49 protein-coding genes and 1 pseudogene (2 of these 50 only partly in view) are annotated in these 56,026 nt (G+C 71.6%); 25 read left to right on the top strand and 25 right to left on the bottom strand.

Translation table 11 applies throughout. From position 1 onward, the window contains the following. From ABIC70_RS06915 to ABIC70_RS06880, 8 genes are all read left to right on the top strand, one after another. Positions 1 to 640 carry the 3' portion of a biotin--[acetyl-CoA-carboxylase] ligase gene (locus ABIC70_RS06915; RefSeq protein ID WP_043354228.1) on the top strand. The gene continues 164 nt to the left of window position 1, outside the view, so 640 of the gene's 804 nt are visible here — the last part of the coding sequence; its start codon lies beyond the left edge, outside the window; the stop codon is at positions 638 to 640. Positions 641 to 656: 16 nt separating this feature from the next. Beyond that, positions 657 to 2,330 (top strand): ribonuclease J, encoded by a 1,674-nt coding sequence (locus ABIC70_RS06910; protein ID WP_354439245.1) that lies wholly within the window; start codon positions 657 to 659, stop codon positions 2,328 to 2,330. Positions 2,331 to 2,572: 242 nt separating this feature from the next. Next, positions 2,573 to 2,977, top strand: coding sequence for a methylmalonyl-CoA epimerase (gene mce, locus ABIC70_RS06905; protein WP_043381911.1), 405 nt, complete (start codon positions 2,573 to 2,575; stop codon positions 2,975 to 2,977). Positions 2,978 to 2,982: 5 nt separating this feature from the next. After that, entirely contained in the window at positions 2,983 to 3,309 is a 327-nt protein-coding gene (locus tag ABIC70_RS06900) for a DUF1467 family protein (protein WP_043381913.1), read from the top strand. 656 nt (positions 3,310 to 3,965) lie between these two features. Continuing rightward, entirely contained in the window at positions 3,966 to 5,291 is a 1,326-nt protein-coding gene (gene proS, locus ABIC70_RS06895) for a proline--tRNA ligase (RefSeq protein WP_043381915.1), read from the top strand. Between the two features lie 9 nt (positions 5,292 to 5,300). Continuing rightward, positions 5,301 to 6,602, top strand: coding sequence for a lipoprotein-releasing ABC transporter permease subunit (locus ABIC70_RS06890; RefSeq protein WP_043381918.1), 1,302 nt, complete (start codon positions 5,301 to 5,303; stop codon positions 6,600 to 6,602). Positions 6,603 to 6,615: 13 nt separating this feature from the next. Further along, a complete protein-coding gene (locus tag ABIC70_RS06885) occupies positions 6,616 to 7,329 on the top strand; it encodes an ABC transporter ATP-binding protein (protein ID WP_043354253.1) in 714 nt (237 codons plus the stop codon). 373 nt (positions 7,330 to 7,702) lie between these two features. Next, the gene (locus ABIC70_RS06880; protein WP_179696585.1) at positions 7,703 to 7,963 is read left to right on the top strand and encodes a hypothetical protein; all 261 of its coding nucleotides are present in this window, start codon (positions 7,703 to 7,705) and stop codon (positions 7,961 to 7,963) included. 185 nt (positions 7,964 to 8,148) lie between these two features. Here ABIC70_RS06880 and ABIC70_RS06875 read toward each other — a convergent pair whose 3' ends face one another. Then, entirely contained in the window at positions 8,149 to 9,417 is a 1,269-nt protein-coding gene (locus tag ABIC70_RS06875) for a glycosyltransferase (protein ID WP_354439244.1), read from the bottom strand. Positions 9,418 to 9,955: 538 nt separating this feature from the next. Here ABIC70_RS06875 and dnaE point away from each other — a divergent pair. After that, complete coding sequence (dnaE, locus tag ABIC70_RS06870) at positions 9,956 to 13,474, top strand: DNA polymerase III subunit alpha (protein WP_043757240.1); 3,519 nt, start codon at positions 9,956 to 9,958, stop codon at positions 13,472 to 13,474. Here the strand turns inward: dnaE and ABIC70_RS06865 are convergent. Continuing rightward, positions 13,471 to 14,094 carry a hypothetical protein gene (locus ABIC70_RS06865; protein ID WP_354439243.1) on the bottom strand — a complete coding sequence of 208 codons (624 nt, stop codon included), beginning with the start codon at positions 14,092 to 14,094 and terminating at the stop codon, positions 13,471 to 13,473. The genes dnaE and ABIC70_RS06865 overlap by 4 nt on opposite strands. 175 nt (positions 14,095 to 14,269) lie before the next feature. Between ABIC70_RS06865 and ABIC70_RS06860 the strand changes: the two genes are divergently transcribed. Continuing rightward, a complete protein-coding gene (locus tag ABIC70_RS06860; protein WP_164706385.1) occupies positions 14,270 to 14,413 on the top strand; it encodes a hypothetical protein in 144 nt (47 codons plus the stop codon). A gap of 3 nt (positions 14,414 to 14,416) precedes the next feature. Here ABIC70_RS06860 and ABIC70_RS06855 read toward each other — a convergent pair whose 3' ends face one another. After that, a complete protein-coding gene (locus tag ABIC70_RS06855) occupies positions 14,417 to 15,112 on the bottom strand; it encodes a gamma-glutamylcyclotransferase (protein WP_043757238.1) in 696 nt (231 codons plus the stop codon). A gap of 19 nt (positions 15,113 to 15,131) precedes the next feature. Next, positions 15,132 to 15,545, bottom strand: a complete 414-nt coding sequence (locus ABIC70_RS06850) for a hypothetical protein (RefSeq protein WP_354439242.1) — start codon at positions 15,543 to 15,545, stop codon at positions 15,132 to 15,134. Positions 15,546 to 15,676: 131 nt separating this feature from the next. Between ABIC70_RS06850 and recO the strand changes: the two genes are divergently transcribed. Both recO and parC read left to right on the top strand, forming a co-directional pair. Beyond that, complete coding sequence (gene recO, locus ABIC70_RS06845) at positions 15,677 to 16,396, top strand: DNA repair protein RecO (protein ID WP_043349601.1); 720 nt, start codon at positions 15,677 to 15,679, stop codon at positions 16,394 to 16,396. Between the two features lie 248 nt (positions 16,397 to 16,644). After that, positions 16,645 to 18,891 carry a DNA topoisomerase IV subunit A gene (gene parC, locus ABIC70_RS06840; RefSeq protein ID WP_043381925.1) on the top strand — a complete coding sequence of 749 codons (2,247 nt, stop codon included), beginning with the start codon at positions 16,645 to 16,647 and terminating at the stop codon, positions 18,889 to 18,891. A gap of 520 nt (positions 18,892 to 19,411) precedes the next feature. Here parC and ABIC70_RS06835 read toward each other — a convergent pair. The 3 genes from ABIC70_RS06835 to gltX all read right to left on the bottom strand — a co-directional run bounded on the left by ABIC70_RS06835 (position 19,412) and on the right by gltX (position 23,309). Next, on the bottom strand, positions 19,412 to 20,305 hold the full coding sequence (locus ABIC70_RS06835) for a DNA-3-methyladenine glycosylase family protein (protein WP_354439240.1): 894 nt from the start codon (positions 20,303 to 20,305) through the stop codon (positions 19,412 to 19,414). Between the two features lie 56 nt (positions 20,306 to 20,361). Continuing rightward, positions 20,362 to 21,651, bottom strand: a complete 1,290-nt coding sequence (gene gltA / locus ABIC70_RS06830) for a citrate synthase (protein WP_012319002.1) — start codon at positions 21,649 to 21,651, stop codon at positions 20,362 to 20,364. A gap of 230 nt (positions 21,652 to 21,881) precedes the next feature. Next, positions 21,882 to 23,309, bottom strand: a complete 1,428-nt coding sequence (gltX, locus tag ABIC70_RS06825; RefSeq protein WP_043381930.1) for a glutamate--tRNA ligase — start codon at positions 23,307 to 23,309, stop codon at positions 21,882 to 21,884. Positions 23,310 to 23,501: 192 nt separating this feature from the next. Here gltX and ABIC70_RS06820 point away from each other — a divergent pair, with 192 nt between their 5' ends. Then, positions 23,502 to 25,793 carry a ComEC/Rec2 family competence protein gene (locus ABIC70_RS06820; RefSeq protein ID WP_354439239.1) on the top strand — a complete coding sequence of 764 codons (2,292 nt, stop codon included), beginning with the start codon at positions 23,502 to 23,504 and terminating at the stop codon, positions 25,791 to 25,793. Here ABIC70_RS06820 and lexA read toward each other — a convergent pair. After that, the gene (lexA, locus tag ABIC70_RS06815; RefSeq protein WP_053608492.1) at positions 25,787 to 26,524 is read right to left on the bottom strand and encodes a transcriptional repressor LexA; all 738 of its coding nucleotides are present in this window, start codon (positions 26,522 to 26,524) and stop codon (positions 25,787 to 25,789) included. The two genes, ABIC70_RS06820 and lexA, sit on opposite strands and share 7 nt — an antisense overlap. Positions 26,525 to 26,774: 250 nt before the next feature. Here lexA and ABIC70_RS06810 point away from each other — a divergent pair, with 250 nt between their 5' ends. Further along, positions 26,775 to 27,221 carry a hypothetical protein gene (locus ABIC70_RS06810; protein WP_043349584.1) on the top strand — a complete coding sequence of 149 codons (447 nt, stop codon included), beginning with the start codon at positions 26,775 to 26,777 and terminating at the stop codon, positions 27,219 to 27,221. Between the two features lie 18 nt (positions 27,222 to 27,239). Here ABIC70_RS06810 and ABIC70_RS06805 read toward each other — a convergent pair whose 3' ends face one another. Then, positions 27,240 to 27,455: a hypothetical protein gene (locus ABIC70_RS06805; protein WP_043349581.1), complete on the bottom strand. Its 216-nt coding sequence runs from the start codon at positions 27,453 to 27,455 to the stop codon at positions 27,240 to 27,242. 80 nt (positions 27,456 to 27,535) lie between these two features. Between ABIC70_RS06805 and ABIC70_RS06800 the strand changes: the two genes are divergently transcribed. Both ABIC70_RS06800 and fae read left to right on the top strand, forming a co-directional pair. Beyond that, positions 27,536 to 28,777: an NRAMP family divalent metal transporter gene (locus ABIC70_RS06800; protein WP_053608491.1), complete on the top strand. Its 1,242-nt coding sequence runs from the start codon at positions 27,536 to 27,538 to the stop codon at positions 28,775 to 28,777. A 62-nt stretch (positions 28,778 to 28,839) separates the two neighbouring features. Then, entirely contained in the window at positions 28,840 to 29,379 is a 540-nt protein-coding gene (gene fae, locus ABIC70_RS06795; RefSeq protein WP_020092273.1) for a formaldehyde-activating enzyme, read from the top strand. Between the two features lie 40 nt (positions 29,380 to 29,419). Here fae and ABIC70_RS06790 read toward each other — a convergent pair whose 3' ends face one another. Genes ABIC70_RS06790 through ABIC70_RS06775 form a run of 4 tightly spaced genes read right to left on the bottom strand, consistent with a single transcriptional unit; the run spans position 29,420 to position 35,715 of the window. Beyond that, positions 29,420 to 29,884, bottom strand: a complete 465-nt coding sequence (locus ABIC70_RS06790) for a hypothetical protein (RefSeq protein ID WP_354439237.1) — start codon at positions 29,882 to 29,884, stop codon at positions 29,420 to 29,422. A gap of 44 nt (positions 29,885 to 29,928) precedes the next feature. Beyond that, the gene (locus tag ABIC70_RS06785; RefSeq protein ID WP_179696578.1) at positions 29,929 to 33,219 is read right to left on the bottom strand and encodes an error-prone DNA polymerase; all 3,291 of its coding nucleotides are present in this window, start codon (positions 33,217 to 33,219) and stop codon (positions 29,929 to 29,931) included. Beyond that, complete coding sequence (locus ABIC70_RS06780) at positions 33,216 to 35,009, bottom strand: Y-family DNA polymerase (RefSeq protein ID WP_354439235.1); 1,794 nt, start codon at positions 35,007 to 35,009, stop codon at positions 33,216 to 33,218. Before ABIC70_RS06780 ends, ABIC70_RS06785 begins: the two co-directional genes overlap by 4 nt. Further along, positions 34,936 to 35,715, bottom strand: coding sequence for an ImuA family protein (locus tag ABIC70_RS06775; RefSeq protein ID WP_053608487.1), 780 nt, complete (start codon positions 35,713 to 35,715; stop codon positions 34,936 to 34,938). The genes ABIC70_RS06780 and ABIC70_RS06775 overlap by 74 nt, the downstream gene beginning before the upstream one ends. Positions 35,716 to 35,946: 231 nt before the next feature. On the opposite strand from ABIC70_RS06775, the gene ABIC70_RS06770 reads away from it, so the two are divergent. Then, a complete protein-coding gene (locus tag ABIC70_RS06770; protein WP_043357140.1) occupies positions 35,947 to 36,837 on the top strand; it encodes a collagen-like domain-containing protein in 891 nt (296 codons plus the stop codon). 10 nt (positions 36,838 to 36,847) lie between these two features. On the opposite strand, the gene ABIC70_RS06765 is transcribed toward ABIC70_RS06770, so the two are convergent. Next, on the bottom strand, positions 36,848 to 38,065 hold the full coding sequence (locus ABIC70_RS06765) for a TIGR03862 family flavoprotein (protein ID WP_354439260.1): 1,218 nt from the start codon (positions 38,063 to 38,065) through the stop codon (positions 36,848 to 36,850). Positions 38,066 to 38,316: 251 nt separating this feature from the next. Between ABIC70_RS06765 and ABIC70_RS06760 the strand changes: the two genes are divergently transcribed. Beyond that, on the top strand, positions 38,317 to 39,864 hold the full coding sequence (locus tag ABIC70_RS06760; RefSeq protein ID WP_043381951.1) for an MDR family MFS transporter: 1,548 nt from the start codon (positions 38,317 to 38,319) through the stop codon (positions 39,862 to 39,864). Between the two features lie 164 nt (positions 39,865 to 40,028). On the opposite strand, the pseudogene ABIC70_RS06755 reads toward ABIC70_RS06760, so the two are convergent. Next, positions 40,029 to 40,142 (bottom strand): annotated as a pseudogene (locus ABIC70_RS06755) (methyl-accepting chemotaxis protein); the annotation flags it as partial. Positions 40,143 to 40,419: 277 nt separating this feature from the next. On the opposite strand from ABIC70_RS06755, the gene ABIC70_RS06750 reads away from it, so the two are divergent. After that, positions 40,420 to 41,454 (top strand): TerC family protein, encoded by a 1,035-nt coding sequence (locus ABIC70_RS06750; protein WP_043382054.1) that lies wholly within the window; start codon positions 40,420 to 40,422, stop codon positions 41,452 to 41,454. Between the two features lie 17 nt (positions 41,455 to 41,471). Here ABIC70_RS06750 and ABIC70_RS06745 read toward each other — a convergent pair whose 3' ends face one another. The 3 genes from ABIC70_RS06745 to ABIC70_RS06735 form a co-directional block, all read right to left on the bottom strand. Further along, on the bottom strand, positions 41,472 to 42,227 hold the full coding sequence (locus ABIC70_RS06745; RefSeq protein WP_043757206.1) for an N-acetylmuramoyl-L-alanine amidase: 756 nt from the start codon (positions 42,225 to 42,227) through the stop codon (positions 41,472 to 41,474). Beyond that, entirely contained in the window at positions 42,224 to 42,964 is a 741-nt protein-coding gene (locus ABIC70_RS06740; RefSeq protein WP_043381957.1) for a TerB family tellurite resistance protein, read from the bottom strand. Before ABIC70_RS06740 ends, ABIC70_RS06745 begins: the two co-directional genes overlap by 4 nt. Positions 42,965 to 43,120: 156 nt before the next feature. After that, positions 43,121 to 43,390, bottom strand: a complete 270-nt coding sequence (locus ABIC70_RS06735; protein ID WP_043347377.1) for a YMGG-like glycine zipper-containing protein — start codon at positions 43,388 to 43,390, stop codon at positions 43,121 to 43,123. Positions 43,391 to 43,634: 244 nt separating this feature from the next. On the opposite strand from ABIC70_RS06735, the gene ABIC70_RS06730 reads away from it, so the two are divergent. Continuing rightward, positions 43,635 to 44,300, top strand: coding sequence for an urease accessory protein UreE (locus ABIC70_RS06730; RefSeq protein WP_179696573.1), 666 nt, complete (start codon positions 43,635 to 43,637; stop codon positions 44,298 to 44,300). A 106-nt stretch (positions 44,301 to 44,406) separates the two neighbouring features. On the opposite strand, the gene ABIC70_RS06725 is transcribed toward ABIC70_RS06730, so the two are convergent. Continuing rightward, positions 44,407 to 44,832: a GFA family protein gene (locus ABIC70_RS06725; protein WP_043381962.1), complete on the bottom strand. Its 426-nt coding sequence runs from the start codon at positions 44,830 to 44,832 to the stop codon at positions 44,407 to 44,409. A 164-nt stretch (positions 44,833 to 44,996) separates the two neighbouring features. Further along, positions 44,997 to 45,212: a hypothetical protein gene (locus ABIC70_RS06720; protein WP_043347371.1), complete on the bottom strand. Its 216-nt coding sequence runs from the start codon at positions 45,210 to 45,212 to the stop codon at positions 44,997 to 44,999. Positions 45,213 to 45,691: 479 nt separating this feature from the next. On the opposite strand from ABIC70_RS06720, the gene ABIC70_RS06715 reads away from it, so the two are divergent. Next, positions 45,692 to 46,567: an SDR family oxidoreductase gene (locus ABIC70_RS06715; RefSeq protein WP_043381967.1), complete on the top strand. Its 876-nt coding sequence runs from the start codon at positions 45,692 to 45,694 to the stop codon at positions 46,565 to 46,567. Positions 46,568 to 46,624: 57 nt separating this feature from the next. Here ABIC70_RS06715 and ABIC70_RS06710 read toward each other — a convergent pair whose 3' ends face one another. Further along, a complete protein-coding gene (locus ABIC70_RS06710) occupies positions 46,625 to 48,256 on the bottom strand; it encodes a methyl-accepting chemotaxis protein (protein ID WP_083683417.1) in 1,632 nt (543 codons plus the stop codon). A gap of 443 nt (positions 48,257 to 48,699) precedes the next feature. On the opposite strand from ABIC70_RS06710, the gene dusA reads away from it, so the two are divergent. Beyond that, complete coding sequence (gene dusA, locus ABIC70_RS06705; protein ID WP_279898704.1) at positions 48,700 to 49,719, top strand: tRNA dihydrouridine(20/20a) synthase DusA; 1,020 nt, start codon at positions 48,700 to 48,702, stop codon at positions 49,717 to 49,719. 12 nt (positions 49,720 to 49,731) lie between these two features. On the opposite strand, the gene ABIC70_RS06700 is transcribed toward dusA, so the two are convergent. The 3 genes from ABIC70_RS06700 to cobS are packed head-to-tail and all read right to left on the bottom strand — an operon-like array spanning position 49,732 to position 51,509. Beyond that, on the bottom strand, positions 49,732 to 50,424 hold the full coding sequence (locus tag ABIC70_RS06700) for a retropepsin-like aspartic protease family protein (protein WP_043355874.1): 693 nt from the start codon (positions 50,422 to 50,424) through the stop codon (positions 49,732 to 49,734). Continuing rightward, positions 50,421 to 50,633: a DUF1289 domain-containing protein gene (locus ABIC70_RS06695; protein WP_075380162.1), complete on the bottom strand. Its 213-nt coding sequence runs from the start codon at positions 50,631 to 50,633 to the stop codon at positions 50,421 to 50,423. The genes ABIC70_RS06700 and ABIC70_RS06695 overlap by 4 nt, the downstream gene beginning before the upstream one ends. Positions 50,634 to 50,684: 51 nt before the next feature. Continuing rightward, the gene (cobS, locus tag ABIC70_RS06690; protein ID WP_287089123.1) at positions 50,685 to 51,509 is read right to left on the bottom strand and encodes an adenosylcobinamide-GDP ribazoletransferase; all 825 of its coding nucleotides are present in this window, start codon (positions 51,507 to 51,509) and stop codon (positions 50,685 to 50,687) included. Between the two features lie 86 nt (positions 51,510 to 51,595). Here cobS and cobT point away from each other — a divergent pair, with 86 nt between their 5' ends. Beyond that, on the top strand, positions 51,596 to 52,636 hold the full coding sequence (cobT, locus tag ABIC70_RS06685; protein WP_170861808.1) for a nicotinate-nucleotide--dimethylbenzimidazole phosphoribosyltransferase: 1,041 nt from the start codon (positions 51,596 to 51,598) through the stop codon (positions 52,634 to 52,636). Positions 52,637 to 52,666: 30 nt separating this feature from the next. Here the strand turns inward: cobT and ABIC70_RS06680 are convergent, their stop codons facing one another. Continuing rightward, a complete protein-coding gene (locus tag ABIC70_RS06680) occupies positions 52,667 to 54,259 on the bottom strand; it encodes an ABC transporter substrate-binding protein (protein ID WP_354439234.1) in 1,593 nt (530 codons plus the stop codon). 117 nt (positions 54,260 to 54,376) lie between these two features. Here ABIC70_RS06680 and ABIC70_RS06675 point away from each other — a divergent pair, with 117 nt between their 5' ends. Next, a complete protein-coding gene (locus ABIC70_RS06675) occupies positions 54,377 to 55,054 on the top strand; it encodes a GntR family transcriptional regulator (RefSeq protein ID WP_053608483.1) in 678 nt (225 codons plus the stop codon). A 103-nt stretch (positions 55,055 to 55,157) separates the two neighbouring features. Then, on the top strand, positions 55,158 to 56,026 hold the 5' portion of the coding sequence (locus ABIC70_RS06670) for a dihydrodipicolinate synthase family protein (protein ID WP_053608482.1). The gene runs 97 nt beyond the window's last position; the window shows 869 of its 966 coding nt (coding positions 1-869); it begins with the start codon at positions 55,158 to 55,160; the stop codon falls past the right edge of the window.

Here is a 56,026-nt window from a genome sequence, read left to right as displayed (position 1 = left end):
CGGCAACAGCTGGGCCTCGCTGCCGGGCAACCTCGCGGCGAGCGTGCTGTGGCCCATCGCCGGGGTTGCGCCAGACCACCTCGCCGAACTCGGCTTCGTGGCCGGCCTCGCGCTGATCGAGGCGCTGGAGGCGACCTGCGGCACCCTGCCGGATACCGGATCCGGCAGCGCCGCCCGATCTCTGCAGCTCAAGTGGCCGAACGACGTCCTGCTCGGCGGCGCTAAGCTCGCCGGCCTGCTTCTGGAGGCCGAGACGCTGCCGGGCGGCCGGCGCGCCGCGGTGATCGGCTTCGGCGTCAACGTCGCGGCGGCCCCGGACGGGCTCGCCGCAATGAGCTTGGCGGCGGCGGGTTACGCCGGGGGCGCCGAGGCGCTACTGGAACATCTCTCGGACCGGATGGCCGCGCAGGCGCGCGCCTGGGACCGGGGACGGAATTTCGCTGACCTGCGCGCGGCTTGGCTCGCGCGGGCCGCGGGTCTCGGAACCGAGATCGCGGTGCGCAGCGGCGGGCACATCCTGCGGGGCGTGTTCGAGACGATCGACGAGGGGGGGCGGCTCGTGATCCTCGCCCCCGATGGGAATCGGCATACCGTGACGGCGGGCGAGGTGCATTTCGGAACGGCCGCGACGGCGGCCTGAGTTTGGACGACGACAGATGGCAATGGGACAGGAGGAGCTGGTCTTCCTGCCGCTCGGCGGCGTGGGCGAGATCGGAATGAATGCGGCGCTCTACGGGTTCGGCCCGGAGAAGAGCCGGAAATGGATCATGGTCGATTGCGGCATGGGCTTCGCAGGCGAAGAGCAGATGCCGGGGGTGGACCTGATGTTCCCCGACCTCTCCTTCATCGAGGAGCGGCGCAAGGATCTGCTGGGGATCTTCATCACCCACGCGCACGAGGACCATATCGGGGCGATCTCGGAGCTGTGGCCCCGGCTCAAGGTCCCGGTCTACGCGACCCGTTTCGCCAAGAACCTGCTGGAGACCCGGCGCCTCTCCGAGCCCGGCGCCCCGAAGGTCGAGCTGCGTGAGGTCAAGCCCGGCCGGCGTGTGACCGTCGGACCGTTCGAGCTCGAGTATGTGCCGGTCTCGCACTCGATCCCGGAATCGAACGCCATCGCGATCCGCACCGCCGCGGGCCTCGTGCTCCACACCGGCGACTGGAAGATCGACCCGACCCCGGTGGCCGGCTCGGTCACCTCGCCGGAGGCGTTCACGGCGCTCGGCGACGAGGGTATCCTCGCCATCGTCTGCGACTCGACCAACGTCGTGCGCGAGGGCTTCTCGCCCAGCGAGAAGACCGTGGCCGAGACCCTCAAGACGCTGATCGCGGACGCCCCCCACCGGGTCGCGGTGACCACCTTCGCGTCGAACGTCGCCCGCATCCGCGCGGTCGCCGAAGCCGCCGTCGCCTGCGGCCGCGAGGTCATCGCAGTCGGCCGCGCCATGGACCGGGTGATCGATGTGGCCCGCGAATGCGGCTACCTCGACGGCCTGCCGGAATTCCGCCGCGCCGATTCCTGGAAGAGTCTGCCGCGGGAGCGGGTCGTGGCCCTGCTCACCGGATCGCAGGGCGAGCCGCGGGCCGCGTTGGCCCGGGTCTCCCGCCGGGACCATCCGGATATCAGCCTCACCGCCGGTGACCAGGTGATCTTCTCCTCGCGCGCCATTCCCGGCAACGAGCGCGATGTCGGGTCGATCATCAACGACCTGATCGAGCAGGGCGTCGAGGTGATCACCGACCGCACCGACCTCGTCCACGTCTCCGGCCACCCGCGCCGGGACGAGATGGTCGAGATGTACAAGTGGACCCGTCCCGGCACGGCGATCCCGGTCCACGGCGAGGCCCTGCACCTCGACGAGCATGCCCGCTTCGCCCGGGCGCAGGGCGTGCAGAACGTGGTCAAGGCCCGCAACGGCAGCCTGATCCGCCTGAGCCCCGGCACGCCGGCGGTGGTCGACCACGTGAAGGCCGGCCGGCTGTTCAAGGACGGCGACGTCTTGATCGACGAGAAGGACCGGGCGATCCCGGAACGGCGCAAGCTCATGCAGGCCGGCCTGGTCTCGGTGGCGATCGCCATCGACGAGGACGGCGTGGTTCTCGGCGAGCCGGCGGTGGACATCATCGGCCTGCCGAACCGCGGCCGGTCCGGCGAGCCGTTGATCGAAACGGTCGTGGATGCGGTCTCCCGCACCCTGTCGGGGATGTCGCGGGGCAAGCTGAAGGACTCGGAGAGCGTCGAGAAGACGGTCGACCGGGCGGTGCGCACCGCGGTCAACGAGGTCTGGGGCAAGAAGCCCGCCTGCCACGTGCAGGTGGTCGAAGTTTAAGTTACGACAACAGACGAACGGACCACGGCAGGTCCGGTCCAGACCCTCATCCTGAGACCCCTGCACAGGGGGTCTCAGGGGCGCCCTCCAGCGGGACGCGCGATCCTTGGCGCGATCCTCGGGGCCTTTCTCGGGGCGTTCCTTGGCGGGCGCCTTCGCGGCGGCCCGCGCAGGCCCCGAGGATGAGGGTGCGCCTGGAAGCAGCGGCCTGCCGATCGGCACGCGAACGGGGAGGAAGCAACATGATCGGCCGTCTCAATCACGTGGCCATCGCCGTACAGGATCTCGACGCCGCCTGCGCGGTCTATCGCGACACGCTCGGCGCCACGATCACCCCGCCGCTCCCGCAGCCGGAGCACGGTGTCACGGTCGTGTTCGTCGAGTTGCCGAACAGCAAGATCGAGCTGATGTCCCCCCTCGGGGAGGGCTCGCCGATCGAAGCCTTCGTGGCCCGCAACCCGGGCGGCGGCATCCACCACGTCTGCTATGAGGTCGACGACATCCTGGCCGCCCGCGACAAGCTCAAGGCCCAGGGCGCCCGGGTCCTCGGCACCGGCGAGCCGCGGATCGGAGCCCACGGCAAGCCGGTCCTGTTCCTTCACCCCAAGGACTTCCTGGGAACCCTGGTCGAGCTGGAGCAGGTGTGAGCCGGATGATGCACAGCCTGGCCCGCTCGACGCCGGTGACCCTGGCGGTGATCACCGTGCTGATCGCCGCCTTCGTGGCCGCGGCGGTGAGCCTGTTCAAGCTGACGGTGGGCGGCGCGATCGCCCTTTACTTCGTGGTCTGGTGGACGCTGCTCTTCGCGGTCCTGCCCCTGCGCAACCAGCCCGAGACGCGGCCCACCCACGTGGTCCCAGGCCAGGATCCCGGCGCTCCGGCGGCGCCGCGGCTGCGCGAGAAGGCCATCTGGACGACGCTGGTCGCAGGGGCCGCCTTCCTGATCGCCCTGGCGGTGTTCCCCCTGGCCGGGCTGTAGGACGGCTCAGAGCCGGGGTTTCTCTGAGCTCGCCGTAAGACAGGCCATGCCCGGGCTCACGTCTCCGGGCGATGCGTGCGGGACGTCATCGGAGGGATAGGCCCGCCGCACGCAGCGGTCTGACGGCGACCATTTGTCTCCCGGGGATCGAAGGGTCGGGACCCGCCCGGCTCTCGGTGCTGAACGGGTCGCCTCCGGCGGCCTTCAGCGCTGTCCCTCGACAAGCGCCCGGTGGACGGGGCAACGCAGCCCGCCGCCAAGAATAAAAAAAGCAAGGCCCGAGGCCTTGCTTTCAAGCTTCAATGGCTCGACCTTTGAATATCCCACGCATTGGCTGCGGAGCGGTCGCTTTTCCTCCCGAGACTCGGACCTTGCGCCACCTCTTCCGGGCGTCGCAAACATCGCCGGACGCTTATAGGAACAACAATTCGTGTTGTCACCGGGTCTGCGAGAAAAATCTGCGCTTTCTTGCCGGCAAATGGGCATACCGCTTTCCGCCTAGGCAGCGGCCCAACCGCGGCCGGGCCGCCGCCTCCGGTTCGCCGCGATTACGCCCCGCCGTGGTCGCGCAGTGCTTGTAATTTGCGTCTCCGGCGTGTTGTGTGCCGGCGCGCCGCGGCTCCTCCCGGCCGATCCTCTTCCAAGACTCTGACGACATGCGTCTCTCCCGCTATTTCATGCCGACCTTGCGCGAGACGCCCAAGGAAGCCGAGATCGTCTCGCATCGGCTGATGCTGCGCGCCGGCCTGGTGCGTCAGGAGTCGGCCGGCATCTACGCGTGGCTGCCGCTCGGCCTGCGGGTGCTGGAGCGGGTCTGCGCGGTGATCCGGCGGGAGCAGGACCGTTCCGGCGCCATCGAGATCCTGATGCCGACGGTGCAATCCGCCGAGCTGTGGCGGGAATCCGGCCGCTACGACGCCTACGGCAAGGAGATGCTGCGCCTGAAGGACCGGCACGAGCGCGAGATGCTCTACGGCCCCACCGCCGAGGAGATGGTCACCGAGATCTTCCGGGCGAGCGTGCGCTCGTACAAGGACCTGCCCAAGAACCTCTACCAGATCTCGTGGAAGTTCCGCGACGAGGTGCGGCCGCGCTTCGGCACGATGCGCTCCCGCGAGTTCCTGATGAAGGACGCCTACTCGTTCGATTTCGACCAGGCCGGCGCCCGCCACGCATACAACCGGATGTTCGTCGCCTACCTGCGCACCTTCGCCGGGCTCGGCCTCAAGGCGATCCCGATGCGCGCCGATACCGGCCCCATCGGCGGCGACCTGTCCCACGAATTCATCATCCTGGCCAAGACCGGCGAGAGCGAGGTCTTCTGCGACAAGGCCTATCTCGACTTCGACATTCCGCCGGAGACCGTGGATTTCGACGACGTCGCCGCCCTCCAGGGCATCGTCGATGCCTGGACCTCGCACTACGCGGCCACCGAGGAGATGCACGAGCCGGAGGCCTTTGCGGAGGTTGCGGAGGACAGCCGCCTCGCGGCACGCGGCATCGAGGTCGGGCACATCTTCTATTTCGGCACCAAGTATTCCGAGCCGATGGGCGCCAAGGTCGCCGGGCCGGACGGGATCGAGCGGCCGGTCCATATGGGCTCCTACGGCATCGGTCCGAGCCGGCTGGTGGCGGCGATCATCGAGGCGAGCCACGACGAGGCCGGCATCATCTGGCCGGATTCGGTCGCGCCGTTCGACGTGGCCCTGATCAATCTGAAGGTCGGCGATGCCGGCACCGATGCCGCCTGCGCGCAGATCCAGTCGGATCTCGAGACCGCCGGCCTGTCGGTGCTCTACGACGACCGCGACGAGCGCCCCGGCGCCAAGTTTGCCACCGCGGACCTGATCGGCCTGCCCTGGCAGGTGATCGTCGGGCCGAAGGGCTTGGCGGAGGGCAAGGTCGAGCTGAAGCGGCGTGCCGGGGGCGAGCGCGAGAGCCTCGCCATCGTCGATCTGCTGGCACGCATCCGGCGCGTCTGAGGCGTGCCGATGGCGGCATCAGCGGCGCTGGACCGGGTCAGGACCTTCGCGGCGTCGTTCCGTGCGGGCACCACTGCCCCGTTCGCGCCGTTCGAGTGGATCCTCGCCGGCCGCTACCTGCGCGCCCGCCGACGGGGCGGCGGCGTCTCGGTGGTGGCGTTCTTCTCGGTGCTGGGCATCGCGCTGGGTGTCGCCACGCTGATCATCGTCCTGTCGGTGATGAACGGCTTCCGGGCGGAGCTGCTCTCGAAGATCGTGGGCATCAACGGTCACCTGTTCGCCACCCCGATCGACCGGCCGTTCAACGATTGGACCGACCTGTCGGAGCGCCTGTCGAAGGTCGCGGGCGTGCGCGCCGCGGTGCCGCTGGTGGAGGGCCAGGCCTTCGCGTCGTCGCAATATGGCGGCTCCGGCGTGATCATCCGCGGCGTGCGGGCCGCCGACCTCGACGCCCTGGCGGCGGTATCCTCGGCGATCCGCGGGGGCACCCTGGAGGGCTTCGACGACGGCACGGGCGTGCTGATCGGCCGGCGGCTCGCCGACACCCTCGGCCTGCAGGCCGGAGATACGATCACGCTGGTGACGCCCAAGGGCTCGTCGACGCCCTTCGGAACGGCGCCCCGGACCAAGAGCTACACGGTCAAGGCGGTGTTCGAGGTCGGCATGACCGAGTTCGACCAGACCTTCGTGTTCATGCCCCTGGCCGAGGCGCAGGCGTTCTTCAACAGGGACGGCGACGTCAGCATGATCGAGATCTATGTCGACGATCCCGATCATGTCGGCGACATGCGCGAGCCCCTGGAGATGGCGGCCGAGCGCCCGATCCTGCTCACCGACTGGCGCCAGCGCAACCGGACCTTCTTCGGGGCCCTGGAGGTGGAGCGGAACGTGATGTTCCTGATCCTCAGCCTGATCGTCGTGGTGGCGACGCTCAACATCGTCTCCGGCCTGATCCTGCTGGTGCGCGACAAGTCGAGCGACATCGCGATCCTGCGGACCATGGGGGCGACGCCCGGCACGATCATGCGGGTGTTCCTCATCAACGGCGCCCTGATCGGCGTCGTCGGAACGCTGAGCGGGCTGGCGCTGGGCGTCCTGATCACCCTGAACATCAAGCCGATCCAGCACGTGCTGTTTCCCGGCGCCTGGGATCCGACCGTGCGATTCCTCGCCGAGATCCCGGCCCAGATGAATCCGAAGGAGATCACCGCCGTGGTGATCACGTCCCTGCTGCTGTCGCTCGCGGCGACGCTGTATCCCTCCTGGCGCGCCGCCCGGCTCGATCCGGTGCAGGCCCTCCGCTACGGCTGACGGGCCGCATCCGATGAGTGAGTCGAGCCAGACAACCGGCGACCAGCCGGTCCCGGCCCTGTTCTTTTCCCGCGTCGAGCGGCGCTATCCCCAGGCCGAAGGTGCCCTGGAGATCCTGCGCGGGGCTGACCTCGCGATCTGGCCGGGGGAACTGGTGGCGCTGGTGGCGCCGTCGGGCGCCGGCAAATCGACCCTGCTGCATCTGGCCGGCCTTCTGGAGCGGCCGGATGGGGGCGAGATCTTTATCGGCGGCCATCCCACCGCGGCGATGGCCGATGCCGAGCGCACCCGTCTGCGGCGCGAGGAGATGGGCTTCGTCTACCAGTTCCATCATCTCCTGCCGGAATTCTCCGCCCTGGAGAACGTGGTGATGCCGCAGCTCATCCGCGGTCTGAAGGGTCCGGAGGCGAAGGCCCGCGCCACGGAACTCCTGAGCTTCCTGGGCCTCAAGGAACGGCTCCCGCACCGCCCGGCCGAGCTGTCGGGCGGCGAGCAGCAGCGCGTCGCCATCGCGCGGGCGGTGGCCAACGGCCCGCGCCTCCTGCTGGCCGACGAGCCCACCGGCAATCTCGACCCCGGGACGGCGGGCCACGTCTTCTCGGTCCTGATGGCGCTGGTCCGCGCCTCGGGCCTCGCCGCTCTGGTCGCAACCCACAACCTCGAGCTGGCCGCCCGGATGGACCGGCGGGTGACCATCCGCGACGGGCTGATCACGCAGCTCGACTGAGTCCGGCGACGCGTCCGCACGGACCGTCCCGTGTGTCCGCGGATCGGCGCGCGCGGCGCCGCGCGCATCGACGCGGACGGGCTCGGCTCAAGATCGCTCCCGGTCAAGGCGGCGGCGGCGGACTTCGTGCGCCCGGACGTCACCCCCCACGCGCCATACGGGCGGTCCTTCAACCCTGCGGTTCGCCCAACCCGCGCCGTCGGCGACGCCCATGCCTGGCTTCACGCGTCCATAAATGCACACGATTTTTAATCCGTCCCGTCGCGTGCGGCGAGTCACGTCGCGGAAGACACCGGCTCCCTATCTTATCATCACGCTAGATAAAACAGAGCCGAACAACCGGCCTGTACTGCGTGATCTCTGGAGCCCTGCCATGAAGACCCGTATCGCCGCCGCCGTCACTGCTCTTGTTCTTGGTGTCGCTCCGATCTCGTCCGCTCTGGCGGAGAACGGCGCGCGCTGGACCGGCTTCGCTCCCTACGAGGTTGAGACGACCGGCTCCCTCGGCCTCGGTGTCCACGACAATCCCAACTACGTGGGCTGCCCGATGAGCTCGGCCGCCGAAGGCAACGCCGATCAGCAGACCCGGCCGGTGAAGCAGTACGGCCAGACCGCCGGCGGTTACCGCTGCTGATCCGACGCGAGGACAGATGAAGCTGAAGGCTCTCTCCTACGTCATGATCGGTGCCTTCGTGAGCGGCCTGCTCATGACGCTCGTCGGCTCGGCCACGACTCTGCTCGGCCAGTAAGCAGACGGCGCCGCCCCCCCCCCCGGGGCGGCGCCGCTCGCGTTCGGGCCGCCCCGCGCGACCGGTGCGGTCAGGGAGCGACGGAGGGGCCGGAACCGGCCTCGGTCGGCATCAGTCTCTCGACGTAGTCGCAGGCGTCGATGATGGCGTCGGAGCTCCCCGCCATCCGTGCCCGGGCCGCCGCGCAGGCCAGCGCCACGACGGGATCGGCGAGCAGCCGGCCCAGCACCCGCGCCGCCCGTGCGGGACGGAAGGCGCGGCGGCTCAGGGTGGCGCCGAGATCGCGGTCCTTCAGCCGCCGCCCCTCGTCGAAATGGTCGAAAGCCACGGGCACCACGAGCTGCGGGATCCCCGCGGCCAAAGCCTGCGCCACCGTGCCGACGCCCCCGTGATGGACCAGGGCCGCGCTGCGCGGCAACAGGGCGCTCAGGGGCGCGTAGGGCAGGTGGATGATCCCGGCCGGAAGCGGCTTCGGGATCTGGCCGCCCTGGGGAGCGAGCAGGACGCCGCGCCGGTTCATCCGCCGGCACAGCCGCACCGCGGTGGCAAAGAAGCCGGCCCCCTGGCGCATGGCCGAGCCGTAGGTGAACACGATCGGCGGGTCGCCCGCCGCGAGGAACGCCTCCAGCTCCGGCGGCATGGCCGCCACGTCGCCGAACCGGTCGACCAGCGGGAAGCCGAGCTGCACCGCCTGACCCGGCCAGTCGGCCTGCGGCTCCGCGTACCAGTCGGGGAACATGAGGAGCATGCCGGTCGGGCTGTTCCACCAGTGACGCAGCCGGTAGACCGGATCGAGGCCGAGGCGGGCCCGCAGGGCGTTGAGCGGCGGCAGCGTGAACGGGCCGACCGCCACCTTGTCGACGCCGAGATTCACGTAGGCCCGCAGGGAGGCCGGCAGGACGCGCGGCAGCGGCAGGCCCGGCAGACGCGGCGGATCGTACCGGCTCTCGATCAGGAACGGCATGACGTGCAGCGTCGCGGTCGGGAGATCATACAGATCCTGCGCGAGCCGGGCGCCCCAACCCAGCGGCGAGGCGACCACCCGCAGGTCGATCCCCCGGGCGCGGGTCGCACCGAGCCACAGGCAGGCCGGCTCGGCCACCTGCAGGGCGTAATCGAACATCGGGCGGAAGCCCTGCTGCGGGTGCCACAGATCCGGCTGGCGGATCACCGCCTCGTAATCCGCGACCGTACCCAGGGGCTGGAAGGCGAGTCCGGCCCGGCGGGCCATCGCCTCGAAGGGCGCCGGGGCCGCCAGCGAGACGCCGTGACCGCGCTTCAGGAGTTCGTGACCCAGCGCGATGAACGGCAGCACGTCACCGTGCGTGCCGACGGCCACGAGGGCGACGTCGAACCGTTCGACCGTCCGGTGCGCGGGAATGGCTTACTCCTTCGAACCCCCCAAGCGGTGACGAGCTCGTCTCGAAGGCGGGGCATGCCAGCCCGCCTGATCCGCATCAAGACACTTTTTACTGTACCGATAAGCGGGCGCCGGTTTGTGGCCCGAACGCCCTTCCATTGGAACAAAACATGAACATACTAGGGCCGGAACACGGGAGGCAGGTCGATGCTGAAGCGGTTGGTCCTGACCGGGATGGTCGAGTTCATGGCGTTCGGGCTGTTGTTCGCGGCGGTCGGCGCCTGGGCGATAGCCTTGGCACCGGTTCGTTAGCCGGATTTTTCCAAGGCGCCCCCGGTTCCTGCGATGGGCGGGTTATGCACAGGCGATCCGCCCGGCGCGGCCGATAATCCACAGGCCTGGCCCGAACTGGTGCTTCCGGGGCACGACCGGTGGATATCGCCTTTCGTCGGCCCGGCACACGTCGACTTGGAGCCGGCGAGCGGGGATGCTGGCCGACCCCGGAACAAGGTCGGCCATGCCACGCCAGCTCAAGGAGGTCGGATTCGTCCACCTCCACGTCCACTCGTCCTATTCCCTGCTCGAAGGGGCGCTGAAGGTCGGCTCCCTGATCAAGGCCGCGGTCGCCGACCGGCAGCCCGCCCTGGCGCTGACCGACACCAACAACCTGTTCGGGGCGCTCGAATTCTCCGAGAAGGCGGCCGGCGAGGGCGTCCAGCCGATCGCCGGCATCCAGCTCTCGGTGGCGTTCGAGGCCGCGGATCCGCACCAGCGCCAAGCGCCGACGCACCATGGCATCGTGCTCCTGGCCCAGGACGAGGCCGGCTACGCCAACCTGCTGCGGCTGGCGAGCCGCGCCTATTTCGACACGGCGCTCGGCGAAGCGCCGCGCCTGGACGCCGCGGCCCTCGTCGGAGCCTCGGAGGGACTGATCGCCCTCACCGGCGGCCTGTCGGGGCCCCTCGATGCCGCCTTCCGGGCCGGGCGGCCGGAACTGGCCCTCGGCCGCCTGCAGCGGCTGAAGGAGGCTTTCGGCGAGGACCGGCTCTACGTCGAGTTGCAGCGCCACGGCCTGCCCGAGGAGGGGCGGGTCGAGACCGCACTTCTCGACCTTGCCGGCCGCCACGGCCTCGGGATCGTCGCCACCAACGAGCCCTACTTCGCCAAGCCCGACGATTACGACGCCCACGATGCCCTGCTGGCCATCGCGGAGGGTCGCGTCGTCTCCGACGAGCGCCGCCGCCGGCTGACGCCGAGCCACGCCTTCAAGACCCGCGCCGAGATGGCCGCGCTGTTCCGCGACCTGCCGGACGCGCTCCAGGCCACCGTCGAGATCGCCATGCGCTGCGCCGTGCGGGCGCGGACCCGCAAGCCGATCCTGCCGAATTTCGGCGCCGTGGCGGCGGGCGAGACGCCCCCCATGGCGGAGGCGCTGGCGGAGGCGGCGGACACGGGCGTGCAGGCGGTCTCGGCCGACGAGCCGACCGAGTTGCGCCGGCAGGCCGAGGCCGGGTTGGAGCTGCGCCTGAAGCAGCACGGCACGGCGCCGGGCTTCTCGGAGGAGGATTACCGCAAGCGCCTCGCCTTCGAACTCGACGTCATCGTGTCGATGAAGTTCCCGGGCTACTTCCTGATCGTCTCGGACTTCATCAAGTGGGCCAAGGACCACGACATCCCCGTCGGTCCGGGCCGCGGCTCCGGCGCCGGCTCGCTGGTGGCGTGGTCGCTGCTGATCACCGACCTCGACCCGCTGCGCTTCGGCCTGCTGTTCGAGCGCTTCCTCAACCCTGAGCGCGTCTCGATGCCGGATTTCGACATCGACTTCTGCGTCGAGGGCCGCGAGCGGGTGATCCGCTACGTGCAGCAGCGCTACGGCGAGGGGCAGGTCGGGCAGATCATCACCTTCGGCACCCTGCTCGCCCGCGGCGTGCTGCGCGATGTCGGCCGCGTGCTGGAGATGCCCTACGGGCAGGTCGACAAGCTGACCAAGCTGGTGCCGCAGAACCCCGCCAACCCGGTGACCCTCGCCCAGGCGATCGAGGGCGAGCCCAAGCTCCAGCAGGCCATGGAGGAGGAGCCCATCGTCGGCCGGCTCATCGACATCGCCAAGAAGCTGGAGGGCCTGCACCGCCACGCCTCGACCCACGCGGCCGGCGTGGTGATCGGCGACCGGCCCCTGGAGGAGCTGGTCCCGCTCTACCGCGACCCGAAGACCGGCATGCGGGTGACCCAGTTCAACATGAAGTGGGTCGAGCAGGCCGGGCTGGTGAAGTTCGACTTCCTGGGCCTCAAAACCCTGACCATGCTGCGCTGCTGCACCGATCTCCTGAAGCAGCGCGGCATCGAGATCGACCTCGCGTCGCTGCCGCTCGACGATCCGAACACCTACGGGCCGATGGGCCGGGGTGAGACGGTCGGCGTGTTCCAGGTGGAATCGGCTGGCATGCGCAAGGCGCTCTGCGAAATGCAGGCCGACCGGCTTGAGGACATCATCGCGCTGGTGGCCCTCTACCGCCCGGGCCCAATGGCCAACATCCCGGTCTATTGCGAGCGCAAGCTCGGCCGCGACGCCGGCAACGAGGCGTCCTGGTACCCGGATCCGAAGCTGGAGCCGATGCTGAAGGAGACCTTCGGCATCATCGTCTACCAGGAACAGGTGATGGAGATCGCCAAGGTCCTGGCGGGCTACTCGCTCGGCGAGGCCGACATGCTCCGGCGCGCCATGGGCAAGAAGATCCGCGCCGAGATGGACGCGCAGCGCGACCGGTTCCTGAAGGGCTGCACCGAGCGCGGGCTGACCAAGGCCAAGGCCAACGAGATCTTCGACCTCTTGGCCAAGTTCGCCGATTACGGCTTCAACAAGAGCCACGCGGCGGCCTACGCGCTGCTGACCTACCAGACCGCCTATCTCAAGGCGAACTTCCCGGTCGAGTTCCTGGCCGCCGCCATGACCCTCGACATCGACAACACCGACAAGCTCGCCGAATTCCGACAGGACGCCCAGCGCCTGAAGATCACGGTGGAGCCGCCCTCGATCAACACCTCCGGCGAGGTGTTCGAGGTGCGCGACGGCAAGATCTTCTACGCGCTCGCCGCCATCAAGGGCGTCGGCCGGGAGGCGGTGCGGGCGCTGGTGGAGGCCCGCGGCGACCGGCCGTTCAAGGACCTGGCCTGCCTCGCCCGCCGCCTCAACCCGCGGCAGATCAACAAGCGCACCCTGGAGAGCCTCGTCCAGGCCGGGGCACTCGACTGCATCGAGCCGGATCGGGCGCGCGCCTTCGCGGCGGTGGAGCCGATGATGAAGCTCGCCGCCAGCGCGGCGGAGGCGGAATCGGCCGGCGTCACCGACATGTTCGGCGGCGTGGTGGCGGACGACGTGTCCCTGCGAATCCCGCCCCACGAGATCTGGCCGATGGCCGACACGTTGAAGCGGGAATACGCGGCGATCGGGTTCTTCATCTCCGGTCATCCGCTGGATGAGTACGGCGACCTGCTCGACAAGCTGCGGGTGCAGAGCTGGACCGATTTCTGCCGCGCGGTGCGGGCCGGGACCTCTAGCGTCGGCCGGGTGGCGGCCTCCGTGCTCGACCGGGCGGAGCGGCGCACCAAGACCGGCAACAAGATGGGCATCGTCACCCTCTCGGACCGGACCGCGCATTTCGAGGCGATCATCTTCTCCGAGGGGCTCGGCCAGTACCGCGACATCCTCGAGCCGGGCCGCCCGCTGGTGCTGCAGCTCCAGGCGAATTTGGAGGGCGAGGATGTCCGCGCCCGGATCCTCACCGCGGAGCCCCTCGACCAGGCGGTGGCCCGCCACCAGAAGGGGATCCGCATCCACCTGAGCGACCCGCGCGGCGTCGCCCCCGTGCAGCAGCGCCTGTCGATGCGCGGCGAGAGCGAGGTGTCGCTGATCCTCAAGCTCGATGGCGGCAGCCGCGAGGTGGAGATCCGGCTGCCCGGCAAATTCCAGGCGACGCCGACGCTCGCCGGCCAGCTCCGGACCGTGCCGGGGGTGGTGCAGGTGGAGGTGAGCTAGAACGGGGCCGCCAGGCAGCCGGTGAGGGCGCCCTTCAGCGCGGCGGCGTCGCTCTCCGCCACCGTGAACACCGCCGTCAGGGCCGGATCGCCGGAGCGCGGGCTCGCCTGCGTCCAGGTGAGCTTGGTGCCGGGCTGGGTGAGCGCCACGGCGAGGCCGCGCAGCGGATCCTCACCGCGGCGGGCGCCCGTCACCGTCAGGGTGAAGCCCGAATCCGCCCCGCTCGCCGCGCCCTGCACGGGCATCCGCATGGAGCGCACGCTGCCGGCACTGGAGACGAGGATGCCGGTGAGCGGCGTCGCGCTGCCGGAGCCTTCGAGCCCGGCGAAGTCGAAGCGCGGCGCCAGCTCGGCGAAGCGCGGCACCGTCAGCGCCGCCGACAGGCCGGTTCCGCCCGGATCGCAGGCGAGGTAAAGGTTCGCCGGACGCTGATCCGTCCCCAGGTCGGCAGTGCCGGTGAGGTTCGCGCCGCCACCGGGCGCCCGGGTGCCGCCGGCGAGCAGCGGCGTCCGCCCGGTGAGGATGTCGGACAGCCTGTCGCCGCGGCTCAGCGGCCCCGCCAGGAGAGCCACGGCGGCGATGCCGACGACCGCCAGAGCTACGCCGATCCGGAGCCGCATCTCATCCTCCACCTGTGGACTTCCCGGGCCGGCGGCATAGACGATCGCGGCCGGCCCGCAACCCTTCCTTCACCACGTCCGCAGGAACCGGGCCGCGATCCCGTCCGTGTGCACCGCAGCAACTCCTTAAAAAGCGATCGATCCTATGCACCGGCGCTCAAGCTTGAGCGTCGCCATGCGCACGAAGATCCTGCTCGCCCTCACCCTGCTGGTCTACGTCACCACCGGCCGCGCCCCCGGGATCCGGGAGCCGCGCAATCCGGATGCCGAGCATGCGGGCGGACGTGTCGCCGTGGTGATGAAGCGGGCCTGGACCTGAACCTCACGCCCCCGGAGCACAGGCCCTGAGCCGCGCGGCCACAAGGGCCTGGAGATTCCAGAGATGGCGGTCGCGGATGCCGAGGCGCTCGCAGGCGTCCACGGTCCGGAACAGGTATTCGGCGCTCGGTCCCTTGTGCCCGCAGGCGGCGGCGATCTTTTCCGCGATTTCGGCGTCCGAGAGGCGGCCGGCGTAGCGGTCGCTGGCGCGGTTGGCCAGGAAGGTCAGCGCCGACACGGTTCCGGTCTCGGTGGCGACCGGCAGCCAGCGGGCGACGTAGCCCCGGCCCCGCATCTCCCGGCGCCAGACCGGCATCAGCGCCTCGCGGATCTCCATCCCGGGCAGGCGGAACACGACGCCCCGGCAGAGGCCGCCGCGGTCCAGCGCCAGGACGAAGCCCGGCCGCTCCGGCGTGCCGCGGAACCGGCGCTGCAGCAGGCAGAACCGGCGGTGGAAGCCGCGCACCGTCCCGATCCGGCGCTCGGCGACCTCGAATTCCGGATTCCACATCAGCGAGCCGTAGGCGAAGACCCAGAGATCGCAGCCCTCGCGCCCGGCGACGATCGCCTCCAAACCCGGGCGCAACTCCGAATCCGACAGCACGTCGAGGGCGCTCGGGTCGTCGGGGACCGGGACGGAATGCGCGCGGGCGATCAGGTCGAGGCTGAGGTCGAGGGTGCGGGCGGGCGCGCAGGGCATGGCCCTCAACGCAGCGGCCTCACGGCTTGTTGCCAAGCGCGTCGAGTTCGGGGAAGGGCCGGGTGCGATGGCCGGTGCAGTCCTCGTCGTCGTCGAGCACCGTGAGCCGGTCGGCCTCGTAGAGCAACGTCACCTTCGGGCGCTCGGGCTTGCCGAAGGTCCGGCCGTACATCCGGCCCGACACGCAGTAGATCACCCGGCCGCCCTCCGCGATCGGCCCGGCGATCCGGCTGCCCTCGAAGCGCACCGGCAGCAGCGAGATCGAACCGAAGGCGACCTGCTTGAGCGCCAGGGCGGCGATCCGCTGGAGGAGGGCCGGGGAGGGCACGTCCTCGGCCGCGGGCTTCGGTTTGCGCGGCCCGGCCTGCGCGCCGGCGGAGGCGAGGGCGAGGGCGAGGGCGAAGATGATGGCAAGAGCGGCGCGGGGCGGCATCGGCCCTCGCTAACCGGCCAAGGCTGCCTGAGGCTGGACAGCGCCGAAGGCTGCGGGTCCCTATATGAGGAGAACGAGCGGCACGCGCCCGTCGCGCGCCGCGCCCCTTTCACCTCACGACGCGACGTTCGATGCAATGGACCGACGACGCCCTGGTGCTCGGCCTGCGCCGGCACGGGGAGACCGGCGTCATCCTGGAGGCGATGACCGAGGCCCATGGACGCCATCTCGGCCTCGTCCATGGCGGACGCTCGCGGCGGATGCAGCCGGTGCTCCAGCCCGGCAACCGGGTCCGGCTGACCTGGCGGGCGCGCCTCGACGAGGGCCTCGGCGCCTACGCGGTGGAGCCCCTCGAGTCGCAGGTCTCCCGGCTGATCGGATCGAGCCTGGCCCTATACGGCATCGGACACCTCGCGGCGCTGCTGCGGCTCCTCCCCGAGCGCGACCCGCATCCGGCGCTCTACGCGGCGGCGGGGATCCTCGTCGAGCACCTCGACGACCCCGCCATCGCGCCGCCCCTGATGGTGCGGTTCGAGTTGGCCATCCTGTCGGAGCTCGGTTTCGGCCTGGACCTGACAGCCTGCGCCGCCACCGGCGGCAACGACGCCCTCGCCTACGTCTCGCCGAAGAGCGGCCGGGCGGTCAGCGCCTCGGCGGGCGAGCCCTATCGGGACCGTCTTCTCGCGCTTCCAACCTTCCTGCTCGCCGGCGGATCCCCGGGTCCGGACGGCGTTGCCCAAGGGTTTACCTTGACGGGGTACTTCCTCGACCGGCACGTCTGGGGCCCGCGGGGCCTCGCGCCGTCCGAGGAGCGGGCGCGATTCGTTGCGCTCGGCCGCGAGGCCGGGTAATGTTCGCGCTATGTTCTAATCGCGCCCGGGTCTGAGCGCGGCTCAACCCGGGCTGTGTCATCCCGTCGTTTCGGGGCCGCGAAGCGGGGCCCGGAATCCAGAATCGCTCGGCCCGCAAGGTTCGTCCGCCTCCTCGGACAGGGTCGGTGGTTCTGGATTCCGGGCTCGCCTTCGGTGCCCCGGACTGACGAACCATCCGGAAAGGCGGCGCTGCCGGTCGGCGGCCCCGCCCTGAGACAGGAGCCGTCATGGGCCAGCCCTTCGAGCCGCCGTCCGGCGACGGGATCGAGAGCGTCGAGCTGAAATCCGCGCTGGAAGAGCGCTACCTCGCCTATGCGCTGTCCACGATCATGCACCGGGCGCTGCCGGATGCCCGCGACGGGCTGAAGCCCGTGCATCGGCGCATCCTCTACGGGATGCGGCTGCTGCGCCTCGACCCCAACACCGCGCACAAGAAATGCGCCAAGATCGTCGGCGACGTGATGGGTGACTTCCACCCGCACGGCGACCAGGCGATCTACGACGCCCTGGTGCGGCTTTCCCAGGACTTCGCCCAGCGCTACCCGCTGGTCGACGGGCAGGGCAATTTCGGCAACATCGATGGCGACGGTCCGGCCGCCTACCGCTACACCGAGGCGCGGCTCACCGAGGTCGCCCGCCTCCTGCTCGACGGGATCGACGAGGACACCGTCGATTTCCGGCCGTCCTACAACGGCGAGAAGGAGGAGCCGATCGTCCTGCCGGCGGCCTTCCCGAACCTGCTCGCCAACGGCAGCCAGGGCATCGCGGTCGGCATGGCGACCTCGATCCCGCCGCACAACGCCGCCGAGCTGTGCGACGCGGCGCTCTACCTGATCAACCATCCCGAGGCGACGTCCGGGCAGCTCGCGAAGTTCGTGCAGGGGCCGGACTTCCCGACCGGCGGCATCCTGGTGGATTCGGCCGAGTCGATCGCCGAGGCCTACCGCACCGGCCGCGGTGCCTTCCGGGTCCGCGCCCGCTGGACCAAGGAGGATCTCGGCCGCGGCACCTGGAACATCGTCGTCACCGAGATCCCCTACGGTATCCCGAAGGGCCGGCTGATCGAGAAGATGGCCGAGCTGCTGCAGGAGAAGAAGCTGCCGCTGCTCGCCGACGTGCGGGATGAATCCGCCGAGGACGTGCGTGTCGTGCTGGAGCCGCGCTCGCGCACGGTGGATCCGGTGATCCTGATGGAATCGCTGTTCCGGCTCACCGAGCTGGAGGCGCGGATCCCGCTCAACCTCAACGTCCTGGTCGGCGGCCTCGTGCCGAAGGTGATCGGGCTCGCCGAGTGCCTGCGGGAATGGGTCGACCACCGCCGCGTCGTCCTGCAGCGCCGCTCGCGCTACCGCCTCGGCCAGATCGACCGCCGCCTGGAGATCCTGGGCGGGTTGCTCATCGTCTATCTCGACCTCGACGAGGTGATCCGCATCATCCGCGAGGAGGACGAGCCGAAGGCCGCCCTGATGGCCCGTTTCGAGCTGACCGAGATCCAGGCCAACGCCATCCTCGACACCCGCCTGCGCAGCTTGCGCAAGCTGGAGGAGATGGAGTTGAAGCGCGAGTTCGACGCGCTCACCGCCGAGAAGGCCGAGATCGACGCCCTGCTCGCCTCCGAGCCGGCGCAGTGGAAGACGATCCAGGCGCAGATCCGCGCCGTGAAGAAGACCTTCGGGCCCGAGACCAAGCTCGGCAAGCGCCGCACGACGCTGGCGAGCCCCCCGGATGTCGGCGGCATCGACTTCACCGCCGCCCTGGTCGAGCGCGAGCCGATCACCGTGATCGTCTCCACCAAGGGCTGGATCCGGGCGCTCAAGGGCCACGTCGCCGACCTCTCGGGCGTTGCGTTCAAGGGCGACGACACCCTGAAGATCGCCTTCCCCACCGAGACCACGCAGAAGATCCTGCTGCTCGCCACGAACGGCAAGGTGTTCACGCTGGAAGCCTCGAAGCTGCCGGGCGGGCGCGGCTTCGGCGACCCGGTGCGGCTGATGGCCGACCTCGACGACGGCACCGAGATCGTGGCGGCGCTGCCCTACCGGCCCGAGACCAAGCTGCTGATCGCGGGCTCGGACGGGCGCGGCTTCGTGGCGCCCGCCGACGCGCTGGTGGCCAACACCCGCAAGGGCAAGAACGTTCTGGGCCTCGACGGCGACGCCACCGCGGCGGTGCTGGTGCCGGCCGAGGGCGACCACGTCGCGGTGGTCAACACGGAAAAGCTGCTGCTGATCTTCCCGATCTCCGAGGTGGCCGAACTCGCCCGCGGCAAGGGCGTGCGCCTCCAGCGCTGCCGCAGCGGCGGGCTGCTCGACGCGCACGTGTTCAAGCTGGCGGACGGCCTGCCCTGGCAGGACGGCTCACCGGAGGGCCGGCTCGCCAACGCGTCGGTGCTGGAGAAGTGGCTCGGCCACCGCGCCGAGGTCGGGCTGATGATGGCGCGCAGCTTCCCGAAATTCGAGCGGTTCGGGCGCTGAAGGGGGGCCGACTGAAAGAGGACGGCCATACGCACGTCCGTTCATGTAGGCGCGACAGGCTCCCTCTCCCGTTCGGGAGAGGGTTGGGGTGAGGGTCGAGAAGGATCAGAATAGAGCCCGCCATCGACGCGCGTTTGGGTCGCGCCTCTTCCGGATCGTTCTCATCCCTGTCCCTCTCCCGCTCGGGAGAGGGGAACCGCGCCTCGTTCGGAGACGGTCTCAGCGCGAACGCTGATCGAGCCAGAGCGCGCCAAGGGCCACCACGCCGCCGATCGGAACCGCCAGAAGAAGGAGCTGGGCTGTCGTCACGGGCAGAGGGTCCGTGGTGCTTGCCACCCGCCCCCTGTAGGGCGCCATCCATGGCCCCACAACGACCATGGGGGCACCGGGTCGACCAGCCCCTCCGTCATCGCGAGCACAGCGAAGTGACTCAGGGCTACGCGGCATACGTTAGCGTGGTGCCGACTGGATTGCTTCGCTCCGCTCGCAACGACGACGGCGCTGACATCAGGGAAGGCGATCACCGCCCCTTCACGGTCGCCTCGTCCGCCGCCCAGAGGTGCTGCGCCGCGTAGGCCCGGAACGGGCGCCACGCCTCGGCCCGGGCCAGGAGCGCCGCCGGGCTTGGACGCCCGGTGCGGCTCTCCAGCGCCCGCAGCAGGCCGACATCGCCCACCGGCAGGGCGTCGGGCAGCTTGAGCGCCCGCATGGCGATGTACTGCGCCGTCCAGGGACCGATCCCGCGGATCGCCGTGAAGCGGAGCACCGCGGCCTCCAACGACTCCGCCGGGGCGAACAGGTCCGGATCGGCCAAAGCCGCCGCGGCCAGCGCTCGGATCGCCGCGCCGCGGGCCCGCGGCATGTTGAGCGCCAGGGCGATATCCGCCTCGGCCAGATCCGCCGGCGTGGGAAAGACGTGGGTCAGCCCGCCCATCGGCTCCGCGAGGGGCGTCCCGAACGCCGCCACCAGCTTGCCCGCGAGCCCGATTGCGGCCGCCACAGAGACCTGCTGACCGAGGATCGCCCGGCAGCCGGTCTCGAACGGGTCCCAGGCCCCGGGGAGGCGCAATCCCGGCCGCGCGGCGACGAGCGGGGCCAGGACCGGATCGCCGACAAGGCAGGCCGCGATGGCGCCGGGATCGGCGTCGCAGTCGAAGAGGCGGCGCAGGCGCCCCGCGACCGCCTCGGCGTGCCCGGCCTCGACGCCGCGCAGCGCGACGTGCAGGCAATCCGCGCCGGGCGCCACCGTCAGGAGCCCGTGCCGCCCCGCGATGCTGATCGTGCGGGCGTAGGCCGCCACGGGATCGGCCGCCTCGACGCCCGGGATCGCCCGCTTGGCGAGGAACGCGCGGATCGCCGCCCAGTGGTAGGGCGGCCGGACGGGCAGGCGGCGTTCGATCGCCCCCGCAAACACGAAGGGCGGCCTCTCGGCCGCCCCGTCGCTCGCGTCACAGGACAGGTGCTCCTGCCTCAGCCGCGCTGGTCGACCGGCACGTAGTCGCGCTGGGTCGGACCGACGTAGAGCTGGCGGGGACGGCCGATCTTCTGCGACGGATCCTCGATCATCTCGGCCCACTGGGCGATCCAGCCGACCGTGCGGGCCACGGCGAACAGCACCGTGAACATGTCGGTCGGGAAGCCCATCGCCTTGAGGGTGATGCCCGAGTAGAAATCGATGTTCGGGTAGAGCTTCTTCTCGATGAAGTACTCGTCCTTGAGGGCGATCTGCTCCAGCTCCATGGCGACGTGGAGCAGCGGATCGTCGGTCTTGCCGAGCTCCTTCAGCACCTGATGGGTGGTGCTCTGCATGATCCGGGCGCGCGGGTCGTAGTTCTTGTAGACCCGGTGGCCGAAGCCCATCAGGCGGAACGGGTCGTTCTTGTCCTTGGCCTTGGCGACGTACTTGCCGACGTTCTCCGGGGTGCCGATCTCCATCAGCATCTTGAGCGCCGCCTCGTTGGCGCCGCCATGGGCCGGGCCCCACAGGCAGGCGATGCCGGCCGCGATGCATGCGAAGGGGTTGGCGCCCGAGGAGCCGGCGAGCCGCACGGTCGAGGTCGAGGCGTTCTGCTCGTGGTCGGCGTGCAGGATGAAGATCTTGTCGAGCGCCCGGGCGAAGACCGGGTTCACCTCGTACTCCTCGCACGGCACCGCGTAGCACATACGCAGGAAGTTCGAGGTATAGTCGAGGTCGTTCTTCGGGTACACGAACGGCTGGCCGATCGAGTACTTGTAGGCCATCGCGGCGAGCGTCGGCATCTTGGCGATCATGCGGATCGACGCGATCAGCCGCTGGCTCTCGTCCGTGATGTCGGTCGAGTCGTGGTAGAAGGCCGAGAGGGCGCCCACCGAGGCGACCATCACGGCCATCGGGTGCGCGTCGCGGCGGAAGCCGGTGAAGAACCGGTTCATCTGGTCGTGCACCATGGTGTGGCGCGTGACCCGGTACTCGAAATCGGCCCGCTGGGCGGCGGTCGGCAGGGCGCCGAACAGCATCAGGTAGCAGGTCTCGAGGAAGTCGCCCTTCTCGGCGAGCTGCTCGATCGGGTAGCCGCGATAGAGCAGCACGCCCTCGTCGCCGTCGATATAGGTGATCTTCGATTCGCAGGACGCCGTCGAGGTGAAGCCCGGGTCGAAGGTGAAGGCGCCGGTCTGGGCGTAGAGTTTGCCGATATCGATCACGTCCGGCCCGATCGTGCCGGATTTCACCGGCAGCTCGATCGACTTGCCGTCCACGGTGATGGTGCTGGGTGCGCTCATGGATCGTGGACCCTTCTCTGGCGACGTGGCGGATGCCGGGCTCGGGCTGCCCGAGTCGGTCCCGGGGGCCTGAGCACACGCATTATGCTGCGGGTGCTCACAGGCATGGGTTACCCAAACGGCAATGCAGCAGCAACGGGGTCGGTGACAACCCGACCCCGACGCCAAGCAAATTCCACCAAGCGCAATTCGAGCCGGGGCCGGCAGTTCCCCGGCTACGCCCGGTGGCTTCAGACCTGCGGCACCTGATCGCCCAGGCGGGCGAGGGTTTCCTCCCGGCCGAGCACCGCCATCACGTCGAACAGGGGCGGGGAGGTGGTGCGGCCGGTCAGCGCCGCGCGCAGGGGCTGGGCCACCTGCCCGAGCTTGCAGCCGGCGTCCTCCGCGTACTGGCGAACCGCACCCTCGGTCGAGGCCGCATTCCAGTCCGGCAGCGCCTCGAGCACCGGCCGCACCCCGGCGAGCCGGGCGCGGCCCTCGTCGGAGAGGAGGGCGCGGGCCTTGTCGTCCAGCGCCAGCGGCCGCTGGGCGTAGAGGTAATAGGCGCTGTCGAGGAGCTCGATCAGCGTCTTGGCCCGCTCCTTCAGGCCCGGCATGGCCTGGGTGAGCTTGTCCTTGAGGTCGGGCTGCAGCGGCGCCGACAGGCCGCGTCCGGGACCGACATTGGGCAGGATCGTCTCGATCGCCGCGACGAGATCGGCATCGGTGCTGGTGCGGATGTAGAGGCCGTTGAGGTTGGCGAGCTTGGCGAAGTCGAACCGCGCCGCGGAGCGCCCCACCGCGCCGAGGTCGAAGGCCGCGACCATCTCCTCGGTGGAGAAGACCTCCTGGTCGCCGTGGCTCCAGCCGAGCCGCACGAGGTAGTTGCGCAGGGCCGCCGGCAGGTAGCCGAGATCGCGATAGGCCTCGACGCCGAGCGCCCCGTGGCGCTTCGAGAGCTTGGCTCCGTCCGCCCCGTGGATCAGCGGGATATGGGCCATCCGGGGAATGTCCCAGCCCAAGGCGGAAAAGATCTGGCTCTGGCGCGCCGCGTTGGTGAGGTGGTCGTCGCCGCGGATGATCTGCGTGACGCCCATGTCGTGGTCGTCGACCACCACGGCCAGCATGTAGGTCGGCGTCCCGTCCGAACGCAGCAGGACGAGGTCGTCGAGGTCCTTGTTGGCCCAGGTCACGCGGCCCTGGACGGCGTCCTCGACGACGGTCTCGCCCTCGGTCGGCGCGCGCAGGCGGATCACCGGCTTGACCCCGGCGGGGGCCTCGGACGGGTCGCGGTCGCGCCAGCGGCCGTCGTAGCGGGGGGCGCGGCCCTCGGCCCGGGCGGTCTCCCGCATCGAGGTCAGCTCCTCGGCGGTGGCATAGCAATGGTAGGCACGGCCGGCCGCCAGCAGCTCCTCGGCCACGGCCCGGTGGCGCTCGGCCCGGGCGAACTGGAACACCACGTCCCCGTCCCAGTCGAGGCCGAGCCAGGACAGGCCGTCGAGGATCGCGTCGATCGCGCCCTTGGTGGAGCGCTCCCGGTCGGTATCCTCGATGCGCAGCAGCATCTTGCCGCCGGTGTGGCGGGCGTAGAGCCAGTTGAACAACGCCGTGCGGGCCCCGCCGATATGCAGGTAGCCGGTGGGCGAGGGGGCGAAGCGCGTGACGACGGCTGAGGACATCGGTCCGGTATGTTCCGGGGCTGGTCGCGGACGGAGCGCGACGGACGGCGAAGGGGCGGCGGAGCGGCGAGGGGCTCGACAGGGCGCCCGTAGCACGAAGCACCGGCTGTAGCACGAGCCGGAGGATGCGTTAAGAATCGCCCGCAGAATCGCCCGGCCCCGAGACAGGTCGCGCGGAACGGGGCGGCGGCGATGCGGCGGATCGGCGCGAGGCTGGCGGGCGGCGCGGTGGCGCTGGCCGGCCCCCGCGCGACCGCCCTCCCGGTCATCCGCCACTGGGTGGCCGAAGGCCTTGCCCGGGACGCCGAGCAGCGCCGGCTGTTCCCCTGGCTGGCGGTGGCCTTCGGCGGGGGGATCCTGGTCTATTTCGCGGCGACCGACGGCGCGCCGAGCCTGGCCGCGCCCCTTGTCGCCGCCGCCCTTGCCCTGGCGCCGATCCCGCTCCTCGGCGCGCGCCCTGCGGCGCTGGCGGCGGTGCTCGCGGTGGCGGCCGCGTTCCTCGGCTTCGCGGCGGCGGCCTGGCGGGTCTCGGAGGTCGCCGCCCCGGTCCTCCCCCGCACCACCATCGGCCCCCTCATCGGAACGGTCGAAGCCCTGGACGAGCGCGAGGTCGGCGCCCGGCTGCTGATCCGGGTGGAGAGCTTCGCCGGCCTTGCGCCGGAGGCGCGGCCCGCCCGGGTGCGGGTGTCATTCCGCAAGACGCCGACCCCGCTTCCCGGGGACGTCGTCGCCGCCACCGCCCGGTTGTTGCCTCCCCCGGAGGCGGCCCGGCCCGGAGGCTACGATTTCGCCCGAGACGCCTACTTCCAGGGGATCGGCGCGGTGGGCTCGCTGGTCGGGGCGGTCACGATCCGGGCGCCGACCGAGCCGCCGCCCCTCCGCCTGCGGCTCGCCGCCACGCTCGACGCGGCCCGGAACGGGCTCACCCGCCGGATCGCGGAGGCCGCCGGCGGCCAGGCGGGCGCGGTGGCGGCGGCCCTGGTGACCGGCAAGCGCGGCCTCATCGGCCCGGCGACCAACGATGCGCTGCGCGCCGCCGGGATCTACCACGTTGTGTCGATCTCGGGCCTCCACATGGTGCTGGCCGCCGGCGTGGTGTTCTGGCTGGTGCGGGCGCTGCTCGCGCTGGTCCCCCATTGCGCGCTCCTCTGGCCGATCAAGAAGATCGCGGCCGGCTTCGCCATGGTCGGCGTCACCGCCTACTGCGCCTTCTCGGGCTGGGACATCGCCGCCGAGCGCTCGCTGATCATGACCCTGATCATGCTGGGCGCGATCCTGGTGGACCGGCCCGCCCTGTCCATGCGCAACCTCGCCCTCGCGGCGCTGATCGCCCTGGCCCGGGAGCCGGAGGGCCTGCTCGGCCCGAGCTTCCAGATGTCCTTCGGCGCCGTGGCCGGGCTGATCGCCTGCGCGCGGCTGATCGACGGGCGGCTGTTCGTGCGCCACGGGGCGGGCCGGCTCGGTCGGCTCGTCGGCAGCGGCCTCTCGGCGGTCACCGGGACCCTGGCCACGACCCTGGTGGCGCAGGTCGCGACCGCGCCCTTCGCCACCTACCATTTCCAGACGATCCAGCCCTTCGGCCTCGTCGGCAACGCCCTGACCCTGCCGCTCGTCTCCCTCGTGGTGATGCCCTCCGCGGTGATCGGGATCCTCGCCTATCCCTTCGCCCTCGACCGCCCGATCTGGTGGCTGATGGGTCAGGCGGTGGGGGGCATGCTCGCCGTCTCCCATTGGATCGCCGGGTTCGAGCGGGCCATCGTGGTCGTACCGGCCTTCGGCACCGCGGCGCTGTTCCTGCTGACCGCGGGCCTGCTGCTCGCGACGTTACCGGCCTCCCGCCTGCGCTGGCTCGCCGTGCCGCCGATCCTGCTCGGACTCGTCGTCGCGGCCCGACCCGACCGCTACGACCTCTATGTCGATCGGCAGGGTGCGGGGGCCGCGGTGCGGGGGCCGGACGGACGGCTCGCGGCCCTCGGCAGCCCGTCCGGCTTCGTTCTCGAACAATGGCTGAAGGCGGACGGCGACGGACGGGGAGCCGGGGCACTGATCGTCCGATCGGGCAGCGGCCGCTGTGACCGGCTCGGATGCACCGCGCGCCTGCCGGACGGACGGGCGGTCGCCCTGGTCCGGGACCGGCGGGCCTTCCCGGAGGATTGCGCCCGCGCCGCGGTGCTGATCACGGGCCTCGTGGCCCCACCGTCCTGCACCGGCCCCCTGGTGATCGACCGGCGCGTCCTGGCCGCCCAGGGCGCCGTCGCCCTCAGGTCCGACGGCGAGAGCTTCGTCGCCCGTCACGCCCGGGCCGATGGCCGCGCCGTGCCCTGGCGACCACGCTCGGAACACGGGCCGGGATCACCACAACCGGTCACCGCGCCCTCCGCGGAGGCCCGCGCCTCTGACGACGGGGCGACAACGCCTCCGGAAACCGATGCGTCGGGCGGGGACCTCGCCCCCGGCAACGCGCCGGCCGAGCCGCTTCAGTAGCGGCGGACGAGGCTGACGAGGCGGCCCTGGATCCGGACCCGGTCCGGCCCGAGGACGCGCGTCTCGTAGGCCGGGTTGGCGGCCTCCAGGGCGATCGAGGAGCCGCGGCGGCGCAGACGCTTGAGCGTCGCCTCCTCGTCGTCGATCAGCGCCACGATGATGTCGCCGGTATTGGCCGTGTCCTGCTTGCGGATCACCACGAGGTCGCCGTCGAGGATGCCGGCCTCGACCATCGAGTCGCCGCGCACCTCCAGGGCATAGTGCTCGCCGCCGGCCACGAAATCCGGCGACAGGGTGATGGCATGGCTCTGGTTCTGGATCGCCGAGACCGGCGTACCGGCGGCGATCCGGCCCATCACCGGGATCGAAATGGCACGACCGGCGTCGTCGATCATCCGCGTGCTGGCCGGGGCCGGCGGATGCTTGGACTTGCCGCCCTCGACCACGCTCGGGGTGAAACGGCGCGGCTCGGCCGGGGCCGAAGATGGGGCCGAAGATGGGACCGTCTGGCTCAGGCTCTCGGGAATGCGGATCACCTCGATGGCGCGCGCCCGATTCGGCAGGCGCCGGAGGAAGCCGCGCTCCTCCAGGGCCGTGATCAGCCGGTGGATGCCGGATTTCGACTTGAGGTCGAGGGCGTCCTTCATCTCGTCGAAGGACGGCGGGACGCCGCATTCCTGCATCCGGCTCTGGATGAAACGCAGGAGGTCCAGCTGCTTGCGCGTGAGCATCGAAGGGGGACTCGCGGCTTGGCAGACCGCCCCGTGACGGTCTCTGAAACAAATCACGAACAGGTTAAACGTTCCGCAAGTGTTCCGCAAGGGCGGCACCGCTACGCTTGGCGCGTCGCTCCGCGCTCGCGGGAGCAAGGTCGAGAAACGCATTGACGGCGCAAGCGGAGCCGTTTCAATGCACCGCGGCGCCCCGCCGGGAAGGCGGCGGATCCGGGCCGCGGGCTGGGACCCTCTTGGGATGACGAGGATGCGACGACCCGCAGCTCTGCTGCCCCTCGGCCTCGCCGCCCTCGGCCTCGCCGGCTGCACCACCGGGTTCTCCTACATCTCGCGGAACTACGTGGCGCTCACCCCCCAGGTGGTGACGATCGGCTGCAAGGAGCCCTACGAGGTCTACGACAACCGGCAGATGCGCCGGATGCTGATCGTCTCGAACGCCCTGCGCGAATATACCGGCTGCAACCTGAGCGAGGCCCGGATCGATCCGGAGCCGGACGCCACCCGGGTGAAGCGCTTCCGCACCGCCGCTCGGGCCTATCTCGACGAGACCGTGCGCGAGGATTGCCGGATCACCGGCGAGACCGTGTTCGATCCGCTGAAGACCGAGTTCGCCTACGCCTGCGACACGCCGATCGAGAAGCGTGGCACCGTGGTCCCCCGCCTGCCGGGCCGCAATCCCGGTCTGGCCCGCTGACCGACCGGCGGCGCGCCGTCAGGCGCCCGGCTTCGGGAAGGTCCGTTCCGCCGCGTCGCCGGCGGCGGCGAGCAGGGCGCGGGCGAAGGCCCGGGCTTCCGCCCGGTCGAGAACGATCGCGGCGGTGACCGGCGCGCCGCCGAGGTCGGCCAGGGCGAGTTCCAGGCGCACCCCGTCGGGCACGGCGGTCGCCTGCAGGCTCCAGCCGGAGCCCCGATCCGTGCTCTCCGCCATCACATGTCCCTCCCGCCTGCCCCGGGAAAACGCCGCAGGCGCCCGCCGGAACCGGCCGTGCGCGGGACTGTTCCCGAGCCGTGCCCAGCGCTTCCCTGCCTCGCCTGTCCGCTTACCTCAAGGCCGCAGGCCCCGGACTCGTGGTGATGCTGGCCGATACGGATGTCGGAAGCCTCATCACGGCGGCCCAGAGCGGGGCGCGTTGGGGCTATTCGCTCCTGCTCCTCCAGATCCTGCTGGTGCCGATCCTGTACGTCGTCCAGGAGCTGACGGTGCGGCTCGGGACCGCCACCGGACGCGGCCACGGCGCGTTGATCCGGGAGCGCTACGGGCCGGTCTGGGCCTGGATCTCGTACGGCGGCCTCGTGGTCGCCGGCATCGGCGCCATCGTCACGGAATTCTCCGGCATCGCCGGCATCGGGGACCTGTTCGGGGTGCCGCGGCTCGTGAGCCTCGGCCTGCCGGCCTGCCTGCTCCTGGGGCTCGTCTTCACCGGCAGCTACCGGCGCGTCGAGGTCGTGGCGATCGTGGTCGGCCTATTCGAGCTGGTCTTCGTTGGGCTCGCCGTAGCGGCGCGGCCGAACCTGCCCGAGATCGTCGCCTCCTTCGGGCACATGCCGCTGGGCGACGGCCAGTTCCGGGTGCTGATCGCGGCCAATATCGGCGCGGTGATCATGCCGTGGATGATCTTCTACCAGCAGTCGGCGATCGTCGATAAGGGCCTGGGCTGGGAGCACGCGCGGCGCTCGCGGCTCGACACACTCGTGGGTGCGGTGGTCTCGCAATGCGTGATGGGCGCGATCCTCGTCGCCACCGCCGCCACGATCGGCAAGGCCGGGCAGGGCAGCGCGAAGGGGCTGGAGACCGTCGGCGATCTCGCGGGCGCCTTCACGCCGGCCCTGGGGCCGTGGCTCGGGCAGGTGGTGTTCGGGGTGGGCATCATCGCGGCGGCCTTCGTGGCGCTCAACGTCGTGGCCCTGGCGCTGGCCTGGGGGTTCGGCGACGTGACCGGCCGGCCGCACTCCCTGGAGCAGTCGCCCCGGGAGGCTCCGGCTTTCTACGGCGCCTTCGCGCTCGCGGTCGCGGCCGGCGCGGTCGCCGTGCAGCTCGTGCCGGATCTCGTGGCGCTCAACATCGCCGTGGAGGTGATGAACGCGCTGCTCCTGCCCCTGGCGCTCGGCCTGCTGATCCTCCTCGCCACCCGGGCCCTGCCCGAGGGGCAGCGCGTGGCGGGCGTCTACAAGGGGGTGGTCTACGCGGTGTCGGGGATCACGATCGCGTTCGCGATGGTCGGCGTCCTGGACGGGGTGGGCCTGCTCTGACGCGATTGACGCGGGGCCTCCGATGATGTCTCCCGCGGGCTCCGATCAGGTGGAGTTCGAACATGCAAGAGATCTGGTTCCGCACGGGCGAGGCCACGGTGCTGGCGGCCGAGGGCCAGTACACCGACGCCATGCCGGAGGTGCTGATCGGCTCGGTGCGCGGTCCGGTCGGCCAGGCCTTCGCGTCGATGATGGGGCAGGTCCAGGGCCACACGCGGATGTTCGTGGTCCGCGACCTCAACCAGCTCGTGCGCCCCGCCACGATGATGACCACCAAGGTCACGATCCACACGGCCGAGTATGCCGAGCTCCTCGGCGGCGTGGTCCAGGCCGCCACCGGCGACGCGATCGTGGACTGCATCATCGAGGGCATCCTGCCCAAGGACGGGCTTGACGAGCTGTGCATGATCATCATGATCTGGCTCGATCAGCGCTGCGCCGAGGACGACAACCTCGACCAGAAGGACCTCTACCGGACCAACTACGAGGCGACGAAGCTCGCCATCGCCCGCGCCCTCAAGGGCGAGCCGACGGTGGACGAGCTGATCGCCAACCGGAAGACCGTGAAGCACTACGCCCTGGACGGCGTGATCGAGTACTGATAGGCCCCTTCGCGCGCATCCTGCCGGGGTCGATATCGCATCACCCCGGCGGGATGCGCCCCACCGAGCACAGGGTCCGCATCGCGGTGCTGCCCGGGTCGGTGTAGCAGGAGGCCGACCAGCCGTTCTGCTGGATGAACGACTTGCGCCGCTCCGACAGCGCGGTCCGGTAGGCGCTGGCGATGATCGGCTCGACGGTCGCGGCCGGTTCGCCGACCAGGATCTCGGAGGCCACCGACAGGTCGCGGAAGAAGGTCGCCGAGGGGGCGGGCTCGGCCGAGGTCGCCTGCACGATCGGCTCGGCCCGGCAAGTCACGTCGAACTTGATCGGGCCGGCCATGCGGATGTCGATGCTGGGGCCCGCCCGCTTGCCGACCTTGCCGCCGATGGCGCCGGCGATCTGGCGGGTGAGGTCGTCGCAGCTGTCGGCCCGGGCGGCCTCCGCCCAGAGGAGCAGGGCCGCGCAGGCGGCGAGGAGGAGGCGCGGAACGGCGAAGCTCGACATGGCCGCACTCTACGCGCGGCGCGGGGCCTGTCGAGGGGCGTTCCTCAGTGGAAATCCCGGCTGCGATACACGCGCCGATCCGGGGGCACGCCGAAATCCGTGTTCTCGGGGGGCAGCTTCATCCCGGCCTCGCGCAGGTCGCGCAGGGACGCGGTGAGATCGCGAAACCCCTCAGCCACGAGATGGACCACCCCGTCCGCCCGTTGGATCCGGCCGCGCACGGCGAGGAACCGGGCCTGCATGGCGATCCGGCGGTTGGCCTCGAACACCGTCTTCCAGACGATCACGTTGGCGATACCGGTCTCGTCCTCCAGGGTCAGGAACACCACGCCCTTGGCGGTGCCGGGCCGCTGGCGGATCAGCACGAGGCCCGCCACCGTGACCCGCGCCCCCTGGGGCAGGGCGGGATCGAGATGCGCCCGGGCCGGGATCGCGCCGATCCGGGCGAGCCGCCCCCGGAAGAAGGCGACCGGGTGCCCCTGCAGCGACAGGCCGGTGGCGGCGTAATCCTCGGCCACCGCCTCGGACGGGGCCAGGGACGGCAGGTCCACGGCCGGCTCGTGCCGGAACAGGCCGTCATCGGCGTGCCAAGCGAAGAGCGGCAGGGGCGCGTCGAGGAGATGGGCCCGGCGCGCGCTCGGGTCGGCCTTGGCGGCCTTGCGCGCCGAGGTCCCCTCCAGGGTGCGGACCATCCAGAGGGCGGCGCGCCGGTCGAGGCCCAGCGAGCGGAACGCGTCCGCCTCGGCCAGCCGCTCCAGGGTGTTGCGGGGCAGGGCGAGGGCGGCCTGCAGGCCCTCGATGCTGGCATAGCCGTTGGCCCGCAGCCGCACGAGCCGGCGCATGGCGGCCTCGGGCAGGCCGCGCACCACCCGCAGGCCGATCCGCACGGCGTGCAGCGCGGGATTTCCGGCCGGCTCCAGGGTGCAGTCCCAGTCGCTGGCGTTGACGCAGACGCCCCGCACCTCGACCCCGTGGGCGCGGGCGTCGCGCACCAGCTGGGCCGGCTGGTAGAAGCCCATGGGCTGGGCGTTGAGGATCGCGGCCAGGAAGACGTCGGGGTGCCGGCACTTCATCCAGGCCGAGGCGTAGACGAGGAGCGCGAAGCTCGCCGCGTGGCTCTCCGGGAAGCCGTAGGTGGAGAAGCCGCGGATCTGCGCGAAGCAGCGCTCGGCGAAGTCCTGCGGGTAGCCCCGGCGGGTCATGCCGCCCACGAACTTGTCCGCGAAGCCGCCGATCGAGCCGACATGGCGGAAGGTCGCCATCGCCCGGCGCAGGCCGTCGGCCTCGGCCGGGGTGAAGCCCGCCGCCGTGATGGCGATCTGCATGGCATGCTCCTGGAACAGCGGCACCCCGTAGGTCTTCTGCAGGACCTCCTTCAGTTCGTCCGCCGGCCCGTGGTCCGGGTGCGGGGCGGGGTACTCCACCGGGTCGATCCCGGAGCGGCGCCGCAGGTAGGGATGGACCATGTCGCCCTGGATCGGACCGGGGCGCACGATCGCCACCTGCACGACGAGGTCGTAGAATTCCTTGGGCTTCAGGCGCGGCAGCATCGACATCTGCGCCCGGCTCTCGACCTGGAACACGCCGACGGAATCGGCCTTCGCCAGCATCGCGTAGGTGGCGGGATCCTCCTGGGGCAGGTCGGCCAGCGTCTCGTAGAAGGTATTGTGGTCCTTCTCCAGAAACGCGAGGCCGCGCTTGAGGCAGGTCAGCATGCCGAGCGCCAGCACGTCGACCTTCATCAGGCCGATCGCGTCGATGTCGTCCTTGTCCCACTCGATGAAGGTGCGGTCCGCCATGGCGCCGTTGCCCACCGGCACGGTCTCGTCGAGGCGCCCGCGGGTCAGCACGAAGCCGCCGACATGCTGGGACAGGTGGCGGGGGAAGCCGATCAGCTGATGGGCGAGGTCCAGCGCCTGCCGGATCGCCGGGTTCCCGGGATCGAGGCCGGCCTCGCGCACATGCTGGTCCGGCATCCCGGTGCCCCAGGAGCCCCAGACCGTGTCGGCGATCGCCGCGGTCACGTCCTCGGTGAGCCCGAGGACCTTGCCGACCTCGCGGATCGCCATGCGCGGACGGTAGTGGATCACCGTGGCGCAGAGGGCGGCCCGCTCCCGGCCGTAGCGGGCGTAGAGGTGCTGGATCACCTCCTCGCGGCGCTCGTGCTCGAAATCGACGTCGATGTCGGGGGGCTCGCCCCGGTTCTCCGAGATGAAGCGGGCGAAGAGCAGCCGGTGCTTGGACGGGTCCACCGCGGTGATGCCGAGGCAGAAGCACACGGCGGAATTGGCCGCCGAGCCGCGGCCCTGGCAGAGGATCCCCTTGCCGCGGGCGAACTCGACCACGTCGAACAGGGTCAGGAAGTAACGGGCATAGTCCATCTTGGCGATGAGCCGCAGCTCCTCGCGGAGCGTCGCCGCGACGGCGGAGGGAATATCGCCGCCGTAGCGCCAGTGCGCCCGCTCGAAGGTCTTCTCCTCCAGGTAGTCCTGCGGCGTGCGCCCGGGGGGCACCGGCTCGTCGGGATATTCGTAGCGCAGCTGGGACAGGCAGAAACCGCAGGCCTCGGCGATCTCGACGGTGCGGGCCACCGCCTCCGGGTGGTCGGCGAACAGCCGCGCCATCTCGGCGGGGGGCTTCAGGTGGCGCTCGGCATTGGCCTCCAGCCGGTAGCCCGCCTCGCCGATCCGGCAGCCCGCGCGGATGCACGTCACCACGTCCTGGAGCGGGCGCCGCTCGGGATGGTGGTAGAGCGCGTCCGAGACCGCGACCATCGGCGCGCGGGCGGCCGCGCCCAGCTCGGCGAGCAGACCGAGGCGGCGCCGCTCGTCGCCCCGGCGCGTATGGCTCGCCCCGAGGAAGGTCCGGCCCGGGGCCGCGGCGGCAAGCGCCTCCAGACGCGCCCGGAAGCCCTCCGGCAGGCGCCGGGCCGGCGGCATGGCGATGAACATCTGTCCCTCCGCGGCCTCCAGCATCTCGGCGAAGGCGAAGCGGCATTCCCCCTTGCGGACGCGCCGGTTGCCCAGGGTGAGCAGCCGGCAGAGGCGCCCCCAGGCCGCCCGGTCCATCGGGTAGGTGACGGCCTCGAACCCCTCCTCGGTGACGAGGCGGACGCCGGGCAGGATCCGGATCTTCGTGCCCTCCGCTTCGAGCGCCCGCGCCGCTGCATGCGCCCGGACCACGCCGGCCACGGTGTTGCGGTCGGCGATGCCGATCGCCGAGAGGCCGTAGGCCGCCGCCTGCACGACGTAGTCCTGCGGGTGCGCGGCGCCGTGGAGGAACGAGAAGTTCGTGGTGACGGCGAGTTCGGCGAAAGGGATCTCGGGGCGGCTCACGCGAACAGCCCGTGGACGTACCACGCGGCCGGATGCCCGGGGGCGTGCGGCCCGTCGCGGTAGAGCCAGAGCCGGTGACCGGCCTCGCATTCGATGCGGTAATAGTCTCGCTCCGCGCCGGGCGCGCACCACCATTCGGCGGAAATCCGCTCCGGCCCCTCGGCATGGGCGACGCTGTGAACCTGCGCGCGCCAGCGGAAGCGCCGGGGCGGCCCCTCCGGGACGGCGGAGAGCACGTCGCACGCGGCTTCGCCCCGGGGGAACAGCACCAGGGGGCGGGGCGGGAGGTGATCGGGCCAGGGGATGGAGCAGGGGACGGAGATGGGAAAGGCCCGCGCCCTCACGCCCCCCTCTGCGGGGGAGGTTGGCTCCTGCTTCAGAAGGGGCCGGGAGAAGGAAAAGCCGCTTCCGGAAGGATCGCGCGCTTCATGATGGCCACGGCCGGACCCTGCACCCTCGCCCCCCCCGTGCGGGACTTCGTGCCGACTCGTCCCCCTTCGGGGGGCATCCTCCTCCGCAGAGGGGAGAGGGCGATGCGCGCGCGTCCGGCCGATGTCCTTGTCCGCTGACGATCCGTGCCCCTCTCCGGCAACCCAGGGACCGCTCCGATCAGCCCGTTCCGGCAGGTGACTCGCCCGTGGCTCCAGGCGCAGCAACCCCCGCCCGAGGCGCTGCGCCAGGGCATCGGCCAGGACGGCGACCCCATCGCCGGAGGCGTCCGCCCCGAGATCGGTCTGGCGGGCCGGCATGGCGCCGGTCACCGTCACGGCGAGCACCACGGTCTCGAAGCCGAACCCGGCCTCGAGGGCGGAGCCCAACCGGTCGAGGCGCAGGGAAACCAGGGCCGCGACCCGCTCGGGGTGACGCTCGGGGCGCGACAGGCCGAGATCGAGGGCCCGCACCACCCCGTCGACCCGGTGCAGGGCGAGGCGCAGGGCACAGGCACCGAGCCCGTCCCGCTCCAGACGGGGGGCGATCTCGGCCATCAGGTCCCGGGCGGTCCGGACGATGTCCGACTGCCGCCCGATCGGGTCGAGGAAGCCGCGGGCGGCGGCGTATTCGGCGGCCTCCGACAGGGGCGCCAGCGGCTCGGGACGGCGTGCCAGGGCCTGATCGAGGCGCAACAGCAACGCCTCGCCGAAGCGACGGGCGAGGGGCCCCCGGGGGAGGGCATCGAGTTCGCCCATCCGGCGCAGGCCGAGCCGCTTCAGCCCCGAGACCGTGCCGGGATCCAGCCGCAGGGCCTCCACGGGCAGACCCCGCAGAGCCTCGGCCGCCCCGCCCGGCGGCACGACGATCCGGTCGACCCCGCCGTGGCTGGCCAGCGCGAAGGCGGCCCCGGGTGTGTCGGCAAGGGCGATCCGGGCGGGGATATGTCCCCGCGCGAGACGGTCTGCCAGATCGTCGACGAGACTCGCCTCGCCGCCGCGCAGGTGACTGGCCCCGGCGACGTCGATGTAGAGCCCGTCCCCCGCCTCGGCCGGCCCGAACGGCGCCACGAGGGGCGCGTAGCCGCCCGCCCAGCGGCAGAGCCGCAGCAGAGCGTCCCGGTCGGCGGTCGGGTCGGCGGGATAGACCTGGAGCGGCACGCCGATCCGCGCCCGGACCCGGCCCAGGGGCTCGCCGGGCTGGAGGCCCAGGGCGCGGGCCTCCGGGTCGAGGGCCACGAGCCGCAGGCCGCCGGGGCCCTCGGCGGCCACCGCGAGGGGGCCGCGCTCAGGCGCGAGACCGGCCCGCCGCAGCCGCGTCACCGGCCAGTGGCTCAGGCAGATGCAGACGATGCGCGGCATGGTCCCACTCCAGAAGCCAGTCGCCGCCCCGCCCGTTGCGACAGCGTTCGAGCCGCGCCCGCCAGCGCGGCCTGTCGAGGGTGCCGAACCGGTCCCGCGCCGCGGGCGCCGCGGCGATCCGCCAGCGGGTGGCGGCCCCGTTGGGCAGGCCGGCAGGCGCCGGCCGCAGGATCAGCAGCAGCGGCGGAGCAGACCCTTCCGCGGCGAGCTGCAGGCGCCGGCCCGGCTTCAGCGGCAGGCCGTCCCGGACGAGGCCGACGAGGGCCGTGAGCGCCCGGGCGTGCAGGGCCGCCTCCAGCGCGCGGAACACCTCCGCATCGCTGCCGGCCTCCAGCAGCAGCAGCCGGGCGGGATCGAGGCCGAGTCCCGCGAGGCCATGGCCGTAGGGCAGGGGCTGCCCCGGCGCGGCGGCGATCAGCGCCGGACCAGGCCGGCCAGCGAGGTGGCGGGCGCAGAGCGCCAGGGCGAAGCCGAGGGCCGCGACCCCGTCCACGGGCTCGGCCGGCGCGATCTCGTGGGGCGGCCCAAGGACGAGGCCGCCGCCCGGCAGATGCCCGTCGAGCTCCGGTACGCCCAGCGGCAGGACCGGCGGCAGGTCCCGCTCGCCGGCCGGCGGCGCGAGGCGCATCCGCAGGGCCGCAAGCCGGGCCCGGGGATCGCCCCGCGCGATCGCCCCCTCGGTCTCGTCCGCAGGGTCCAGCCCCATCTCCGTCGGCTCCGGTCATGCCGGACGATAGGAACATAACAGGAACGCACACAAACGGTTTCCAGGGCGTCCCGGAATCGCGCACGGAAGCAGCGGCTTGGCCTGTGGATGGCTGTGGACGCCTGTGGAATCGACCGCCACCGCCGGTTCCGCCGCCCCGGTTGACCTCCCTCGCAGGGCGAGACCAATGTCGGGCCGCCGCGTGCGTGACGCGGCCGAACCGGACCGCGCATGCGCTCAGCCCTCACTCTGACGATCCTGCTCGCCCTGTCGGGGGCGGCGCTCGGCCAGCAGGCGGATCCGCCGGGTGGCGCAGGTCCGGATCCGGCCGCGGCCGCCGCAGGGCGATCGCGCCCGGCCCGCCCGCGGGTCCGGCACGCGCAGACCCCGAGCCAGCCGATCATGGTCTACGACGCGCGCATCGAGGCCGGCGACCTCCGGATCTCGGGCTCGGTGCGCAAGCCCGGGGCGATCGTGGTGCTGGACGACGACATCTCGATCCAGGCCGACCGGCGCGGACGGTTCACCTTCCGGCTGCCCTACCGGCCTTCGACCTGCGTGGTGACGCTGAAGGCGGAGCCGGACGAGCGGGAGGCGGTTGTGGCGAACTGCGCGCCGGAGGGTCCGCCCGGACCGCCCGGCCCTCAGGGTGTCGCAGGACCGCCCGGGGAGACGGGGGCCAAGGGCGAGGCCGGTCTCAAGGGCGATCAGGGGGCCAAGGGAGACCAAGGAGCCAAGGGCGAGCAGGGTCTCAAGGGCGATACGGGTCCTCAGGGCGAGACCGGTCCGAAAGGGGAGACCGGCCCCCAGGGCGCGGTCGGCCCGCAGGGCGCACCGGGCCCGAAGGGCGATGCCGGGGCCGCGGGCCTGCAGGGTCCTCCGGGCCCGCGGGGTCCGGTCGGACCGCAGGGCGGCCCGGGCCCGAAGGGCGAGGCCACAGCCGCCAGCTTGCGACCCGTGCGCAAATCCGATTGCCCGGGGGGCTGCACGATCACCTGCGGGACCGGCGAGATGCTGGTCACGGCCCATTGCCTCAAGGGGGGCGTGGCGGTCTATGACGGGGAGGGCGCCAGCTGCCCCGCGGACGCGTCCGGCATCGTCGGGTTCTGCACGCGGCCGTGAGGCGGGCGCGTCAGCCGCCGGTCTCGCGCAGCCAGTCGAGCATCCCGGCGGCGGCCGCCCTTCCGCCCGCGAGGGCGCCCTGGAGCAGGTAGCCGCCGGTCGGCGCCTCCCAGTCGAGCATCTCCCCGGCCAGGAACAGGCCGGGATGGGCCCGCAGCATCGACCGTTCGTCGAGGGCGTCGAGCCGGACGCCGCCCGCCGTCGAGATCGCCCGCTCGATCGGCGCGGAGGCGGTGAGGGTGATGGGCGCGGCCTTGATCAACCCGGCCAGCGCCCCGGGATCCGCCGGGAGGGCGGCGCCGGTCGCCTCGCGCAGCAATCCCGCCGCAACGGGCGCGAGGCCCGCGGCTTTGCGCAGCCGGGTCGCGGCCGAGTCGCCCGGCCGGGCGCCGGACAGACGGCGGGCGAGGGCCTCCCGGGTGAGGTCGGGGCGGAGATCCACGACGAGCCGCGCGCGGCCCCCGGCCGCGATCGCTTCGCGTAAGAGGCGCGAGAGGGCGTAGATCGCTCCGCCCTCGATGCCGGTCTGCGTGATCACGGCCTCGCCCCGCACCACGGTGCCTTCGCAGGCGAGCGCCACCCGCTTCAGCGGCGCGCCGGAGAACCGCTCCCGGAACAGGTCGGACCACGCCACCGCGAAGCCGGCATTGGCCGGACGCAGGGGCGCCACCGCCACCCCGAGCCCTTCGAGGAGGGGCACCCAGCGCCCGTCCGAGCCGAGGCGCGGCCAGCTCGCCCCGCCGAGCGCCAGCAGGGTGGCGCGGGGCCGGATCGCGCGCGGCCCGTCCGGGGTGTCGAAATGCAGCGTCCCGCCCAGGGCCGTGAGCCGGTGGCGGGTGTGGATCCGGACCCCGAGGCGGTCGAGCCGCGCCAGCCATGCCCGGAGCAGGGGCGAGGCCTTGAAGCTGCGCGGGAAGACGCGCCCGCTCGACCCGACGAAGGTCGGCTCGCCGAGTTCCGCGCACCACGCCCGCAGCGCGTCGGGCGGGAAGGCCGCGATGGCGGCATCGAGACAGCCATGCGGATGGTAGCGGGCGAGGAAGTCCGCCCGCGCCTCGCTGTGGGTGATGTTGAGGCCGCCGCGCCCGGCGATCAGCAGCTTGCGGGCGACCGAGGGCATGCGCTCGTAGACCGCGACCGCGCGGCCAGCGCCTCCCAGCACCTCGGCGGCGGCGAGCCCGGCCGGCCCGCCGCCCACGATGGCGATTGCATCCCTGTCATCCGGCATCCGCCGGGAGAGCGACAGGCCGCCAGTCCTGTCAAGGGCGAAGACCGGATCGGTGCCGGACGGCATGGGCTGCCCTCCGGCGCTGCGCTAAGGATCGATACGGCCGAGCGGAAGCTCTTCTTGGTCCCGGGCCTCGCGGATTGCGGCGGCCCGAGCCGCGGCCGCGGGCCGTCCGCCATCCCCTTTCGCCGCCCTGTCCCCATTCGCACCGGATGGTCGGCCGGCACGGCTCGGATCAGAGGCTCAGACACGTGGCCAGCCCCGCTGCCGTCACCGGAACCCCGGCGCAGACACAGGCGCAGACCGGCGCCCCTCAAGATCGCCTCAACCAGAGCGAGATCCGCGCGATCGTCTACGGCCTGATGACCGCGATGCTGCTCGCGGCCCTCGACCAGACCATCGTGGCGACCGCCATGCCGACCATCGGGCTCGACCTCGGGGACGCCGCCAACCTCCCCTGGATCGTCACCGCCTACCTGCTGGCCTCCACGGCGGTGACCCCGCTCTATGGCAAGCTCAGCGACATCCACGGCCGGCGGATCATGCTGCTGATCGCCATCGCGACCTTCGGGCTCGGGTCGCTGGCCTGCGCGCTCGCCCCCACGATGGTGACGCTGGCGCTGGCCCGGGGCCTCCAGGGGATCGGCGGTGGCGGGCTGATCGCGCTTTCCCAGACCATCCTGGCCGACATCATGTCGCCCAAGGAGCGCGCCCGCTATCAGGTGGTGATCGCGGGCGTGTTCGTGGCCGCCTCGGTGGCGGGGCCGCTGCTCGGGGGCCTCTTCGCCCAGCACCTGCACTGGTCGCTGATCTTCTGGATCAACCTGCCGATCGGCATCCTCGCCTTCGCGCTGACCAACGCCAACCTGAAGCGCCTGCCGCGCCACGACCGCCAGCACCGGCTGGACTGGCCCGGGGCCGCCCTGATGGTCGCGGGGTCTGTCACCCTCCTGCTGGCCCTGAGCTGGGGCGGCGTGCGCTATCCCTGGGGCTCGCCCACGATCCTCGCCCTCCTCGCCGGGGCGGCCGTACTGGCCGGCGGTTTCGCGGCGCGGCTCGCCACGGCGTCAGAGCCGCTGATCCCCACGGAGGTGCTCAAGGACCGGGTGGTCTACAGCGCGACGCTGGCCGCCTGCTTCGCCATGGGCACCTTCATCGGCCTCACCATCTATGTGCCGATCTTCCTCGAAGGGGTGATCGGGCTCTCGGCGAGCGAGTCCGGCGTGGCGCTGGTGCCGCTGATGATCGGCACCGTCACGGGCGCGACGCTGTCGGGCCGATCGATGCTGCATTTCCGGCACTACAAGCGCGTGCCCCTGGCGATGATGAGCCTCAGCCTCGCCTGCTGCGCCACCATCGCCTGGGAAGGCCGGGCGCTGCCCTTCTGGCTCATGGAGGTGCTGTTCGCGCTGCTCTCCATGGGCATCGGGACAATCCTGCCCCTCTCCACCATCGCCATCCAGAACGCGGTGGAACCGCACCAGCTCGGGATCGCCACCGCCGCGATGAACTTCTTCCGGTCGCTCGGCGGGGCGCTGATCGTGGCGGCTTTCGGCACGATCGTACTCGGCGGCGTCGCAGGCGGGGCAGGGAGCGGGACAGGAGGCCACGACGTGGAGAGCCTGATCCGCGGCGCGGACCCGGCGCAGCTCGCCCTGACCTTCCGTTTCGTCTTCATGGCCGCCTGCCTCGGCCTGCTGGGCGCCTTCACGTTCCTGGCGCTGATGGAGGAGCGACCCCTGCGCGAACGCGCATCGCCGCGGATGGGCGGGGAACCGGCTACCGGCGACCCGGGCTGAGGGTTCGGAACCTCGGCTGCGGCGTCGCTCGGCCGGTGTGCTTGGCCGGTGCGGAGCGAAGACCGTCTCGGGGCACGTGGCGCTGCGATCGACGACGCTCTCGCAGATCCGGACCGTGCCGCCCGGCAAACGGATCCCTCGTCCACCCCGTCAACACACCGCACGCGCGGCTTTTCGATGGGGGCGTTGAGCGCCAGCAGATTGGTCTGTCCGGCGATCCCCTGGATCAGGGTCACGACCTCGCCGATCTGCGCGGCTTGTCCGCTCAACCCCTCCAGTACGGGTGCACGCCGTCCCGAACGCACCGCGAGAGCGGCCGAGCCGACTGAGCCGGCCCGGCCGGGCCGCACATCCGATCCAGGCGCCGCCCACCGGCACATTCCCGATGGAACCATCCGGGGGATGCAGGCCCGCATCCCCAGCCCTGCCCTTGATTCGCCCCGATCACCGCTTACCTCGCCCCTATCGGCTGCGGGCCCCTCTGGCGGGCGCTTCCCAGCGCCCGTGATGTCGGAGCCGATGCTTTCCTTCCGGAATCAGCATCAGGTCCCGCACATGATGGACGTCCTCACCATCGAATGGCTCGGCAAGCCATTGTGGATGTGGCTCGGGTTCCACCTCCTGATCGCCGGCCTGCTCGCCTTCGACCTCGGACTCCTCCACCGCGACAAGGAGCACGAGATCGGCGTCCGGGAGAGCTTGGCTCTCACCGGCTTCTACCTCGCGCTGGGCCTCGCCTTCGGCGGCTGGATCTGGTGGTATCTGGGTCCCCAGTCCGGCGAGGAATACGTCACCGGACTCGTGGTCGAGAAGTCGCTGTCGATGGACAACGTCTTCGTCATCGCCATGATCCTCACGGCGCTCGGCGTCCCCCGGGCTGCCCAGCACCGGGTCCTCCTCTGGGGTATCCTGGCGGCGGTGCTGCTGCGCGGTCTGATGATCGGACTGGGCGCCGCGCTGGTGCACGAGGTGCACTGGGTTCTGTCCCTGTTCGCCGCCTTCCTGATCTATGCCGGCCTGAAGATCCTCGTCTCGGGCGACGAGGAGGAGGGCGACTTCCAGAACAGCGCCGTCGTGCGCTGGTTCAAGTCCACCTTCCGGGTGACGCCGGAGCTGCACGGCCAGCGTTTCACGGTCCGCAAGACCGATCCGAAGACCGGCCGGGTCGCCCTGTACTTCACGCCGCTTGCCCTCGCCCTGGTGCTGGTGAACGGCGCCGACGTGATCTTCGCGGTCGACAGCGTGCCGGCGATCTTCGCGATCACCACCGACACGTTCGTGGTCTACACCTCCAACATCTTCGCGATCCTGGGCCTGCGCGCCCTCTACTTCGCCCTGGCCGCGATGGTCGACCGGTTCGCCTATCTCAAGACCGCGCTCGCCTTCATCCTGATCTTCATCGGCGCCAAGATCGTGGTGGCCGACACGTTCGGGCTCGTGACGGTTCCGCCGTGGGTCTCGCTGGTGGTCACCCTGACGCTGCTGGCGGCCGGCGTCGCCTACAGCCTCTGGCGGACCCGGACCGACGCGCCGGATCAAGCGGATGCGGATTCCGTCCCTCCGCACGAGGCCCGGGCCCACCGCGCCTGAGGCGGGACCGGCGGTCCTCAGGCCGCCGGCAGGGCCGCGATCAGGTCGCGCAGGGTGGTGATGGTGGAGGCGTCGGCTACGCCATCCACCCGCGCCGGACGGAAATGACGCTGGAACGCGGTGATCACCGCCTGGGTGCGCGCGTCGAACAGGCCGGTCACCGGCTGGTCGTAGCCGTAGAGTGCGACCATCGCCTGCAGCGCCTCGACGGGCTGGCCGGCATCGCCCCGCGCGAAGAACCGGCCGTCCTGGAGGCGGGCCGGGGGCACGTAATGGCCCACCCCCGCCGCCGCGAGCCGGCTCCAGGGGAAGGTCTCGCCCGGATCCTCCTTGCGTTCGGGTGCGATGTCGGAATGGCCGAGCACCCGCTCCGGCGGGATCGGCCAGCGGCCGATGATGTCCCGGGCCAGGGCGATCACCGCTTCGATCTGCGCGTCCGGGTAGGACGGCAGGCCGCCGGCATGGCCCGGATGGACGATCTCGATCCCGATGGAGCGGGAATTGATATCGGTCTCGCCCTTCCAGGCCCCGGCGCCGGCATGCCAGGCCCGGCGGGCCTCCGGCACCATCTGGACGATGCCGCCATCCTCGAACACGAGATAGTGGGCCGAGACCTCGCTCAGCGGGTCGCGCAGCCGCGCCAGCGCGGCGGCCCCGCTGTCCATACCGGTGTAATGCAGGACCAGCATGTCGAGCGGCCCCGCGCGCCGGGCTCCGTGGTTCGGCGAGGGCGCGACGCGGCGGGCGAGGGGCGTATCGGGGATGAGGCTCACCGCAGCCCGCGCTCCTGCGCGATCCGGTCGTAGGCCGCGTTGATCGCGGCGAGGCGCCGCGTGGCGATGGCCACCGCCTCCGTCGGCAGGCCGCGGGCGAGCGCCCGATCCGGGTGGTGCTCGGCGACCAGCGCGCGGTGGCGCGCCTTCACGGCGGCATCGTCCGCCTCCCGGTCCAGCCCGAGGACGCCGTAGGGATCGTCCGGGAGCCGCACGTGCCGGGCGGCGATGCGCCGGAACGCCACCTCATCGAAGCCGAAGATCCCCGAGACCGCGCGCAGGTAGCGCTCCTCGGCCTCGTGGAGGGCCCCGTCGGCGCCGGCGATCTGGAACAGGCCGTCGAGCACGTCCTCCAGCAGCGCCGGCTCGTCGCCGAAGGTGGTCGCCAGCTGGTGCGCGTAGGCCTCGAAGCCGTTCGTGGTCTTCTTGGCGAGATCGAACAGGCGCTCCACGCCCGCCCGCGCGGACGGTTCAACCTGAATCACCCGGCCGAAGGCTTCGACCTCAGACGGCAGCACGACGCCGTCGGATTTCGCCATCTTGGCGGCGAGCGCCACGAGTCCGGTGGTGAACACGACGTCGCGCGGCGTCCGCCCGAAGGGTGCGCCGACCCGGTCCAGCAGGAAATGGCCCGCGACCCCTCCGATCAGGGCCCCGAGCGGACCGCCGATCGCGAGGCCGATGCCGGCACCGCCGAGCTTCCCCCAGACGCCCTGAGACTTGGTCGCCTGGCTCATGGGCGGCCCGGTCTCGGCGCTGATCCTCGGCTCGGCTCTGTCATCGGGGCGGCGGGGTTCCGGCACCGGGACAGGCCCGGCCGAGCGACGGGATAGACCCTCCGCACGCCGCGAGGAAGGGCCGGGACGCGCCCGGCCCGCCCAGCTCAGTCTCGCTTAGCGGCAGTAGACGTTGCCGTAGGCGTCGCGATAGGTGCCGTAGGGGCAGCGCGGCGCGGTCGAGGCGCCCACGATGGCACCGCCGGCGCCGCCGATCGCGGCACCCGCCAGGGCACCGCCCGCGCGGCCGGTGGCCGCCGCACCGATCGCCGCACCGGTCAGGGCGCCGAGGCCTGCACCGCCCAGAGCCCGGTCTTCCGGGGTGTTGCAGCCGGCGAGCGAGAGGGCGGCGATGGTGGCGAGGGCGGCTGCCGTCAGCTTCTTCATGGTCCCCAGAACTCCCTTGTGAATCCGGTCCGGCCGGTGGCCGTAATCGTTGCGGATCGCGTCGAGCTTAGCAGGAAAGGAATGCCGGCCATACGGCTAAGGTTCCATCGGCCGCGAGACGAGTTGCGTCGGGTTCCCGTCTCGCCCTATGCCACGGTTCCGAGGCGGTGCTCCGGCCGGGATGCCGTAGCCCCCTATCCGGCACCACGTCCGGCATCAGTCCGGCACCATGTCCGAGGGTCCCATGCCGACAGCCACCACGATCGTCCGCCGGGCCGCGGTGCGCGCCGACCGCGTCGCCGACACGGTGACCCTCGACCGCGCGGCCCGGGATGCCGTCACGGGACCCCTGGTCGCCGAGGGCGGTCTCGGCTTCGACGTCGCGCTCACCAAGGCGGCGGCGCTCGAGGACGGCGACGCCCTGCGCCTCGACGACGGCCGGCTCGTCGCGGTGCGGGCGGCCGCCGAGGATCTCCTGGAGGTGCGCGCCGAGAATCCGGCCCGCCTGCTGCGCCTGGCCTGGCAGCTCGGCGGCAGCCACGTGGATGCCGAGATCGGCGCGGACGTGCTCTACGTGCCGGCGACACCCGCCGCGGCCGAGCTGGTCCGCGGGCAGGGCTGCGTCGCGACCCCGGTCTCCCGCGCCTTCCGGCCCGAGCACGCCGCCCACGATCACAGCACCTGCGGGCACGATCACGGGCACGATCATCATGCCCACGCTCATCACGACCATGATCATCACGACCACGGTCACGGGCCTGACCACGCTCACGATCACGCGCACGACCATGGCCACAGCCACGATCACAGCCATGATCACGAGCACGGGCACCAGAAGCACGGCCATGATCATGCCCACGATCACGGCCACGTGCATGGTCCGGGCTGCGGCTGCGGCCACGATCACTAGCGTTTGAGCCCGGCCCGGCCCGGAGCGGCGCTCGGGGACCGGGGCGGTCAGGCAGGACCGGTCAGGAATCCTGCGCCGGCGCCGGAACGCGGACGGGCCGCCGCCGTCACTCCGCCGGGACGAAGCGCAGCGTGCCGGCGCGCCGCGTGGGCTGGCCGGTGTCGTTCGTGTGATTGACGCCGTCCATCACCGGGACCTCCGGAAAGTCGAAGGGGCTGACCCCGTCCAGGCAGGCCACGTTGACCGCGTGGACGTTCGGGTCCGAGCGCCGCTGATGATGCGTGTAGACGCCGCAGCGGGAACAGAAGAAATGCTGCGCCGCCCCGGTATGGAACCGGTAGGTCGTCAGCGCCTCCGCACCCTGCAGGATCCTCACCCCGCCCGGCCGCGCCATCGCGACGACGGCGCCGCGCATGCGGCAGTAGGAGCAGGTGCACCGGCGGATCGACGCGAGATCGTCATCGAGGGCCGCCTCGAAGCGCACGGCCCCGCAATGGCAGCGGCCGGACCGGATCGTCGCATCGTCCGCCATGGTGCTGGGCCTTCCGTGCGATTTCCTGCGATCCGGCTCGGCGACAGATCCGGTGTGCGCCCCGAAGTCTAGGTTTCGGGCGCCATGCGAACAATCGCCAAGTCGTCACGCGGCGTATCAGGAAAACTCACGCTGTGCCTCCGGGAGGCCGGGAGCCCTGCCGGTCACAGGCGTTTCGGCACGGGCCTGCGGCAGTACAGGCGCGCCGCCTCGGCGGACAGGCCGTCCTGGGCGGCCACGCACTGGTCGAGGGTGAGGCCGATGCTGGCCGCGTAGGACTCGTTGGGCGACAGCGCCGCGCGGGCGAGTGCCGCGAGGTACAGCAGGAAGGCCGCGACCGCGACGATCAGCGCCGCGATGATGGCGCGGTTCAGCAGCATTGTCGGCGTCCGCTCACGGGAGCCCGACCAGAAGCAGCGCGAGCACGAGCACCGTCAGCCCCGCCCCGATCAGCGCCACGGCGGTGTAGTCGCGTCCGGACCGCCGCAGGGATGTGCGGCCGGGCCGGACCATGATCCGCCCCTTGGATCCCTGTCCCGGGTCCCCGTCCCGGGGCTGGCTCACTGCAGCAGGCCCCACAGGCCCGTGGCCAAGCCGAAGGTGAGCGAGAGCATCGCTGCGTAGAGCAGGACGCGATCGATCACGCGGGCGACCCGATCCTCCGGCTGAACCTCGATCATGGCGGGACCTCCTCGGAGCGAGATTGACGAACGCCTGTTGCTGACCTGTGTCGGCCCATCGCGGGCAGACGGACTCGTGTTGCCCCGGCGGGGCGGGGCCGGACGGGGGCGCGGCGCCGCGGCGCCGGAACACCCGGGAGGCCGTGCGGTTGGACCGGCACCCCCACCGGAGACGACGCGTGACCACGAATCCGCTGCACAAGTATCCCCGCCCGCCCTTCGCGGCGCAGCCCCAGAGCTTCCCCGGCAAGACCGGGCGCATGGAGCCGGAACCCGACCATGGCGAGACGAGCTACAAGGGCTCGGGCAAGCTGACCGGCCAGGCGGCGCTGATCACCGGCGGCGATTCCGGCATCGGCCGCGCGGTCGCCATCGCCTTCGCCCGGGAGGGTGCGGACGTCGCCATCTCCTACCTGCCGGACGAGCAGGCCGACGCGGAGGCGGTCGCCCAGTGGATCGAGAAGGCGGGACGGCGCGCGCTGCTCCTGCCGGGCGACCTCAAGGACGCCGCCTACGGGCGCCAGATCGTCGCCCGCACGGTGGAGACGTTCGGGCGCCTCGACGTGCTGGTCAACAACGGCGCGTTCCAGCAGCCGAACGCGGACCTCGCCGGAATCGACGATGCCGTGTTCGAGGATCATTTCCGCACCAACGTGTTCGGGGCGTTCTACGTGACCAAGGCGGCCCTCGCCCATCTGAAGCCCGGCGCCTCGGTGATCTTCACCTCCTCGGTGAATTCCAAGCATCCGATGCCGTCGCTCCTCGCCTACAGCGCCACCAAGGGTGCGCTGAGCAACATGGTGCTGAGCCTCGCCCAGCTGCTCGCGGAAAAGGGCGTGCGCGTGAACGGCGTGCTGCCCGGGCCGATCTGGACGCCGTTCATTCCCTCCGGGATGAGCCAGGATTCGGTGAAATCCTTCGGCAGCCAAGTGCCGTTCGGCCGCCCCGGACAACCGGCCGAACTCGCCTCGGCCTACGTGATGCTGGCCTCGGAGGAGAGCAGCTACACGTCGGGTGCGCTCGTCACGGTGGCGGGAGCCATGCCGGTGCTCTGACGCGCCGCGTCGGACGGGCATCCGCCACGGTGGTGCCCATCCGACGCGACCGCGCACTCAGGCGGCCCGCATCTCGGCGAGGAAGCGCATGACCTCGGACCGCAGGGCCTCGGCGCTGCGGCAGACGTCGCCGGCCGCCGCGCCGACCTCCCCGGCCACGCGTTGCGTCGCCTCCGCGGCCGATGAGGCCGAGACCACGTTCTGGCTCACCGAATCGGTGCCCTGGGCAGCCTGGTCGATGTTCTGCGAGATGTGCCCCGTGGCGACCCGCTGCTGCTCGACCGCCGCCGCGATCGCGCTGGCGATGGCGTTCATCGTGTCGACCGTGCCGCCGATGGCGTGCACCGCGTTGACGGCCTCCATGGTCTCGCCCTGGATCGCGGCGATCTGCGCGGTGATCTCCTCGGTGGCCTTCGCGGTCTGTCCGGCCAGCCCCTTCACCTCGGCGGCGACCACCGCGAAACCCCGCCCCGACTCGCCGGCCCGCGCCGCCTCGATGGTCGCGTTGAGCGCCAGGAGGTTCGTCTGCTCGGCGATTGCCGAGATGATCCGCACGACCTCCCCGATCTTCTCGGCGGCCCCGGCGAGCCCGCGGATCTGCCGGTCGGTCCGCTCCGCCTCCGTCACCGCCTGACCGGCGATCTCGGCCGACTTGGCGACCTGGCCGCTGATCTCCCCGATCGAGGCGGACAGCTCCTCGGTGGCGGCCGCCACCGTCTGCACGTTGGCCGCCGCCTGCTGCGCAGACCCGGCCGCCGAGCCGGCCTGCTGCGCCGCCTCCGCGGCAGTCTCCGACATCGCCCGGCAGGCTTCCCGCATCCCGGCCGCCGCGGTGTCGACCCGCGCCAGCAACTGGCTCGCCTCGGCATCGAAGCTGCGGGTCACCGCCTCCACCCAGTGGGCGCGCTCCTGCCGCCGCTCCTGCTCGGCCCGCTGCTCGGCCGATAGAGTCTGGGCCTGGATCATGCTGTCCCGGAACACGCCGGCGGCCTCGGCCATCTGGCCGATCTCGTCGCGCCGGCCGCGCCCCGGGATGGCGACATCCATCTCGCCGCCTGCGAGCCGCCGCAGGGCGGCCGTGAACGCGCTCAGGGGGCGCGTGATGCTGCGTGCCAGCAGAAACCCGACCACCCCGACCCCGATGGCGAGCGGGACCAGCCAGAGCAGGGTGGTGACGATCCGTGCCCGGTCCAAGGCGTGGATGTCGTCCACGTACAGGGCGGAGTTGATGACCCATTGCCAGGGCTCGTAGGCGAGCGAGTAGGCGACCTTCGGCGCGGGCTCGGTCTCACCGAGGCGGGCCCAACGGTACTCGGTGAAGCCGCCGCCCTCCTGAGCGTGCCGGATCATCGTCCAGACGAAGGTCTTCTTCATCGCCGCGTCGTCGCGGGACCGCGTGCCCTCGATCTTGGGATCGGGATGCACGACGTTGCGGCCGATATCGCCCGGGGTCGAGCTATAGACGAAGACGTAGTCGCCACCGTTGTAGCGCATCGCCCGCAGCGCGTCGGCAGCGCGCCGCCGCGCCTCGTCGGCCGTCATCGCGCCGGCCTCCGCCTGCTTGGCAAACGTCGCCACGATGCTGTGGGCCGACTCGACCTGGGCGCGGATGGCGGCCTTGCGGCCGTCCATCATCACCCCGCCGATGGAGGAGACCTGCACACCCACGATCGATATGAATGCCAACATTATCCCGCCTATAATATAGAAGACCTTTTTCCCGATAGTCATTTCTGTTAATTCCCAATATAAATTGGTAAAATACGCACCTGGGCGAGACAGAATCAAATGCTTCACGGCACCTCACCGGACCATCATCTTCTTTACATTGGAATTATTCCATGCCTGCCGCACATGGGAGCCATGCTGCGGCCCGGTTTTCACCGACATGGCGCGATCGCCGAGGGATTTACTGGCCGGCCGGACCACGCGCCTGACCGAGCCCGCGCCTCACCGAGCCAAAGGCCAGCCGCGACGCCGGCGACGGACTGACCGGCACCGCACGGCGTTTCGCCGGGCGGCCTCCCGTGGTATCCGGCGCCCTCCCGCGCCATCGGCCGGATCCCCGGACGCGCGGCCTCCGGCGGGACGCATGGCGGGCGGGATACGGGTCACAGCACGGATCTGGGAACGTGACGGCGGCTGACGAACGCGGCGCACTGGCGGGATGGCGGTTTTCCGTCGCCCCGATGATGGACTGGACGGACCGGCATTGCCGGGCCTTCCACCGGTCCCTCTCGGCGCGCGCCCGGCTCTACACCGAGATGGTGACCACCGGCGCAGTGCTGCACGGGCCGCGGGAGCGCCTGCTCGGCTTCGCGGATGTCGAGCACCCGGTGGCGGTCCAGCTCGGCGGCTCGGATCCGGCGGAGTTGGCGCAGGCCGCGCGGATCGCCGCGGATTTCGGCTACGACGAGGTCAATCTCAATGTCGGCTGCCCCTCGGACCGGGTGCAGGAGGGCCGCTTCGGCGCCTGCCTGATGCGCGAGCCGGCCCTGGTGGGCGACTGCGTCGCCGCCCTGAAGGCAGCGGTCTCCGTGCCGGTCACGGTGAAGTGCCGGATCGGCGTCGACGACCAGGATCCCGAGGCCGCGCTCGACACCCTGGCCGACGCCGTGGTGGCGGCGGGCGTCGACGGGCTGATCGTCCATGCGCGCAAGGCTTGGCTCCAGGGGCTCTCACCCAAGGAGAACCGGGACGTGCCGCCTCTCGATTACGGACGCGCGGCCCGGCTGAAGCAGCGGCTGCCCGGCCTGCCGATCGCGGTCAATGGCGGCCTGCGCGACCTGGACGCCGCGCGGGCGCGGCTCGCCGAGGTCGACGGCGTGATGGTCGGCCGCGCCGCCTATACCGAGCCGGCGCTGCTGCTCGGTGTCGATCCCGACCTGTTCGGCGTGCCGGCACCGGCCCCCGACGCTTTCGCGGCGATCGCGACATTCGAGCCCTATATCGCAGCGGCCCTGGCCCGGGGCGAGCGGCTGCACGCAGTGACCCGGCACATGCTCGGTCTGTTCAACGGCCGGCCGGGGGCGCGGGCCTACCGGCGCCATCTCTCGACCCACGGCATGCGCCCGGAGGCGGACCTCGCGACCCTGCGGGAGGCGGTGGCGCTGGTCTCCCGCGCGGCGCCCGAAGAAGCCCGTGCGGCCTGAGCGGCGGCCCGGTCAGGGACGCCGCAGGATCAGGCGGTCGCCCCGCACCTCGTAGCCGGACAGCCGCGACAGGAAGGTCTGGCCGAGGAGGTTCGCGGAGAGCGCGCCGGGCTTGGCCACCATGGCGTTGACCCGCCGCTCGGTGATCGTGCCGACGCTGAGCGAGTCGAGCTGGGTCGGCGCCGCGTAGGTGATGCCGTTGGCGGTGGAGACGCGGGCGGTGAAATCGGCGGGCGCGGGGGTGAGGCCGAGGGCGGCGGCGTTCTCGGCGGTGAGCACGACGCTGCTCGCCCCGGTGTCGAACAGGAAGGGCTGCACCCGGCCGTTCACCTCGGCATCGACGCGGAAATCTCCGTCCGCCCGCCGGGTGACGGTGACGGACCCGTCGGCGCCCGGGGTCGCGCTCCCCGGCCGGAGATCGCCGAGCACCCGGGCGCCGACATCCTGGATCCGGTCGCGGTAGCTGTAGCCGATCACGAGGGCGAGGCCGATCAGCCCCCAGGCCAGGAGCGCCTGCAGGTTTGCGCCGAGGCGCGCCGTGAATTGCCGCCAGAATCCGGCCACCACCAGGAGCAGGATCGTGCCGGTCCAGGCGAGGTTGGCGAGCTGATCGGGCCCGATCACGCCGCCGACGCTGTCGCTGCCGTCGCTGAGGACCAGGGCGACGGCCACCAGGGCGAGGGCGGCGAGGCCGAGATAGATCATGACGGCAGCGGCGCTTCCAGAGGCGTGAGGCCGGCGGCCCGCATCCGGGCTTCGAGCCCCGCCATGACGGTGCGGCGCTGCACCTCCGACAGCGCCCCCCAGGCGGCGATCTCGTCGCGGGTCCGCCCGCAGCCGCAGCACAATCCGGTCGGGGCGTCGAGCACGCAGACCTTGGTGCAGGGCGAGGAGGGTTTTGGCGCGGGCGGCATCGGGAAACCTTGGGCGGGGGATCGTGGCCGGGTCAAGACGCGTTGGCGTCCTCACTCCGCCCAAGCCGCCACCAGGGCCAGCAGCGCGGCGATCTCCGCGACCTGCTGGCAGGCGCCGATCACGTCCCCGGTCTGCCCCCCGATCCTGGCGCGGGCGAGCCGGGTCAGGGCCAAAGCCGCGAGGCCGGCGCACAGGATCATCGACACGACGCCGCCGAACGGCAGGCCGAGCGGCACGGCGCCGAGGGCCAGCACCGCACCGAGGCCGAGGGCGGTGGCGAGGCTCGCCCGGTCCGGGCGGCCCACCGCGGCGGCGAGCCCGCCGGGCCGGGCCGGCTCCAGCAGCACCATCGGGGCGAGGGCGGCGACCCGCGACAGGGCGGCGGCCAGGATCAGGCCGGTGACGGCGGCGTACCCGGTCCGGTCGAGGAGCGTGGCCAGGGCGCCGATCCGCAGGGCCAGGGCCAGGACCAGGGCCGCGCCCCCGTAGGCGCCGATCCGGCTGTCGCGCATGATCTCCAGGCGGCGCTCCCGGGTGGTGCCGCCGCCGAACCCGTCGGCGACGTCGGCGAGCCCGTCCTCGTGCAGGGCGCCCGTGGCCACCACCAGTATGGCGATGGCGAGCGTCGCGGCCAGGAACGGCCCGAGCCCGATCCACCAGCCGCCGGCCAGGACCAGGGCCGCGGGCAGGGCCAGGATCAGGCCGGCCAGCGGCAGCATCCGGGGCAGGGTGGTGAAGTCGGGGCTGCGATGCGGGTCCGGCTCGCCGGGCAGTTGCGGCACCGGCAGGCGGGAGTAGAAGCGCAGGCACCCGGCGAGGTCGTAGAGGGCGCCGCGCCCGGGCCAGTCGGCCTCCCCGCCGGTCTGCCTGTTCATCGCGGTCTCTCGCATCCGCCCGCCACCGCGCGCCGGTCCATTATAGTCTCCCCGTCCGGGGGCGCCCACAGGAAATCATCGCCGCCATGACCGACCCGATGACCGCTCCCGAACCCGGTCCCTTCGACGACATCCGCAACCTGCTGAAGGCGATGCCGGGCCCCGACGCGGAGGCGAAGGCCGCGGTCGCCGCCCGGGACGCGACCCTGACGAAGCCCGCGGGCTCGCTGGGGCGGCTGGAGAGCCTCGTGACGTGGCTGGCGGCATGGCAGGGTAAGGCGCCCCCGAGCTTCGACCGGCCGCTGGTCTGCGTCTTCGCCGGCAGCCACGGGGTCACGCGCCGCGGCGTCTCGGCCTTCCCGGACGCGGTCAACCGGCAGATGCTCGACAATTTCGCCGCCGGGGGCGGGGCGATCAACCAGATCTGCGCGGCCTACGGCCTCGGCTTCAAGGTGTTCGACCTCGCCCTCGACATGCCCACCGGCGACATCACGGAAGCGCCGGCCCTCGACGAGCGCGCCACGGTGGCCACCATGGCGTTCGGCATGGAGGCGGTGGCCGCCGGTACCGACTGCCTCGGCATCGGCGAGATGGGCATCGGCAACACCACCGTGGCGGCCGCCCTCTACGCCGCCCTGTTCGGCGGCGATCCCGCCCACTGGGTCGGGCGCGGCACCGGCGTCGACCGGGACGGCCTGTCCCGGAAGGTCGCGGCCGTGGAGGCGGCGCTCGCCCACCATGCCGGCCATCTCGACGACCCGCTCCAGGTCCTGGCGCGCCTCGGCGGCCGGGAGATCGCCGCCATGGCGGGGGCGATCCTGGCCGCCAGGCTCCAGCGCATCCCGGTGGTGATCGACGGCTACGTGGCCACCGCCGCCGCGGCCGTGCTCCACGCCGCCGACCCGAGCGCCCTCGACCATTGCCTCGCCGGCCACGTCTCGGCGGAGGGCGTCCACGCCGAGGTGCTGGAGCGGCTCGGTCTGGTGCCGCTGCTGGCGCTCGGCATGCGCCTCGGCGAGGCCTCGGGCGCCGGCATGGCGATGGGCCTGCTGAAGGGCGCGCTCGCCTGCCACACCGGCATGGCGACCTTCGCGCAGGCCGGTGTGTCCGAGAAAGGGGCGGGCTAGGACCGCCGCGGGCGCTCCGACCCTCCAGGCTCAGGCGGTCTTCTCGATGTTCCAGAAGAACTGCACGGGCGCCATCACCATGCCCTTGAGCTTCGAACTCACGGCCATCGGCTGCTGCACGAGGCCCGCAGGGGCGTAGGGCACGACCGCGAAGGCGCGCTCCTCGATGCGGGCGGTCAGCGCCTTCTGCTGCGCCTCGTCGCTCGTGGCGATCCACTCGCTGCGCAGGGTCTCGAGCGTCGGGTCGTCCGGCCAGCCGAACCACGCGGCCTGACCGTTGGCCCGGATCAGCGGGTGGAGCGCCGGGTTCAGGACGTCGGCCCCCGACCAGAGCGTGTGGAACAGCGACCAGCCGCCGGCATCGACCGGCCCGCGGTTGCCGCGGCGGGCGATGAAGCTGCCCCAGTCGGTGGAGACCAGATCGACAGTCATCCCGAGCTGCTTGAGCAGATCCTGGGTCACGAGCGACTGGTTGTAGGCGATCGGCTGGTCGGCCGGGGCCAGCAGCACCACGCGCTCGCCCTTGTAGCCGGCCTTAGCCAGCATCGCCTTGGCCTTGGCGAGGTCCCCCTGCATGGCGGCGGCCCCGCCGGCACCGGTCGACATCGGCGAGCCCGGCGTGAAGAAGGTCTTGGCCTCCCGGTAGTATTCGGGGCTGCCGACCACCGCCTGCATGTAGTCGTCCTGCTGCATGGCCATCATCACGGCCCGGCGGATCTCGGGATTGTTGAACGGCGGCTGCGTGTGGTTGAACCGCATCAGCAGGATCAGCCCGAGCGGCACGTTGCGGATCTCGATCCCGGGCTTGCCCTTCAGGACGGGGATCAGGTCGATCGCCGGCTGCTCGTACCAGTCCACCGCCCCCTGGATCATCGCGCCCACCGCCGCCGAGGCCTCGGTGATGGCCAGCCACTCGATCCGGTCGACCTTGGCGACCTTGCCGCCGGCCGCCCAGGAGGGCGCCTCCTCGCGGGGCCGGTAGCCGGCGTGGCGGGTGTAGATCGCGTTCTGGCCGGGAATCCATTCCCGCGCCTCGAACCGCCAGGGCCCGGACCCCATGGCGTCGGCGATCGGCTTGGAGGCATCCTGCAGGGCGATGCGCTCCGGCATGATGAAGGGCACGTTGGAGGACAGCTTGCCCAACGCCGCCGGGAGCAGGGGGAAGGGCTGCTTCAGGCTGATCGTGAAGGTCCGGGCGTCCTCCTGGCCGTATTCCGCCACGAATCCCGCCAGGGTCTGACCGAAGGCGTCGCGCTTGGACCAGCGCGCGATGGACGCGATGCAGTCCTTGGCCTCGACGGGGGAGCCGTCATGGAAGGTGAGACCGTCGCGGAGATGGAAGGTCCAGCGCAGGCCGTCGGGCGCGGTCTGCCACTCGCGGACCATCTGCGGCTGGATCCGGAAATTCTCGTCGGTGGCGAACAGCGTGTCGTAGACGAGATAGCCGTGGTTGCGGATGACGTAGCTCGTGGCGACGATCGGATCGAGGGACGGCAGGGGCGTCGACGGGATGAAGCGCAGCACGCTGCCGCCGCCGGGCTGGGCCCGGACCAGGTGCGGGAGGCCGAGGCCGGCGGCCGCGCCTGCGGTTCCGGCCAGAAGCTGGCGACGGGAGAGCTTCATCGCGGGCACCCTTGTCCTGATCGAGCCCGTTGCCCGATTGATTTTATACAATTTCAACACCGGAGCTCCGCCGTCAAGGGTCCTGCGGAGCTCCCGGGGGCGACCGGGAGCGAGACGATGAAGAACCGGACCATCGCGGGTTCGATCGGGACCGAGATCCGGCGACGCATCCTCGACGGGCGCTATCCGGCCGGCTCGCAGCTCCGCCAGGACGGGCTCGCGGCGGAGTTCGGGGCCAGCCGGATCCCGGTGCGGGAAGCCCTGTTCCAGCTCGAGGCCGAGGGCCTCGTGCGGATCCTGCCCCATCGCGGCGCCATGGTGGCGCCGCTCTCGCCGGCGGACGCGGCCGAGGCCCTGGAACTCCGGGGCGCCCTCGAGCCCCGCCTCCTGTCCCTGTCGGCGCCCAACCTGACCGCCGACGATTACGCCCGGGCCGACGCCCTGCTGGAGGATTACGCCGCGGCGTTGCGCGACGGCGCGACGGCGCGCTGGGGCGCCCTCAACACGGAGTTGCACCTCCTCCTCTACAGCCGGGCCGAGCGACCCCGCGCCCTCGCTCTCGTCGGCTCCCTCCTGGCCGAGTGCGACCGCTACACGCGCCTGCAGCTCTCGACGGACAATGCCGAGCTGGAACGGGCCGACCGCGAGCACCGCGAGATCGTCCGGCTCTGCCGCAACGGTCACGTCTCGGCGGCCTGCGCCCTCCTGACCGACCATATCGACCACGTCGCGGCCGCGCTGATGGCCTTCCTGGGCGACGCCTCGGCGACCGCCGCCAAGCACGAGATTGTATAAAATCCTTGCCAGAATCGCGCGTCGCTGCCATGGAGAGGGGCGCCACCCCGCGAGGCCCGACAGGCCGGCCGGGGCGATTCTCCTCCCAACAGACGAGCCGGCGATGGCCTTCGACCGACACATCTTCTCCGGCACGATCCCGGCCCTGATGACCCCCTGCCGGCCGGACCGGACGCCCGATCTCGACGCCCTGGCGCGGAAGGGGAAGGATCTCGTCGCCGCGGGGATGTCGGCGGTGGTCTATTGCGGCTCGATGGGTGACTGGCCGCTGCTCACCGACGAGGAGCGGATGGCGGGCGTCGAGCGGCTGCTGGCGGCCGGCGTCCCGGTCATCGTCGGGACCGGGGCCCAGAACCCGATGCGGGCGGCGGCGCTCGCCGCCCACGCCAAGGCGGTCGGCGCCCAGGGCCTGATGATCATCCCGCGGGTCCTGTCGCGGGGGAGCGCGGCCGCGGCGCAGGAAGCCCATTTCTCCGGCATCCTCGAGGCGGCGGTCGACCTGCCGTCGGTGATCTACAACAGCCCCTATTACGGGTTCGAGACCCGGGCGGACCTGTTCTTCCGCCTGCGCACCCGGTATCCGCACCTCGTCGGCTTCAAGGAGTTCGGCGGCGCGGCCTCGCTCACCTACGCGGCCGAGCACATCACCGGCCAGTCGCCCGACATCACCCTGATGGTCGGGGTGGATACGCAGGTGGTGCACGGCTACGTCAATTGCGGCGCCCGGGGCGCCATCACGGGCATCGGCAACGTCCTGCCGCGGGAGGTCCTCCACCTCGTCGCCCTGTGCGAGAAGGCCGCCGCGGGCGACGTCCAGGCCCGCCGCCGGGCGGAGGAGCTCGACGCCGCACTGGCGATCCTGTCGAGCTTCGACGAGGGGCCGGACCTCGTCCTGTACTACAAGCACCTCATGGTGCTGGAAGGAAACCCGGAATACGCCCTCCACTTCAACGCCACCGACGCGCTGAGCGC

The organism is Methylobacterium sp. 1973 (genome assembly GCF_040545035.1).
GTDB classification, from domain to species: domain Bacteria; phylum Pseudomonadota; class Alphaproteobacteria; order Rhizobiales; family Beijerinckiaceae; genus Methylobacterium; species Methylobacterium fujisawaense.
Note: the sequence above shows the minus strand (reverse complement) of the source record. Positions and strands in the feature narration are given on the sequence as shown.

Excerpts from the sequence above, each read along its gene's own strand:
- ABIC70_RS06910 (WP_354439245.1), top strand. The coding sequence starts at position 657 with ATGGCAATGGGACAGGAGGAGCTGGTCTTCCTGCCGCTCGGCGGCGTG.
- mce (WP_043381911.1), top strand. The coding sequence starts at position 2,573 with ATGATCGGCCGTCTCAATCACGTGGCCATCGCCGTACAGGATCTCGAC.
- ABIC70_RS06900 (WP_043381913.1), top strand. The coding sequence starts at position 2,983 with ATGATGCACAGCCTGGCCCGCTCGACGCCGGTGACCCTGGCGGTGATC.
- proS (WP_043381915.1), top strand. The coding sequence starts at position 3,966 with ATGCGTCTCTCCCGCTATTTCATGCCGACCTTGCGCGAGACGCCCAAG.
- ABIC70_RS06890 (WP_043381918.1), top strand. The coding sequence starts at position 5,301 with ATGGCGGCATCAGCGGCGCTGGACCGGGTCAGGACCTTCGCGGCGTCG.
- ABIC70_RS06885 (WP_043354253.1), top strand. The coding sequence starts at position 6,616 with ATGAGTGAGTCGAGCCAGACAACCGGCGACCAGCCGGTCCCGGCCCTG.
- ABIC70_RS06880 (WP_179696585.1), top strand. The coding sequence starts at position 7,703 with ATGAAGACCCGTATCGCCGCCGCCGTCACTGCTCTTGTTCTTGGTGTC.
- dnaE (WP_043757240.1), top strand. The coding sequence starts at position 9,956 with ATGCCACGCCAGCTCAAGGAGGTCGGATTCGTCCACCTCCACGTCCAC.
- ABIC70_RS06865 (WP_354439243.1), bottom strand. The coding sequence starts at position 14,094 with ATGCGGCTCCGGATCGGCGTAGCTCTGGCGGTCGTCGGCATCGCCGCC.
- ABIC70_RS06860 (WP_164706385.1), top strand. The coding sequence starts at position 14,270 with ATGCGCACGAAGATCCTGCTCGCCCTCACCCTGCTGGTCTACGTCACC.
- ABIC70_RS06855 (WP_043757238.1), bottom strand. The coding sequence starts at position 15,112 with ATGCCCTGCGCGCCCGCCCGCACCCTCGACCTCAGCCTCGACCTGATC.
- ABIC70_RS06850 (WP_354439242.1), bottom strand. The coding sequence starts at position 15,545 with ATGCCGCCCCGCGCCGCTCTTGCCATCATCTTCGCCCTCGCCCTCGCC.
- recO (WP_043349601.1), top strand. The coding sequence starts at position 15,677 with ATGCAATGGACCGACGACGCCCTGGTGCTCGGCCTGCGCCGGCACGGG.
- parC (WP_043381925.1), top strand. The coding sequence starts at position 16,645 with ATGGGCCAGCCCTTCGAGCCGCCGTCCGGCGACGGGATCGAGAGCGTC.
- gltA (WP_012319002.1), bottom strand. The coding sequence starts at position 21,651 with ATGAGCGCACCCAGCACCATCACCGTGGACGGCAAGTCGATCGAGCTG.
- gltX (WP_043381930.1), bottom strand. The coding sequence starts at position 23,309 with ATGTCCTCAGCCGTCGTCACGCGCTTCGCCCCCTCGCCCACCGGCTAC.
- ABIC70_RS06820 (WP_354439239.1), top strand. The coding sequence starts at position 23,502 with ATGCGGCGGATCGGCGCGAGGCTGGCGGGCGGCGCGGTGGCGCTGGCC.
- lexA (WP_053608492.1), bottom strand. The coding sequence starts at position 26,524 with ATGCTCACGCGCAAGCAGCTGGACCTCCTGCGTTTCATCCAGAGCCGG.
- ABIC70_RS06810 (WP_043349584.1), top strand. The coding sequence starts at position 26,775 with ATGCGACGACCCGCAGCTCTGCTGCCCCTCGGCCTCGCCGCCCTCGGC.
- ABIC70_RS06805 (WP_043349581.1), bottom strand. The coding sequence starts at position 27,455 with ATGGCGGAGAGCACGGATCGGGGCTCCGGCTGGAGCCTGCAGGCGACC.
- fae (WP_020092273.1), top strand. The coding sequence starts at position 28,840 with ATGCAAGAGATCTGGTTCCGCACGGGCGAGGCCACGGTGCTGGCGGCC.
- ABIC70_RS06790 (WP_354439237.1), bottom strand. The coding sequence starts at position 29,884 with ATGTCGAGCTTCGCCGTTCCGCGCCTCCTCCTCGCCGCCTGCGCGGCC.
- ABIC70_RS06780 (WP_354439235.1), bottom strand. The coding sequence starts at position 35,009 with ATGCCGCGCATCGTCTGCATCTGCCTGAGCCACTGGCCGGTGACGCGG.
- ABIC70_RS06775 (WP_053608487.1), bottom strand. The coding sequence starts at position 35,715 with ATGGGGCTGGACCCTGCGGACGAGACCGAGGGGGCGATCGCGCGGGGC.
- ABIC70_RS06770 (WP_043357140.1), top strand. The coding sequence starts at position 35,947 with ATGCGCTCAGCCCTCACTCTGACGATCCTGCTCGCCCTGTCGGGGGCG.
- ABIC70_RS06765 (WP_354439260.1), bottom strand. The coding sequence starts at position 38,065 with ATGCCGGATGACAGGGATGCAATCGCCATCGTGGGCGGCGGGCCGGCC.
- ABIC70_RS06750 (WP_043382054.1), top strand. The coding sequence starts at position 40,420 with ATGATGGACGTCCTCACCATCGAATGGCTCGGCAAGCCATTGTGGATG.
- ABIC70_RS06740 (WP_043381957.1), bottom strand. The coding sequence starts at position 42,964 with ATGAGCCAGGCGACCAAGTCTCAGGGCGTCTGGGGGAAGCTCGGCGGT.
- ABIC70_RS06735 (WP_043347377.1), bottom strand. The coding sequence starts at position 43,390 with ATGAAGAAGCTGACGGCAGCCGCCCTCGCCACCATCGCCGCCCTCTCG.
- ABIC70_RS06730 (WP_179696573.1), top strand. The coding sequence starts at position 43,635 with ATGCCGACAGCCACCACGATCGTCCGCCGGGCCGCGGTGCGCGCCGAC.
- ABIC70_RS06725 (WP_043381962.1), bottom strand. The coding sequence starts at position 44,832 with ATGGCGGACGATGCGACGATCCGGTCCGGCCGCTGCCATTGCGGGGCC.
- ABIC70_RS06720 (WP_043347371.1), bottom strand. The coding sequence starts at position 45,212 with ATGCTGCTGAACCGCGCCATCATCGCGGCGCTGATCGTCGCGGTCGCG.
- ABIC70_RS06710 (WP_083683417.1), bottom strand. The coding sequence starts at position 48,256 with ATGTTGGCATTCATATCGATCGTGGGTGTGCAGGTCTCCTCCATCGGC.
- ABIC70_RS06700 (WP_043355874.1), bottom strand. The coding sequence starts at position 50,424 with ATGATCTATCTCGGCCTCGCCGCCCTCGCCCTGGTGGCCGTCGCCCTG.
- ABIC70_RS06695 (WP_075380162.1), bottom strand. The coding sequence starts at position 50,633 with ATGCCGCCCGCGCCAAAACCCTCCTCGCCCTGCACCAAGGTCTGCGTG.
- cobS (WP_287089123.1), bottom strand. The coding sequence starts at position 51,509 with ATGAACAGGCAGACCGGCGGGGAGGCCGACTGGCCCGGGCGCGGCGCC.
- cobT (WP_170861808.1), top strand. The coding sequence starts at position 51,596 with ATGACCGACCCGATGACCGCTCCCGAACCCGGTCCCTTCGACGACATC.
- ABIC70_RS06680 (WP_354439234.1), bottom strand. The coding sequence starts at position 54,259 with ATGAAGCTCTCCCGTCGCCAGCTTCTGGCCGGAACCGCAGGCGCGGCC.
- ABIC70_RS06675 (WP_053608483.1), top strand. The coding sequence starts at position 54,377 with ATGAAGAACCGGACCATCGCGGGTTCGATCGGGACCGAGATCCGGCGA.